General features: G+C 71.5%; 44 protein-coding genes and 1 tRNA gene (1 of these 45 only partly in view). 21 read left to right on the forward strand and 24 right to left on the reverse strand.

Annotation, left to right across the window (positions count from 1 at the left end; all coding sequences use genetic code 11):
* A protein-coding gene (locus IO33_RS0127525; protein ID WP_031169738.1) for an outer membrane protein assembly factor BamB family protein crosses the window boundary here: on the forward strand, nucleotides 1-1,244 show its 3' portion. It extends 520 nt beyond the left edge of the window; 1,244 of the gene's 1,764 nt are visible here — the last part of the coding sequence; its start codon lies off the left edge, out of view; the stop codon is at nucleotides 1,242-1,244.
* A 230-nt stretch (nucleotides 1,245-1,474) separates the two neighbouring features.
* Complete coding sequence (locus tag IO33_RS0127530) at nucleotides 1,475-2,158, forward strand: helix-turn-helix transcriptional regulator (RefSeq protein ID WP_031169740.1); 684 nt, start codon at nucleotides 1,475-1,477, stop codon at nucleotides 2,156-2,158.
* A 72-nt stretch (nucleotides 2,159-2,230) separates the two neighbouring features.
* Here IO33_RS0127530 and IO33_RS0127535 read toward each other — a convergent pair whose 3' ends face one another.
* The gene (locus IO33_RS0127535) at nucleotides 2,231-2,581 is read right to left on the reverse strand and encodes a hypothetical protein (protein ID WP_031169743.1); all 351 of its coding nucleotides are present in this window, start codon (nucleotides 2,579-2,581) and stop codon (nucleotides 2,231-2,233) included.
* A gap of 21 nt (nucleotides 2,582-2,602) precedes the next feature.
* Nucleotides 2,603-4,294, reverse strand: a complete 1,692-nt coding sequence (locus IO33_RS0127540) for a sodium:solute symporter family protein (protein ID WP_031169746.1) — start codon at nucleotides 4,292-4,294, stop codon at nucleotides 2,603-2,605.
* Nucleotides 4,295-4,474: 180 nt separating this feature from the next.
* On the opposite strand from IO33_RS0127540, the gene galT reads away from it, so the two are divergent.
* The 4 genes from galT (at nucleotide 4,475) to IO33_RS0127560 (ending at nucleotide 8,220) form a co-directional block, all read left to right on the forward strand.
* On the forward strand, nucleotides 4,475-5,536 hold the full coding sequence (gene galT / locus IO33_RS0127545) for a galactose-1-phosphate uridylyltransferase (protein ID WP_031169748.1): 1,062 nt from the start codon (nucleotides 4,475-4,477) through the stop codon (nucleotides 5,534-5,536).
* The gene (gene galE / locus IO33_RS0127550) at nucleotides 5,533-6,504 is read left to right on the forward strand and encodes a UDP-glucose 4-epimerase GalE (protein ID WP_031169750.1); all 972 of its coding nucleotides are present in this window, start codon (nucleotides 5,533-5,535) and stop codon (nucleotides 6,502-6,504) included. The genes galT and galE overlap by 4 nt, the downstream gene beginning before the upstream one ends.
* Complete coding sequence (gene galK, locus IO33_RS0127555) at nucleotides 6,504-7,658, forward strand: galactokinase (protein ID WP_031169752.1); 1,155 nt, start codon at nucleotides 6,504-6,506, stop codon at nucleotides 7,656-7,658. The genes galE and galK overlap by 1 nt, the downstream gene beginning before the upstream one ends.
* 70 nt (nucleotides 7,659-7,728) lie before the next feature.
* Nucleotides 7,729-8,220, forward strand: a complete 492-nt coding sequence (locus tag IO33_RS0127560) for a hypothetical protein (protein ID WP_051926989.1) — start codon at nucleotides 7,729-7,731, stop codon at nucleotides 8,218-8,220.
* 6 nt (nucleotides 8,221-8,226) lie between these two features.
* On the opposite strand, the gene IO33_RS0127565 is transcribed toward IO33_RS0127560, so the two are convergent.
* On the reverse strand, nucleotides 8,227-8,679 hold the full coding sequence (locus IO33_RS0127565) for a GNAT family N-acetyltransferase (RefSeq protein WP_031169757.1): 453 nt from the start codon (nucleotides 8,677-8,679) through the stop codon (nucleotides 8,227-8,229).
* A 298-nt stretch (nucleotides 8,680-8,977) separates the two neighbouring features.
* Here IO33_RS0127565 and IO33_RS0127570 point away from each other — a divergent pair, with 298 nt between their 5' ends.
* Nucleotides 8,978-9,745, forward strand: a complete 768-nt coding sequence (locus IO33_RS0127570; protein WP_031169759.1) for a LuxR C-terminal-related transcriptional regulator — start codon at nucleotides 8,978-8,980, stop codon at nucleotides 9,743-9,745.
* Here IO33_RS0127570 and tamR read toward each other — a convergent pair.
* Nucleotides 9,704-10,201 (reverse strand): MarR family transcriptional regulator TamR, encoded by a 498-nt coding sequence (tamR, locus tag IO33_RS0127575; protein ID WP_031169761.1) that lies wholly within the window; start codon nucleotides 10,199-10,201, stop codon nucleotides 9,704-9,706. The genes IO33_RS0127570 and tamR overlap by 42 nt on opposite strands.
* 89 nt (nucleotides 10,202-10,290) lie before the next feature.
* Between tamR and IO33_RS0127580 the strand changes: the two genes are divergently transcribed.
* Nucleotides 10,291-11,103 carry a trans-aconitate 2-methyltransferase gene (locus IO33_RS0127580; RefSeq protein WP_031169763.1) on the forward strand — a complete coding sequence of 271 codons (813 nt, stop codon included), beginning with the start codon at nucleotides 10,291-10,293 and terminating at the stop codon, nucleotides 11,101-11,103.
* A gap of 2 nt (nucleotides 11,104-11,105) precedes the next feature.
* Nucleotides 11,106-11,465, forward strand: coding sequence for a VOC family protein (locus IO33_RS0127585; protein WP_031169765.1), 360 nt, complete (start codon nucleotides 11,106-11,108; stop codon nucleotides 11,463-11,465).
* On the opposite strand, the gene IO33_RS0127590 is transcribed toward IO33_RS0127585, so the two are convergent.
* Genes IO33_RS0127590 through IO33_RS0127600 form a run of 3 tightly spaced genes read right to left on the reverse strand, consistent with a single transcriptional unit; the run spans nucleotide 11,414 to nucleotide 13,616 of the window.
* Nucleotides 11,414-11,905, reverse strand: a complete 492-nt coding sequence (locus IO33_RS0127590; protein ID WP_157857913.1) for a hypothetical protein — start codon at nucleotides 11,903-11,905, stop codon at nucleotides 11,414-11,416. The genes IO33_RS0127585 and IO33_RS0127590 overlap by 52 nt on opposite strands.
* Nucleotides 11,906-11,934: 29 nt before the next feature.
* The gene (locus IO33_RS0127595) at nucleotides 11,935-12,612 is read right to left on the reverse strand and encodes a TetR/AcrR family transcriptional regulator (RefSeq protein ID WP_031169769.1); all 678 of its coding nucleotides are present in this window, start codon (nucleotides 12,610-12,612) and stop codon (nucleotides 11,935-11,937) included.
* On the reverse strand, nucleotides 12,609-13,616 hold the full coding sequence (locus IO33_RS0127600; RefSeq protein ID WP_031169771.1) for an acyl-CoA desaturase: 1,008 nt from the start codon (nucleotides 13,614-13,616) through the stop codon (nucleotides 12,609-12,611). The genes IO33_RS0127595 and IO33_RS0127600 overlap by 4 nt, the downstream gene beginning before the upstream one ends.
* Nucleotides 13,617-13,915: 299 nt before the next feature.
* Between IO33_RS0127600 and ppc the strand changes: the two genes are divergently transcribed.
* The gene (gene ppc / locus IO33_RS0127605; RefSeq protein ID WP_031169772.1) at nucleotides 13,916-16,648 is read left to right on the forward strand and encodes a phosphoenolpyruvate carboxylase; all 2,733 of its coding nucleotides are present in this window, start codon (nucleotides 13,916-13,918) and stop codon (nucleotides 16,646-16,648) included.
* A 67-nt stretch (nucleotides 16,649-16,715) separates the two neighbouring features.
* Here the strand turns inward: ppc and IO33_RS0127610 are convergent, their stop codons facing one another.
* From IO33_RS0127610 to IO33_RS0127645, 8 genes are all read right to left on the reverse strand, one after another.
* The gene (locus IO33_RS0127610) at nucleotides 16,716-17,414 is read right to left on the reverse strand and encodes a hypothetical protein (RefSeq protein ID WP_031169774.1); all 699 of its coding nucleotides are present in this window, start codon (nucleotides 17,412-17,414) and stop codon (nucleotides 16,716-16,718) included.
* Between the two features lie 135 nt (nucleotides 17,415-17,549).
* Nucleotides 17,550-18,053, reverse strand: coding sequence for a hypothetical protein (locus tag IO33_RS0127615; RefSeq protein ID WP_031169776.1), 504 nt, complete (start codon nucleotides 18,051-18,053; stop codon nucleotides 17,550-17,552).
* 42 nt (nucleotides 18,054-18,095) lie between these two features.
* Nucleotides 18,096-18,701 carry an aminoacyl-tRNA hydrolase gene (gene pth, locus IO33_RS0127620; RefSeq protein WP_031169778.1) on the reverse strand — a complete coding sequence of 202 codons (606 nt, stop codon included), beginning with the start codon at nucleotides 18,699-18,701 and terminating at the stop codon, nucleotides 18,096-18,098.
* A gap of 75 nt (nucleotides 18,702-18,776) precedes the next feature.
* Entirely contained in the window at nucleotides 18,777-19,370 is a 594-nt protein-coding gene (locus IO33_RS0127625; RefSeq protein WP_031169780.1) for a 50S ribosomal protein L25/general stress protein Ctc, read from the reverse strand.
* Between the two features lie 199 nt (nucleotides 19,371-19,569).
* Nucleotides 19,570-20,550 carry a ribose-phosphate diphosphokinase gene (locus IO33_RS0127630; protein WP_031169782.1) on the reverse strand — a complete coding sequence of 327 codons (981 nt, stop codon included), beginning with the start codon at nucleotides 20,548-20,550 and terminating at the stop codon, nucleotides 19,570-19,572.
* A 153-nt stretch (nucleotides 20,551-20,703) separates the two neighbouring features.
* Complete coding sequence (glmU, locus tag IO33_RS0127635; RefSeq protein WP_031169784.1) at nucleotides 20,704-22,152, reverse strand: bifunctional UDP-N-acetylglucosamine diphosphorylase/glucosamine-1-phosphate N-acetyltransferase GlmU; 1,449 nt, start codon at nucleotides 22,150-22,152, stop codon at nucleotides 20,704-20,706.
* Nucleotides 22,153-22,286: 134 nt separating this feature from the next.
* Nucleotides 22,287-22,357 (reverse strand) — tRNA-Gln (locus tag IO33_RS0127640).
* A gap of 11 nt (nucleotides 22,358-22,368) precedes the next feature.
* The gene (locus IO33_RS0127645) at nucleotides 22,369-23,112 is read right to left on the reverse strand and encodes a helix-turn-helix domain-containing protein (RefSeq protein ID WP_425347979.1); all 744 of its coding nucleotides are present in this window, start codon (nucleotides 23,110-23,112) and stop codon (nucleotides 22,369-22,371) included.
* 160 nt (nucleotides 23,113-23,272) lie between these two features.
* Between IO33_RS0127645 and IO33_RS0127650 the strand changes: the two genes are divergently transcribed.
* Nucleotides 23,273-24,574, forward strand: coding sequence for a sensor histidine kinase (locus IO33_RS0127650; protein WP_031169788.1), 1,302 nt, complete (start codon nucleotides 23,273-23,275; stop codon nucleotides 24,572-24,574).
* A gap of 17 nt (nucleotides 24,575-24,591) precedes the next feature.
* Here IO33_RS0127650 and IO33_RS0127655 read toward each other — a convergent pair whose 3' ends face one another.
* On the reverse strand, nucleotides 24,592-25,128 hold the full coding sequence (locus IO33_RS0127655; protein WP_031169790.1) for an SUKH-3 domain-containing protein: 537 nt from the start codon (nucleotides 25,126-25,128) through the stop codon (nucleotides 24,592-24,594).
* A 67-nt stretch (nucleotides 25,129-25,195) separates the two neighbouring features.
* A complete protein-coding gene (locus tag IO33_RS0127660; protein WP_031169793.1) occupies nucleotides 25,196-25,711 on the reverse strand; it encodes a YwqJ-related putative deaminase in 516 nt (171 codons plus the stop codon).
* Nucleotides 25,712-25,974: 263 nt separating this feature from the next.
* Between IO33_RS0127660 and IO33_RS0127665 the strand changes: the two genes are divergently transcribed.
* From IO33_RS0127665 to IO33_RS0127690, 3 genes are all read left to right on the forward strand, one after another.
* Nucleotides 25,975-27,015: an SMI1/KNR4 family protein gene (locus IO33_RS0127665; protein WP_031169795.1), complete on the forward strand. Its 1,041-nt coding sequence runs from the start codon at nucleotides 25,975-25,977 to the stop codon at nucleotides 27,013-27,015.
* Between the two features lie 10 nt (nucleotides 27,016-27,025).
* The gene (locus IO33_RS47800) at nucleotides 27,026-30,094 is read left to right on the forward strand and encodes an SUKH-4 family immunity protein (protein WP_078963919.1); all 3,069 of its coding nucleotides are present in this window, start codon (nucleotides 27,026-27,028) and stop codon (nucleotides 30,092-30,094) included.
* Between the two features lie 257 nt (nucleotides 30,095-30,351).
* Nucleotides 30,352-31,239: a DivIVA domain-containing protein gene (locus IO33_RS0127690; protein ID WP_031169803.1), complete on the forward strand. Its 888-nt coding sequence runs from the start codon at nucleotides 30,352-30,354 to the stop codon at nucleotides 31,237-31,239.
* Between the two features lie 31 nt (nucleotides 31,240-31,270).
* On the opposite strand, the gene IO33_RS0127695 is transcribed toward IO33_RS0127690, so the two are convergent.
* The 3 genes from IO33_RS0127695 to IO33_RS0127705 form a co-directional block, all read right to left on the reverse strand.
* The gene (locus IO33_RS0127695; RefSeq protein WP_051926990.1) at nucleotides 31,271-32,917 is read right to left on the reverse strand and encodes a sodium/solute symporter; all 1,647 of its coding nucleotides are present in this window, start codon (nucleotides 32,915-32,917) and stop codon (nucleotides 31,271-31,273) included.
* Nucleotides 32,914-33,528, reverse strand: a complete 615-nt coding sequence (locus IO33_RS0127700) for a DUF485 domain-containing protein (protein WP_031169808.1) — start codon at nucleotides 33,526-33,528, stop codon at nucleotides 32,914-32,916. Before IO33_RS0127700 ends, IO33_RS0127695 begins: the two co-directional genes overlap by 4 nt.
* Before the next feature lie 382 nt (nucleotides 33,529-33,910).
* Nucleotides 33,911-35,416, reverse strand: a complete 1,506-nt coding sequence (locus tag IO33_RS0127705) for an MFS transporter (RefSeq protein WP_031169811.1) — start codon at nucleotides 35,414-35,416, stop codon at nucleotides 33,911-33,913.
* Nucleotides 35,417-35,880: 464 nt separating this feature from the next.
* On the opposite strand from IO33_RS0127705, the gene IO33_RS0127710 reads away from it, so the two are divergent.
* From IO33_RS0127710 to IO33_RS0127725, 4 genes are all read left to right on the forward strand, one after another.
* On the forward strand, nucleotides 35,881-36,669 hold the full coding sequence (locus IO33_RS0127710; protein WP_031169813.1) for an ABC transporter ATP-binding protein: 789 nt from the start codon (nucleotides 35,881-35,883) through the stop codon (nucleotides 36,667-36,669).
* Nucleotides 36,666-39,248 carry an ABC transporter permease gene (locus tag IO33_RS0127715; protein ID WP_031169815.1) on the forward strand — a complete coding sequence of 861 codons (2,583 nt, stop codon included), beginning with the start codon at nucleotides 36,666-36,668 and terminating at the stop codon, nucleotides 39,246-39,248. The genes IO33_RS0127710 and IO33_RS0127715 overlap by 4 nt, the downstream gene beginning before the upstream one ends.
* A 294-nt stretch (nucleotides 39,249-39,542) precedes the next feature.
* Nucleotides 39,543-43,073: a transcription-repair coupling factor gene (gene mfd / locus IO33_RS0127720; RefSeq protein ID WP_031169817.1), complete on the forward strand. Its 3,531-nt coding sequence runs from the start codon at nucleotides 39,543-39,545 to the stop codon at nucleotides 43,071-43,073.
* 28 nt (nucleotides 43,074-43,101) lie between these two features.
* Nucleotides 43,102-43,461 carry a MerR family transcriptional regulator gene (locus IO33_RS0127725; protein WP_031169820.1) on the forward strand — a complete coding sequence of 120 codons (360 nt, stop codon included), beginning with the start codon at nucleotides 43,102-43,104 and terminating at the stop codon, nucleotides 43,459-43,461.
* A gap of 10 nt (nucleotides 43,462-43,471) precedes the next feature.
* On the opposite strand, the gene IO33_RS0127730 is transcribed toward IO33_RS0127725, so the two are convergent.
* Nucleotides 43,472-44,233 carry an SDR family NAD(P)-dependent oxidoreductase gene (locus IO33_RS0127730; protein WP_031169823.1) on the reverse strand — a complete coding sequence of 254 codons (762 nt, stop codon included), beginning with the start codon at nucleotides 44,231-44,233 and terminating at the stop codon, nucleotides 43,472-43,474.
* Nucleotides 44,234-44,506: 273 nt separating this feature from the next.
* On the opposite strand from IO33_RS0127730, the gene IO33_RS0127735 reads away from it, so the two are divergent.
* The gene (locus IO33_RS0127735) at nucleotides 44,507-45,226 is read left to right on the forward strand and encodes an HNH endonuclease family protein (RefSeq protein WP_031169825.1); all 720 of its coding nucleotides are present in this window, start codon (nucleotides 44,507-44,509) and stop codon (nucleotides 45,224-45,226) included.
* 98 nt (nucleotides 45,227-45,324) lie between these two features.
* Nucleotides 45,325-46,068, forward strand: coding sequence for an N-acetyltransferase (locus IO33_RS0127740; protein ID WP_031169827.1), 744 nt, complete (start codon nucleotides 45,325-45,327; stop codon nucleotides 46,066-46,068).
* A gap of 19 nt (nucleotides 46,069-46,087) precedes the next feature.
* On the opposite strand, the gene IO33_RS0127745 is transcribed toward IO33_RS0127740, so the two are convergent.
* From IO33_RS0127745 to IO33_RS0127755, 3 genes are all read right to left on the reverse strand, one after another.
* Nucleotides 46,088-47,212, reverse strand: a complete 1,125-nt coding sequence (locus IO33_RS0127745) for a hypothetical protein (protein WP_051926991.1) — start codon at nucleotides 47,210-47,212, stop codon at nucleotides 46,088-46,090.
* A gap of 143 nt (nucleotides 47,213-47,355) precedes the next feature.
* Entirely contained in the window at nucleotides 47,356-48,060 is a 705-nt protein-coding gene (locus IO33_RS0127750; RefSeq protein ID WP_031169829.1) for a hypothetical protein, read from the reverse strand.
* 124 nt (nucleotides 48,061-48,184) lie between these two features.
* A complete protein-coding gene (locus IO33_RS0127755) occupies nucleotides 48,185-48,886 on the reverse strand; it encodes an Rv1352/Rv1906c domain-containing protein (RefSeq protein WP_031169830.1) in 702 nt (233 codons plus the stop codon).
* A 190-nt stretch (nucleotides 48,887-49,076) separates the two neighbouring features.
* Here IO33_RS0127755 and IO33_RS52735 point away from each other — a divergent pair.
* Nucleotides 49,077-49,882 (forward strand): helix-turn-helix transcriptional regulator (locus IO33_RS52735; RefSeq protein WP_031169832.1); only part of this gene is annotated, 806 nt, incomplete at its 3' end.

The raw sequence follows: 49,882 nt of genomic DNA on the forward strand, positions 1-49,882 counted from the left end.
GCAAGGAGAAGGTGCCGGCCGACCCCGCGGGCAAGGTCCTCTTCGAGGTGCCCATGCCCCACGCGAACGACCTGATCAGCACGATCGGTTCGTGGCTGACCGACAAGGTGTACGCCAAGAGCGGCGTCAACGAGATCGTCGGCTACGACCCGGCCAAGGGCACCAAGCTGTGGACGATCGAGCTGCCCGGCCCGCTCTGCGCGGCGAGCAAGCACGTCACCGACGACGACAAGACCGCGATCACCTACCAGCCGAGGCCGGACACGAAGACGTCCATCGGCGGGTGCACCCAGATCGCCGCGATCGACCTCGACGCGGGGACGAAACTGTGGACGAAGACGGTCAAGTCCGGTGACTACCCGATCGACTACGAGAACGTGACGGTCGCTCAGCGCACCGTCGCGCTGGGCGACTCCGAAGGCGGCGCCGCCTTCGACCTCGACTCCGGCAAGCCGCTGTGGCTGCCGAAGCCGGGCGACGACTGCTATGACGCGGGGTACGGCGGTGGCGCCAAGCTGGTGGCGGTGCGCTCCTGCGGAGACATCGACAACGAGCGGGTGTCCATCCAGACCATCGACCCGAAGACCGGGAAGGTGCTCTCCGAGTACAAGATGGATCCGGGCATCCAGGACGCCTCCGTCGTCTCCACCGAGCCGCTGGTGGTGGCCGCCGAGGTGGGCGAGGAAAGCGACGCCCTGGACTACTTCTCCATCGACAACAAGACCGGCAAGCTGCTCGCCCACATCTCCGCGCCGGACAACACCTACGGCGGCAAGTGCGACGGCAGCACCCGTATCGAGGACTGCCGCCAGATCGTCGTCGGCAACGGCAAGCTGTATCTGCCGACCGCGGAGCACGACGGCACCGGCGAGTTCAGCAGGACCAACGAGATCGTCTCGTTCGACCTGCACACCGGCAAGCCGACCGGCCAGCGCGTCGAGGCCGGGGACGGCTACACGCTCTCGCCGCTGCGCATGGACGGGAGCAACCTGATCGCCTACAACGAACCGCCGTACGACAAGGGTGGCCAGGTCCTCAGCATCGACGGCGGGACCTTCAAGTCGACCAAGCTGCTGGAGAACCCCTCCACGCGGAGCGTGCACGACGTGGAGATCGACATGCTGCCGGACTTCGCGGAGCTCCTCTTCGCCGACGGCCGCCTGTACATGTCGGAGGTCCACGCCCGCAAGGCGTCCTCGTCGTACGGCAAGGACCTGGCGGTGGCGTTCGGCACGGGCGGCTGACGGCCTCGCCGACCTCATGACGAGTCTCGCCCGAATGGGTGACTTACCAAGAAGTGCCCCGGATTTCATCGATCCGGGGCACTTCTCATCAAGAGGGGCAGCGCGACGTCGAACAAGCGTGTAGCTTCCGGGGGCATATGGAGGGCGGAGGTGCCGGGGGGCCCTCTGTCCTTGCGGACCGGTGGGCGTCCATAGTGGGGCATCCATGGGGGGGACTGGGGGGTTGCTCTATGGGAGTGCGGCTCATGGTCGTGGACGACCATCGCCTGCTCGCGGAAGCGCTGGCGTCGGCGCTCAAGCTGCGTGGGCACCGGGTGCTCGCCGCGGCGGCACCGGCCGCGGGCGCGGCGGACCTGGTGATCGCGCGGGCGCCGGAGGTGTGCCTGCTGGGTACGGCGGCGCCGGCCGAGCCGGGTGTGTTCGACCCGGTGGTGAAGATCAAGCGGGAGCGGCCGCAGGTGGCGGTGCTGGTGCTCGGCCCGGTGCCGTCGCCGCGCGGGATCGCGGCGGCCTTCGCGTCCGGGGCGTCCGGGTACGTGCGGCACGACGAGCGGATCGAGGGTGTCGAGCGGGCGATCATGAAGGCGCGCTCGGGGGAGGCGGCGGTGGCTCCGCAGCTGCTGCAGGGGGCGTTCGGGGAACTGCTCAATCCCGCCGCGCAGCCCGACGACGAGGCCCAGCGGCTGCTGTCGGTGCTGACGCCGCGGGAGGTGGAGGTGCTGGTGCGGGTGGCCGACGGGGAGGACACGCGGCTGATCGCCGCCGGGATGGGGATCGCGCCGAGTACGGCGCGGACGCATGTGCAGCGGGTGCTGATGAAGCTGGGGGTGGGGTCGCGGCTGGAGGCGGCGGCACTGGCCGCGCGGACAGGCCTGCTGGACCGGGCGGGCCCGCTGAACCCCGGCCCGGACTAGCCCACCCGTCCGGTGGGCCCGCGGTCGGGGACGGCCCGCAGTTCCACGGCGGAACCGCCCCCTGACCGGCGTTCACTCCCCCGGCGAACCCTCCGGAGGAAGCTGCCGAGGCGCCGCAGGCCGAAGCTTCAGCCAGGCCAGGAAGAAGATGCCCAGCAGGAGCATGCCGATCCCGGTCCACAGGTTGATGTTGACGCCCTGGGCCTTGTCGATGGCGGACCGGGAGTCGGTGATCCCGGTGATCGTGACGATGACGCCGTACACGACGAACAGGCCGCCGATGATGCGGCGCAGGTCGAAGATGCGGGTCGCGGTCGCGGACTTGCCCTCCAGCTCGGTGACCTCCCGCTGGACGTCCTCCTCGCTGTAGTGGAAGGGCTCGTGGCCCTTGTGCTCGCGGTCGGGGTGCGCGTTGTCGCTCATGGTTTCCTCGATCCTCCCGCGTCAGAACGAGAACGGGACGTAGCAGGCGGCGGCCAGCACGACCGCGCCCCAGCCCAGCAGGGCCGGCCTGCGGTACCAGGCGTCGTCGCCGGCGGCGGGCGGTTCGGACATGCCGGGGGAGCGGGTGCCGTAGACCAGCCCCTGCAGTTCCTGGGCCGGCTTCGGCTGGGTGAACAGGGACACGGCGATCATCACGACCGCGCCGGCGACGAAGCCCGCGATCGCGGAGACGAAGTTGGCGCCCTGGTCGGAGGGCAGGGAGATGATGCCCTTCTTGTAGAACACGAAGTAGTTGATCATCGCCGCGGTCGTACCGGCGAGCAGGCCCCAGAAGCCGGACTTGGCGGAGGCGCGCTTCCAGAACATGCCGACGATGAAGACGACGAACATCGGCACGTTGAAGAAGGAGAACAGCGTCTGCAGATAGCTCATGATGTTCGAGAACGAGGACGCCAGGAACGCCGTGCCGATCGAGGCGAACACGCCGATCACGGTGATCAGGCGGCCGAAGCGCACGTAGTACGCGTCCTCGCGGCCCCGCACCACGTACTTCGCCCAGATGTCGTTGGTGAACACCGTGTTGAAGGACGACACGTTGGCCGCCATGCCCGCCATGAAGGCCGCCAGCAGACCGGTGACGGCGATGCCGAGCACACCGTTGGGCAGCAGCTCCTGCATCAGGTACGGGATGGCGTCGTTGTACTGGTAGCCGGAGGCCGGGGTGCCGAACTTCGGGACGATCGCGGCGGCGACCAGGCCAGGGATCATCACCAGGAAGACGATGAAGATCTTGGGGTAGGCGGCGATCAGCGGGGTCCGCTGCCCCGCGGAGAGGTTCTTGGCGGACAGGGCGCGCTGCACCTCGGCGAAGTTGGTGGTCCAGTAGCCGAAGGAGAGCACGAAGCCGAGGCCGAGGACGATGGTCAGCCAGTTGGCGCCGAGCGGGTTGGCATGACCGATGCCGGTGCCGCCCCAGGCCGTGGTGAAGTCGGCGCCGTGCGTTGCGGTGAGCTTGTGGGTGAGTCCGTTCCAGCCGCCGACCTTCTTCAGGCCGAGGATGGTGATCGGGATGAGGGCGGCCAGGATCACGAAGAACTGCAGTACCTCGTTGTAGATCGCCGAGGACAGACCGCCCAGGGTGATGTACGCCAGCACGAACGCGCCGGCCACCACGATCGCGACCCACTGCGGCCAGCCCAGCAGCGCCTCGACGACGATCGCGAGGGCGTAGAGGTTGACGCCCGCGATCAGGATGGCGGCGAACGCGAACAGGATCGAACTGAGCAGGTGGGCGGCCCGGTCGAAGCGCAGCAGCAGGAACTCGGGGACCGAGCGGACCTTGCTGCCGTAGTAGAACGGCATCATCACCAGGCCCAGGAAGACCATGGCGGGGATGGCGCCGATCCAGTACCAGTGCACGGTGTAGGCGCCGTACTGGGCGCTGTTCGCGGCCATGCCCAGGATCTCGGTGGCCGCCAGGTTCGCCGAGATGAAGGCGAGGCCGGTGATCCAGGCGGGCAGCGAGCGCCCGGAGAGGAAGAAGTCGAGGCTGGTCTTCACCGAGCGGCGGGCCGCGAAGCCGATGCCCAGGACGACGACGAAGTAGATCGCCAGGATCGTGTAGTCCAGCCAGTTGGTGGGGAGCCGTAGTTGCGCCGCCAGATACACGGGGCTGTCTGTGGGGGTTTGCATGAGAACTCGCTTCGTTGCGCGAACTGATCCAGAGCGGAACCTACGTCTCCGCGTTCAGATATTGAACACTTCTGTTGGTGTTCTTTGTTTGATTGTGATGAAGCCCGAGGTTGTGAGGTTGTGGTCTGTTATGTTTGATTGTGTTGAGTGATTGGGTGCGGGACGTAGAGGAGTCCGGCGTTGAAGAAGACCTCGACACGGCTGGCCGACGGTCGTGAGCTGATCTACTACGACCTGCGGGACGACGCCGTGCGCGACGCCGCCGACCGACGACCGCTGGACCGTACGGTCACGACCTCCGAGATCCGCCGTGACCTGCTGCTCGGCGACTCGGTCGCGGTCGCCTCCCACCGGCAGGGCCGCACCTACCATCCGCCGGCCGACGAGTGCCCCCTGTGCCCCACGCGGGGCGACCGGCTCAGCGAGATCCCGGACTCGTCGTACGACGTCGTCGTCTTCGAGAACCGTTTCCCCTCCCTCGCCGGCGACTCCGGCCGCTGCGAGGTCGTCTGCTTCACGTCCGACCACGACGCCTCCTTCGCGGACCTGACCGCCGAGCAGGCGCGCCTGGTGCTCGACGCGTGGACGGACCGCACGTCGGAGCTGTCGCACCTGCCCGCCGTCGAGCAGGTCTTCTGTTTCGAGAACCGCGGTGCCGAGATCGGTGTGACGCTGGGCCACCCGCACGGGCAGATCTACGCCTACCCCTTCACCACCCCGCGCACCGCGCTGATGCTCCGCTCGCTCGCCGCGCACAAAGAGGCCACCGGCGGCGAGAACCTCTTCGACGCCGTCGTGGAGCGGGAACTGACCGGGGAACGGGTCGTCCTTGAGGGTGAACACTGGGTCGCGTTCGTGCCGTACGCGGCGCACTGGCCGTACGAGGTCCACCTGTACCCGAAGCGGCGCGTCCCCGACCTGCTCGCGCTGGACGAGGCGGCACGCACAGAATTCCCCCAGGTCTATCTGGAACTCTTGAGGCGCTTCGACCGGATCTTCGGCACCGGTGAGCCTCCGACGCCGTACATCGCGGCCTGGCACCAGGCACCGTTCGGCGCGCTGGAGGAGTTCGACGGCGTGACGCGCGACGACTTCGCGCTCCACCTCGAGCTTTTCACCATCCGCCGCACTTCCGGCAAGCTGAAGTTTCTCGCGGGTTCCGAGTCCGGCATGAGCGTGTTCATCAACGATGTGCCGCCGGAGCGCGCGGCCGAGCGACTGCGAGAGGTAGCGAGTTCATGAAGTACCTGGTGACGGGTGGCGCGGGTTACGTCGGCAGTGTCGTGGCCCAGCACCTGCTGGAGGCCGGCCACGAGGTCACCGTCCTCGACAACCTCTCCACCGGCTTCCGCGAGGGCGTGCCGGCGGGCGCCGCGTTCATCGAGGGCGACATCCGCGACGCCGCCAAGTGGCTCGACCCCTCCTACGACGGAGTGCTGCACTTCGCCGCGTTCTCGCAGGTCGGCGAGTCGGTGGTGAAGCCGGAGAAGTACTGGGACAACAACGTCGCCGGCTCCATGGCGCTGCTCGGCGCGATGCGCGACACGGGCGTGCGCACGCTCGTCTTCTCCTCCACGGCGGCGACCTACGGCGAGCCGGAGCAGGTCCCGATCGAGGAGAGCGCGCCGACCCGGCCGACCAACCCCTACGGCGCCTCCAAGCTGGCCGTCGACCACATGATCACCAGCGAGGCGAACGCCCACGGCCTGGCGGCCGTGTCCCTGCGCTACTTCAACGTGGCCGGCGCCTACGGCGCCCAGGGGGAGCGCCACGACCCCGAGTCCCACCTCATCCCGCTGGTCCTCCAGGTCGCCCAGGGCCGCCGCGACGCGATCTCCGTCTACGGCGACGACTACCCCACCCCGGACGGCACCTGCGTGCGCGACTACATCCACGTCGCGGACCTCGCCGAGGCCCACCTGCTGGCCCTCGCGGCCGCCCGCCCCGGCGAGCACCTGATCTGCAACCTCGGCAACGGCAACGGCTTCTCCGTCCGCGAGGTCATCGAGACCGCCCGCGAGGTCACCGGCCACCCGATCCCCGAGGTGATCGCCCCGCGCCGGGGCGGCGACCCCGCGGTGCTGGTCGCCTCGGCGGACACCGCCCGCGAGAAACTGGGCTGGAACCCCTCCCGCGCGTCTCTCGCGGGCATCGTCGCGGACGCGTGGGAGTTCGCACAGGGCATCGAGCAGTCTGCAAGGGAGCACTAGTGGGGGCACAGCAGGTCGCGGAGCGCTTCACCGAGCTGTACGGCGCGGAGCCGGAGGGGGTGTGGGCGGCCCCGGGCCGGGTCAACCTGATCGGCGAGCACACCGACTACAACGACGGCTTCGTGATGCCGTTCGCGCTGCCGCACCAGGCGATCGCGGCGGTCTCCCGCCGCACCGACGGGATCCTGCGCCTGCACTCGTCGGACATCGAGGGCGGCGTGGTGGGACTGCCGCCGGACGCCCTGGAGCCCGGCCGCGACACGGACTGGACGGCGTACCCGGCGGGCGTGGTCTGGGCGCTGCGCGAGGCGGGCCACGCCGTGACCGGCGCGGACGTCCACCTGTCCTCGACGGTCCCGACGGGCGCGGGCCTGTCGTCGTCGGCGGCCCTGGAGGTGGTCATCGCGCTCGCGCTCGACGACCTGTACGGACTGGGCCTGCCCGGCTGGAAGCTCGCCCGGCTGTGCCAGCGCGCCGAGAACGTCTACGTCGGCGCGCCGACCGGCATCATGGACCAGACGGCGTCGGCCTGCTGCGAGCAGGGGCACGCGCTGTTCCTGGACACCCGTGACCTGTCCCAGCAGCAGATCCCCTTCGACCTCGCGGCCGAGGGCCTGCGCCTGCTCGTCGTGGACACCCGGGTCAAGCACGCCCACAGCGGCGGCGAGTACGGCAAGCGCCGCGCGGGCTGCGAGAAGGGCGCCGCCCTGCTCGGCGTCGACGCGCTGCGGGACATCCCGTACGCAGGCCTGGACGCGGCGCTGGCCCGGCTCGGCGACGAGGAGGAGGTACGCCGCCTGGTCCGGCACGTCGTGACGGAGGACGAGCGGGTCGAGCGGACGGTGGCCCTCCTGCGCGCCGGCGACACCCGCTCCATCGGCCCCGTCCTGACCGAGGGCCACGCCTCGCTGCGCGACGACTTCCGCGTCTCCTGCCCCGAACTGGACCTGGTGGTGGACACGGCCCTGTCCGCCGGCGCGCTCGGCGCCCGGATGACGGGGGGCGGCTTCGGCGGCTCGGCGATCGTCCTGGCGGAGGCCGCGGACGTCGACACCCTCACCAAGGCGGTCGAGGAGGCCTTCGCGGCGGCGGGCCGCACGGCCCCGCGTGTCTTCGAGGCGGTGCCGTCGGCGGGGGCGCGGCGGTTGGTCTGATCGTGCGCTACCGTCATCAGCCCCGCACGCGGGTGGGGGGGCTGACGCTCTTTCACGGGAGGCGCGGCGGATGCAGGCCGACGAGATACGGTCCCGCTTCGACGGCCGGGGTCAGGTCGAACTCCGGCTCGGCACGGGGCGCAGGGCACTGGCCGAGCGGATCGCGCACGCGCTCGGGTACCGGCTGGTCCTGGCCGAGCAGCTGCGCGGCCCGAGCGCTGTGCTGCTCGGCTACCGCGGCCCCGTCACCGTGCGGCTGCTCTTCCGGCGCGACGACGACCCGCGGGCCCGCCGCCGGGCGGAGCGGACCATCGAGCGGCTGCGGGCGGGTGGCCCGGTGCTGGCGGACGACGAGCCGCCGCCGCCCCCGCCGCCACCTCCCGCTCCGGCGCCGCCCCTGACGCCCCGGCCGCCGCAGCCCCGCCCGCTGCGCTCGCTGGAACCCCAGCCCCCGCCACCGGTGGGCGCGCCCCGGCCGCGGATCCCGCCCCGGCCGTCCTGTCCGCCCCCGCCCCCGCCTCCGCCTCCGCAGGGCCCCTCCCGTGCTCGAAGCCCGCGCTGACCCCCGTCAGACCAGCCGCTTCGTCAGCGTGTACTCCGTGATCCCCGGCGGATAGTCGGGGATCACGCCCACCACCTCGTAGCCCTGCTTCCGGTAGAACGCGGGGGCCTGGAAGTCCCAGGTCTCCAGGCGGGAGGCCGTGCAGCCGCGGCCGGCGGCGATGCGCTCGGCCTCGGCGAGCAGACGTGAGCCCAGTCCGGTGCCGCGGTGCACGGCGTCGACCCACAGGTAGGTGATGTGCAGCCAGGTCGCCCAGGTGTGGCCGACCAGGCCGCCGGCCAGCTCGCCCGAGGAGTCCAGCGCCCAGACGTGGAGGGGGACGTCGCGTTCGCCGGGGGTGCCGCGCAGGGCCGCCAGTACGGGGGACGCCGCCGTGTTGGTGTCCCGCAGCCGCGAGCGGAGCAGATCACGTCGGACTTTGTCGACTTCCGCCTCAATACGAAACATGCGGCACACCATAAACGCGCCAGACGGCCAGTTCTGTAAATCCCCTTCCGCAGCGTGCTCCCATCCGTACTCTGAGGAACAGCACCGGTGGGGGCCGGTGCCGATCAGGGGGCGAGACAGGCGGGTACGGCACCCGCGGTGGGGGTAGCAGTTTCCGCGACGGCGGCGGCCGTGCGGCGCGCGTCCTTCCCGTGGGGTGTCGTACCCGCGCGGTCGTCGTTCTCCCTTGCGGACCGGCTGCTGGCGGCCGGGCCCTTTTCCGGACCTTGGTTGTCCCCTGCTCCGCGCGGAGCCTGGGGAAGGGGGTTACGTGGTTCGTATCCGAGTCCTGGTCGTCGACGACCACCGCATCTTCGCCGAGTCGCTCGCCGCCGCCCTGGCCGCCGAGCCCGACGTCGACGTCTTCGCCGCCGGCAGCGGCCCCGCCGCGCTGCGCTGCCTGGAGCGGGCGGCCGGTGAGGGCCGCCGCTACGACGTCCTCCTCGTCGACGCCGACCTGGGCGGCAACGTCCCCGGCACCCGGCCCGCCGTGCCCGTGCAGGAGGGCGACGAGGAGGGGCTGGTCGACGGGATCTCGCTGGTCGCGGGCGTGCGCACCGCCCAGCCCGCGGTGCGGATCGTCGTGCTCGCCGAGAAGGACGATCCCCGGCGGGCGGCGCTCGCGCTGCAGGCCGGCGCCTCGGGCTGGGTCGCCAAGGACTGCTCGCTGTCCCGGCTGCTGACGGTGATCCGGGGCGTGCTGCGCGACGAGACCCATCTGCCGCCCGCCCTGCTCACGGGCGTACTGCGGGAACTGACCGCGGCCCGCCGGCACCGCAGCGAGAGCGAGCGGCTGGTGGAGTCGCTCACCCCGCGCGAGCGGGAGGTGCTGCGCTGCATGGTCGCGGGGCTGGGCAGGAAGGCCGTCGCCGAGCGGCTGTTCCTCTCCCCGCACACCGTGCGCACCCATATGCAGAACGTCCTCGGCAAACTCGGCGTCCACTCCACGCTGGCCGCCGTGGCACTCGCCCGCCGTGCCGGCGTCGGCCCGGCCGACCTAGCCGGGGATGTTGTCGAACGGGGCGGTCAGCTGGCGTAGCAGACCGGCCAGCTCCGCGCGCTGGGCGCGGGACAGCTCGCCGAGGATCGCCCGCTCCTGCTCCAGCAGGCCCGCGAGCGCCTGGTCCGCGCGGTCCCGGCCGGTGTCGGTCAGCCGCACCAGCACACCGCGCCGGTCGCTCGGGTCGGGCAGCCGCTCCACCAGGCCCTTCTTGGCCAGCCGGTCGATGCGGTTGGTCATCGTGCCCGAGGTGACGAGGGTCTGGGTCAGCAGCTGGCCGGGGGAGAGCTGGTACGGCGTGCCCGCGCGCCGGAGCGCGGTCAGCACATCGAACTCCCAGGGCTCCAGCTGGTGTTCGGCGAAGGCGAGCCTGCGCGCACGGTCCAGATGCCGGGCGAGCCGGCTCACCCGGCTGAGCACTTCCAGCGGCTCCACGTCGAGGTCCGGACGTTCCCGGCGCCACGCTGCGACCAGCCGATCGACCTCGTCCTCCATGGAGATCAGTGTAGTGGTTGTGTCGACATGAAGTCTCTTGAGATCGAGTCTCTTGACATCAAGATATAGTGCCGGGGAGAGTGACGGGTATGACGACTCCTTTCTGGGACCCCGGCCAGTACCTGCGGCACGCCGGTCACCGGGCCCGCCCCTTCACCGACCTCCTCGCCCGCGTCCCCGACCTGCCCGCACCGGCGCCCCGCATCGCCGACCTCGGCTGCGGCCCCGGCAACGTCACCGTCCTGCTCACCCAGCGCTGGCCCACCGCCCACGTCACCGGCTACGACAACTCGCCCGAGATGCTCGACGCGGCCCACACCGGCCACGAGGGACCGACGCCCGGCGGGGGCCACCTGGACTTCGCTCGCGCCGACGCCCGTACCTGGACGCCCGAGGAGCCCTGCGACCTGATCGTCTCCAACGCGACCCTCCAGTGGGTGCCGGGCCACGCCGAGCGCTTCGGCGACTGGATCACCGGCCTGCGCCCCGGCGGCGCCCTCGCCTTCCAGGTCCCCGACAACGTCGACGCGCCGCTGCACGCCCTGATGCGCGAACTCGCCGGCACCCCCCGCTGGAAGGGCCGCCTCGCCGGCGTCCTGCGCCGCACCGACTCCGTGCACACCCCCGGCGCCTATCTGGACCGCCTCGCCCGCCTCGGCTGCGCCGCCGACGTGTGGCAGACGACGTACTTCCACGTCCTCACCGGCGAGGACCCGGTCCTGGACTGGGTGAAGGGCACCGGACTGCGGCCCGCCCTGACCGCGCTCGCCGACGACCCCGAGGCCAGGGACGCGTTCCTCGGCGAGTACCGGGACCTGCTGCGGCAGGCCTACCCGAGCGCCCCGTACGGCACCGTCCTGCCCTTCCGCCGGCTGTTCGCCGTCGCCGTGAAGGAGGCCTGACGATGCTCCTCGCGGTCGATCACGTGCAGCTGGCCGCCCCGCCCGGATCGGAGGACGAGCTGCGCGCGTACTACGCCGGCGTCCTCGGGATGACGGAGATCCCCAAGCCGCCGGCGCTCGCGGCGCGCGGCGGCTGCTGGTTCCAGGCCGGGACGGTGCGGCTCCACCTGGGCGTCGAGGACGCCTTCCGTCCCGCGAAGAAGGCCCACCCGGGGCTGCGGGTCACCCGGATCGAGGCGTACGCGGCCCGGCTGAGCGCGAAGGGCGCCCCGGTGACCTGGGACGACAACCTCCCCGGCCACCTGCGCTTCTACTCCGAGGACCCGGTCGGCAACCGCCTGGAGTTCCTCCAGCCCCGGTAGCTGATCAGCGTCCACCGGGCGAACGTCACCGCGATCACGAGGGGGAGCAGCGGCGAGAGCGCGCGGCCCGCCTTGTTCCAGCCGCCCTGGTCCACCGGGACCCAGGTCCCCCAGGGCTCCTGGGCCACCCGCACCGGCATGGACACCGGATAGGAGGTGAAGCCGGTCGCCGTGATCCGGTGCGTCCTGCCGCCGGAGGCCGCCGGCCCCGTGCAGTCCCAGTCGCTGCCGGTGGAGCCGCCGCGCGACGTGGTGGACGGCCCGGTCGTCCAGCAGTGCGTCGGCCGCAGGGCCAGCGGATGCCCCATCAGCCCCAGGTGCCCCATCGCCGAGTCGGCCAGGTAGCCGGTGAGAGCGAACAGGCCCGCGGCGACGACACCGCACACGGCCGTCCCCCACGCCTGCTGCCGTCTCGTACGGACCCTGCGCTGCCAAGCCACCGCGTGATCGTACGCCGCGGCCCAGGCGCCTATGACTTGCGGTGCCCTATCAGCCGCGGCTTCTGCTCCAGCCCGTCCAGACCGTGCCACGCGAGGTTCACCAGATGCGCCGCGACCTCCGCCTTCTTCGGGCGGCGCACGTCCAGCCACCACTGACCCGTCAGGGCCACCATGCCGACCAGCGCCTGCGCGTACAGCGGCGCCAGCTTCGGATCGAAGCCCCGGGACTTGAACTCACGGCCCAGGATGTCCTCCACCTGGGTGGCGATGTCGGAGATCAGCGAGGCGAAGGAGCCCGTGGACTGCGGGATGGGGGAGTCGCGGACCAGGATGCGGAAGCCGTCCGTGTACTCCTCGATGTAGTCGAGCAGCGCAAACGCCGCCTGCTCGCACAGCTCCCGGGGATGGCCGGCCGTCAGCGAGCCGGTCACCATGTCCAGCAGCCGCCGCATCTCGCGGTCGACCACCACCGCGTACAGGCCCTCCTTGCCGCCGAAGTGCTCGTACACCACCGGTTTGGACACGCCGGCCTTGGCCGCGATCTCCTCCACCGAGGTGCCCTCGAAACCCTTCGTGGCGAAGAGGGTGCGACCGATCTCCAGCAGCTGCTGGCGGCGCTCGGCACCGGTCATACGGGTCCGCCGGGTCCGCCGCGGTTTGTCGTTGCTGGAGGTGCTGCTGGAGTCGGTCGCCACGGCGTCAATCATGCCGCCTTCGCGGTCTCCTTCCGGCGCCGGGAGCCGTCCTGGCCGGAGTTCCGGCGCGAATCGATACGTGAGCGTGACGGCCAGCGCACGTCGTACGCCCAGCCGAGCAGTTCGAACCAGCGGATGATCCGGGCCGAGGAGTCGATCTGGCCGCGCATCACCCCGTGCCGCGCCGAGGTCGGGTCGGCGTGGTGCAGGTTGTGCCAGGACTCACCGCAGGACAGCACCGCCAGCCACCACACGTTGCCCGAACGGTCCCGCGACTTGAACGGCCGCTTGCCCACCGCGTGGCAGATCGAGTTGATCGACCACGTCACATGGTGCAGCAGCGCCACCCGGACGAGTGACCCCCAGAAGAACGCGGTGAACGCGCCCCACCAGGACATCGTCACCAGTCCGCCGACCAGCGGCGGCGCCAGCAGGGACACGAGCGTCCACAGGACGAACTGGCGGGAGATCGCCCGCAGCGCCGGGTCCTTGATCAGATCCGGCGCGTACTTGTCCTGCGGCGTCTGCTCCTCGTCGAACATCCAGCCGATGTGCGCCCACCACAGGCCCTTCATCAGCGCCGGAAGCGTCTCCCCGAACCGCCACGGGGAGTGCGGGTCACCCTCCGCGTCGGAGAACTTGTGGTGCTTGCGGTGATCGGCCACCCAGCGCACCAGCGGGCCCTCGACCGCCAGCGAGCCCATGATCGCGAGCGCGATCCGCAGCGGCCGCTTCGCCTTGAACGAACCATGGGTGAAGTACCGGTGGAAACCGATCGTGATGCCATGGCAGCCCAGGTAGTAGAAGAACACCAGCAGGCCCAGATCGAGCCAGCTCACCCCCCAGCCCCAGGCCAGCGGCACAGCCGCCACGAGCGCCAGGAACGGCACGGTGATGAACAAAAGCAGCGTGATCTGCTCGATCGAACGCTTCTGCTCGCCACCCAGCGTGGCGGAGGGAGTGAGAGTGTCGTTGGCCTTACGGGCTTCTTCGATCACATCGGAACTTGAGGTCATGCGCGTCCCCTGTGGGGTCGAGTGTCGAGGCAGATGCCGGGCCGGGACCGGACGGGAGTGGACGGCACGTCCCTACGGTTCCGTAACCTACGGCTTCGTAAGTATGGCAGCGTGTCATGCGGCGGCAAGAGCCCCACGGCCAGCGCGTCCACATGGACACCTATCCTTGGACTCGGTCGGACAGCGCGGTCCGCTGAAGTTTCCTTCCCGGACACTCCGGCCCGTATGCGGCGCTCGCCGCCTGGTAGCCGGCCGGGTTCCCTCCCAGACGAGCTTCAACACTGCAAGGAGCCGCACCTGTGAGCAGTGCCGACGACCAGACCACCACGACCAGCAGCGAGCTGCGCGCCGACATCCGCCGGCTGGGTGATCTCCTGGGCGAGACACTCGTCCGGCAGGAGGGCCCCGAGCTCCTCGACCTGGTCGAGAAGGTCCGCCGCCTCACCCGCGAGGACGGCGAGGCCGCCGCCGAGCTGCTGCGCGGCACCGAACTGGAGACGGCGGCCAAGCTGGTGCGCGCCTTCTCCACGTACTTCCACCTCGCCAACGTCACCGAACAGGTGCACCGAGGCCGTGAACTGCGCACCCGGCGCGCCGCCGAGGGCGGCCTGCTGGCCCGCACCGCCGACCGGCTCAAGGACGCCGACCCCGAGCACCTCAGGCAGACCGTCCAGAACCTCAACGTCCGCCCGGTGTTCACGGCACACCCCACCGAGGCCGCGCGCCGCTCGGTCCTCAACAAGCTCCGGCGCATCGCCGCGCTCCTGGAGACCCCCGTCCAGGGCTCCGACCGGCGCCGCCTCGACGTCCGCCTGGCCGAGAACATCGACCTGGTGTGGCAGACCGACGAACTGCGCGTCGTCCGCCCCGAGCCCGCCGACGAGGCCCGCAACGCCATCTACTACCTCGACGAGCTGCACGCGGGCGCCGTCGGCGACGTCCTTGAGGACCTGACGGCGGAGCTGGAGCGGGTGGGCGTACGGCTGCCCGACGACACGCGGCCGCTGACGTTCGGCACCTGGATCGGCGGCGACCGCGACGGCAACCCCAACGTCACCCCCCAGGTCACCTGGGACGTCCTCATCCTCCAGCACGAACACGGCATCAACGACGCCCTGGAGATGATCGACGAGCTGCGCGGACTGCTCTCCAACTCCATCCGCTACACCGGCGCCACCGAAGAGCTCCTGGAGTCGCTGCGCGCGGACCTGGAACTGCTCCCCGAGATCAGCCCCCGCTACAAGCGCCTCAACGCCGAGGAGCCCTACCGGCTCAAGGCCACCTGCATCCGGCAGAAGCTGGAGAACACCAAGCAGCGCCTGGCCAAGGGCACCGCGCACGAAGAAGGCCGCGACTACCTCGGCACCAGCGAGCTGCTGAACGACCTGCGGATCATCCAGGCCTCGCTGCGCGAACACCGCGGCGGCCTGCTCGCCGACGGCCGCCTGGCCCGCACCATCCGCACCCTCGCCGCCTTCGGCCTCCAGCTCGCCACGATGGACGTCCGCGAACACGCCGACGCCCACCACCACGCCCTCGGTCAGCTCTTCGACCGCCTCGGCGAGGAGTCCTGGCGCTACGCCGACATGCCCCGCGAGTACCGCGCCAAGCTCCTCGCGAAGGAACTGCGCTCCCGAAGGCCGCTCGCCCCCAGCCCGGCGCCCGTCGACGCGGCCGGCGCCAAGACCCTCGGCGTCTTCCAGACCGTCAAGAAGGCCCTCGAGGTCTTCGGCCCCGAGGTCGTCGAGTCCTACATCATCTCCATGTGCCAGGGCGCCGACGACGTCTTCGCCGCCGCCGTCCTCGCCCGCGAGGCCGGCCTCGTCGACCTGCACGCCGGCTGGGCGAAGATCGGCATCGTCCCCCTCCTGGAGACCACCGACGAGCTGAAGGCCGCCGACACCATCCTGGAGGACATGCTCTCCGACCCGTCCTACCGGCGCCTGGTCGCGCTGCGCGGCGACGTCCAGGAGGTCATGCTCGGCTACTCCGACTCCTCCAAGTTCGGCGGCATCACCACCAGCCAGTGGGAGATCCACCGCGCCCAGCGCCGCCTGCGCGACGTCGCCCACCGCTACGGCGTCCGCCTGCGCCTCTTCCACGGCCGCGGCGGCACCGTCGGCCGCGGCGGCGGCCCCTCCCACGACGCCATCCTCGCCCAGCCCTGGGGCACCCTGGAGGGCGAGATCAAGGTCACCGAGCAGGGCGAGGTCATCTCCGACAAGTACCTCATCCCCTCCCTCGCCCGGGAGAACCTGGAACTGACCGTCGCGGCCACCCTGCAGGCCTCCGCCCTGCACACCGCCCCCCGTCAGTCCGACGAGGCCCTGGCCCGCTGGGACGCCGCCATGGACGTCGTCTCCGACGCCGCCCACGCCGCCTACCGCCGCCTGGTCGAGGACCCCGACCTGCCGACGTACTTCCTCGCCTCCACGCCCGTCGACCAGCTCGCCGAGCTGCACCTGGGCTCGCGGCCCTCCCGCCGCCCCGGCTCGGGCGTCTCGCTCGACGGTCTGCGCGCCATCCCGTGGGTGTTCGGCTGGACCCAGTCCCGGCAGATCGTGCCCGGCTGGTTCGGCGTCGGCTCCGGCCTCAAGGCGCTGCGGGAGACCGGTCTGGACACCGTGCTCGGCGAGATGCACGAACAGTGGCACTTCTTCCGCAACTTCATCTCCAACGTCGAGATGACCCTCGCGAAGACCGACCTGCGCATCGCCCAGCTCTACGTCGACACCCTCGTCCCCGACGAGCTCAGGCACGTCTTCGACACCATCAGGGCCGAACACGAGCTGACCGTCCGCGAGGTCCTGCGGATCACCGGCGAGCAGGAACTGCTGGACGCCCAGCCCGACCTGAAGCAGACCTTCGCCATCCGCGACGCCTACCTGGACCCCATCTCCTACCTCCAGGTCACCCTGCTCAAGCGCCAGCGTGACGCGGCAGCCGCGGGCACCGACCCCGACCCGCTGCTCTCCCGCGCCCTGCTCCTCACCGTCAACGGCGTGGCAGCCGGCCTGCGCAACACCGGCTGACCCGCTGACACACGGGTGCCCCCGAGGTCGTACGACCTCGGGGGCACCCGTGTGTACGGGGGGAGGCTCAGCCCCGCCGGGCCGTCCGGCGACGGGCCACCAGACAGCCGCCCACGGCGACCAGCGCCGCGGCGGCGGCCGACAGCAGACCCACCGGAGCGCCGTTGCCGGTCTCGGCGAGGCCACCGCCGGCCGACGGCGAGGAGGACGCAGCCGCGGCGGAGGGTGATCCGGACACGGACACACTCGGGGCCGCACCGGACGACGACGAAGCAGACGAAGCCGGCGACGCCGAAGAAGACGACGACGCCGGGGAAGACGACGACGGCGACGCCGAGCCGGCCGGCTTGCCGCCGCCCGCCCCGGAGCCCTTGCAGTCCGTCCAGAACACCTTGTGCTTGGCCGCGCCCTTCTCGCCCGCGAAGTTCCAGAACAGCTTGTAGTGCCCGTCGGGCAGCGAGAGGTCGTCCGTACGGCCGTGACCGTCCGAGTCCAGGGTGATCGCGCCGGACCGCACGGTCCCGCCCTTCGTCGGCGCCCACGCCTCGATGTGCCAGGCGACCCGCTGCCCGCCGTCGAAGCCGAAGGCGTCCAGGTAGAACGTGCACACGTGCGGTTCGTTGCGGCGCGCTTCCTCGCCGGTCCGGGCATCGTGGATCTTGACCGTGCCGTTGTCGCCGGGAGCGGTCGCGTGGGCGGCGGGGGCGCACAACAGCGCCGCCGAGACACCGGCGGTCAGCGCGCCGGCGCGGAAGAGGGTACGCATGGGCTGTCCATCTTCGAGTGGTGAACGGGGAAGATGTGGAGGGGGCGGTTCAGCTTCCGGTCCCGCCAGGCAGCCGGTCAATCACGAACAGGCAACACACAAGCCCCCCACAGACGTGAAGAACGCCCCGACCCCTCACAGGGTCACGAACGTCGCCGTCAGCAGCACGGCCCCCGCCCCCGCCAGCACCCACGCCGCCCGCGTCAGCCGCATCCCGCCCGCCACCACCACCGACGCCAGCAGCAGCGCCCCGCCGAACGGCACCCAGGCATACAGGATCCCCGCCGGACCCGAGCGCACCGCATCCGACGTACCCGGCCTCAGCACGACGTCGTACGTCCGCCCCGCGCGCACCGCCACCGACTTCCCGAGCTCCACACGCGCGCGTGCCCGCGCCCCCGCCGACGTCGGCGTGAACGGCCCCGTACAGACATCCCCCGCACACCGCGCCACCCGCACCGTGCCCGCCTCATGCCCCTTGGCCAGCATCACGTGCTGCGCGGTCCCCCAGGAACCCCACACCCCGGCGAACAGGATCAGCGCGGCGACCGCGCCCATCGCCGCGACCCGCCCGAACCGCAGAGCGGTCACGGAGGTCCGACGAGCAGAGGTGGCTGTGGCAGGCATGGCCGGGATCATTGGCCATACCGCTACGACCGGTCAACTCCGCAGCCGGACCGGCTACTGGTTGTACGCCGACTGAGCGCGCTCCAGACCCTCGGTGACCAGACACTCCACCGCATCCGCCGCACGGTCCACGAAGTAGTCCAGCTCCTTGCGCTCCGCCGACGAGAAGTCCTTCAGCACGAAGTCCGCCACCTGCATACGACCCGGAGGCCGGCCGATCCCGAACCGCACCCGGTGGTAGTCCGGCCCCATCGCCTTCGTCATCGACTTCAGACCGTTGTGCCCGTTGTCACCGCCGCCCAGCTTCAGCCGCAGCACCCCGTGGTCGATGTCCAGCTCGTCGTGCACGGCCACGATGTTCGCCACCGGCACCTTGTAGAAGTCCTTCAGCGCGTTCACCGGACCGCCGGACAGATTCATGTACGACATCGGCTTCGCCAGGATCACCCGCCGGTTCGCCGGCCCCGCCGGACCGATCCGCCCCTCCACCACCTGCGCCTGCGCCTTGCCCGCACGCTTGAACTTCCCCCCGATCCGCGCCGCGATCAGGTCCACCACCATGAACCCGACGTTGTGCCGGTTCATCGCGTACTCCGGCCCGGGATTCCCGAGCCCGACGATCAGCCAGGGATCAGTACTGGCGGGGGTGGTCACGTCCATCTCTCCTTGATACGCGCCAGCCGCTGCTCCCGGCGAGGGAAGCAGCGGCTGAACAGTTGACGACGACGGCGAGGATCAGGCCTCGGCCGCCTCCTCGCCCTCGGCGGCCTCGCCCTCGGTCTCCTCGGCCTGCGCGGCCAGGACCTGCAGGACGACCGCGTCCTCCTCGACGGCCAGCGTGGTGCCGTTCGGCAGCGCGATGTCCTTCGCGAGGATGGAGGCACCGGCCGCCAGACCCTCGACGGAGACCGTGACGGCCTCGGGGATGTGCGTGGCCTCGGCCTCGACCGGCAGCGCGTTCAGGACGTGCTCCAGCAGGTTGCCACCCGGGGCCAGCTCGCCCTCGGTGTGGACCGGGATCTCGACCGTGACCTTCTCGCCGCGCTTGACCAGCTGCAGGTCGACGTGCTCCAGGAAGCCCTTCAGCGGGTCGCGCTGCACGGCCTTCGGAATCGCCAGCTCGTTGGTCTTGCCGTCGATGTCCAGGGAGATCAGGACGTTCGGCGTACGCAGCGCCAGCAGCAGGTCGTGACCCGGGAAGGTCAGGTGCAGCGGGTCGGAGCCGTGGCCGTAGAGAACACCCGGAACCTTGTTGTCACGGCGGATGCGACGGGCGGCACCCTTGCCGAACTCGGTACGGGTCTCGGCGGTGAGCTTCACCTCGGACATATCGATCACTCCTCGTAGGAACTCGAACGGACGGGGTCACCCGGCCACGAACGGCCTGCTACGAAGAGCGCGTCGATAACGGACCGCCGTACGCACGCGTACGGCCTCCCTCGCCGAGCAACTGGAGCAGTCTACTCGGAGGGGGAGGCCGTACTCAAAAGGATCTTCCGTCACCGCGCGGAGCGCGGCTGCAGAAACCTCACTGCTCGTCGAAGAGGCTGGTCACAGACCCGTCCTCGAACACCTCACGCACCGCACTCGCGATCGTCGGAGCAATCGACAACACCGTGATCTTGTCCAGATCCCGGCCCAGCTCCGCCGGCGTCGGCAACGTGTTCGTGAACACGAACTCACTCACCCGCGAGTTCTTCAGCCGGTCCGCGGCCGGACCCGACAGCACACCGTGCGTCGCCGTCACGATGACGTCCTCCGCACCATGCGCGAACAGCGCGTCGGCAGCCGCACAGATCGTGCCACCCGTGTCGATCATGTCGTCGACCAGCACACACACGCGACCCTTGACCTCACCCACGACCTCGTGGACCGTCACCTGGTTCGCCACGTCCTTGTCACGCCGCTTGTGCACGATCGCCAGCGGCGCACCGAGCCGGTCACACCACCGGTCCGCCACCCGCACCCGACCCGCGTCCGGCGACACGACCGTCAGCTTGTTCCGGTCCACCTTCTCGCCCACGTAGTCCGCGAGCAGCGGAAGCGCGAACAGATGATCCACCGGACCGTCGAAGAAGCCCTGGATCTGGTCCGTGTGCAGATCCACGGTCAGGAGCCGGTCCGCACCCGCCGTCTTCATCAGGTCGGCGATCAGACGCGCCGAAATCGGTTCACGACCCCGGTGCTTCTTGTCCTGCCGCGCGTAACCGTAGAACGGCACGATCACCGTGATGGAGCGGGCCGACGCACGCTTCAGCGCGTCGATCATGATCAACTGCTCCATGATCCACTGGTTGATCGGAGCCGTGTGGCTCTGGATCACGAAGCAGTCCGCACCACGCGCCGACTCCTGGTAACGGACGTAGATCTCACCGTTCGCGAAGTCGAAGGCCTTCGTCGGGACGACCCCGACACCCAGCTGCTGGGCGACCTCCTCGGCAAGCTCGGGGTGGGCGCGGCCGGAGAAGAACATCAACTTCTTCTCGCCGGTCGTCTTGATCCCGGTCACAGCACTGTCTCCTCAGAGGTTGTCTCAGCCAGCCGGCTGCTCAGCGACCTCTCGGCTGGGCGTGAGAGGCCGAATCAGCTGGTAAGGGTGCGGGTGCACGCGTGCGGATGTGCACTTATCACGGTACGCCGACTTCGACGCACCCGTTTCCCGTCACTCCTCGCCCTCACCCGCCCGGGACGCCGCCTCGGCAGCCTTCGCCGCCGCACTCCCCGGACGCTTCCGCGCCACCCAACCCTCGATATTCCGCTGCTGACCACGGGCCACGGCCAGCGAACCGGGCGGCACATCCTTCGTGATCACAGACCCGGCGGCGGTGTACGCACCGTCCCCGACCGTGACAGGCGCCACAAACATGTTGTCCGAACCCGTCCGGCAATGCGACCCCACCGTCGTGTGGTGCTTCTCCTGACCGTCGTAGTTCACGAACACACTCGCCGCCCCGATGTTCGTGTACTCACCGATCGTCGCGTCACCGACGTACGACAGATGAGGCACCTTCGTACCCTCACCGATCTTGGCGTTCTTCGTCTCGACGTACGTCCCGATCTTGCCCTTCGCACCCAGACGCGTACCGGGCCGCAGATACGCGAACGGCCCCACACTCGCCCCCGCACCCACCACGGCACCCTCGGACACCGTGTTGTCCACCCGCGCCCCCGCACCGACCCGCGTGTCCCCCAGCCGGCTGTTCGGCCCCACCTCGGCACCCTCACCGAGATGCGTCGACCCGGTCAGCAACGTGTTCGGATGCACCACCGCGTCCCGCTCGAACGTCACCGTCACGTCCACCCACGTCGACGCCGGATCGACCACGGTCACCCCGGCCAGCATCGCCGCCGTCAGCAACCGGTCGTTCAGGATGCGACGGGCCTCCGCCAGCTGCACCCGGTTGTTGATCCCCGCGATCTCCCGGTGATCGGCGGCCAGACAGGCACCCACCCGGTGACCGGCCTCGCGGAGGATGCCCAGGACATCGGTCAGGTACTCCTCGCCCTGACTGTTGTCCGTACGGACCTTCTTCAACGCGTCCGCCAGCAACTGCCCGTCGAACGCGAACACCCCGCTGTTGATCTCCCGGATCGACCGCTGCGCGTCCGTCGCGTCCTTGTGCTCCACGATCGCCGTCACGGCGCCCGTCGCCTCGTCCCGCACGATCCGGCCGTACCCCGTGGCATCCGGCACCTCGGCCGTCAGCACGGTCACGGCGTTGCCGTCACCGGCGTGCGTCCCCGCCAGCTGCTTCAGCGTCTCGGCGGTCAGCAGCGGCGTGTCCCCGCACACGACCACCACGGTCCCGTCCACGGCCCCGCCCAGCTCCTCCAGGCCCATGCGCACGGCATGCCCGGTCCCGTTCTGCTCGGCCTGCACGGCCGTCCTGGTGGCCGGGTCGATCGCGGTCAGATGCGCGGCGACCTGCTCCCGGGCGTGACCCACGACGACGACCAGGCTGTGCGGGTCCAACTCGCGGGCGGCGGCCAGCACATGGCCCACGAGGGAACGGCCGCAGATCTCGTGCAGGACCTTCGGTGTGGCCGACTTCATACGGGTGCCCTCACCCGCTGCGAGAACGACGACGGCTGCCGGGCGGATGGCGCTCACGGGGTTGCCCTTCGGCTGTGGGTGATGGGGATGACAGCCGCAGGATACCGGGGCGTTCCTTGGGGGATATGAGAGCGGGCCCTGACGGTGGTGACACCGGTCAGGGCCCGAACCTGGGATGTGGGTGTTGTGGGCTCCCGGAGAAGGATTCGAACCCTCATTCAACGGACCAAAACCGTTTGTCCTGCCTTTAGACGATCCGGGATGATTGGCGCGCTATGTCCGAATTCGCTGATCGGCTTCGCGTGCGGCCTCTACTATGCCGCACCAAGAGCCTTCGATGCGACGGTACAAGTCCGCCCCTTTCAGGACTTTGATCACGAGACAGCCTCGGTAGTCCTCGCCGGTGTTCTTGCGGACGGTCTTCGGGTTGTGCTTCTTGATGGTGGTCTTGTTGAAGGAGGCCGGAGTGGCGCCGACGAAGTCTGCCCAGTAGCGCTCGGCCGCTCCGACGTCGGCCGTCTCGTGGATCATCACCGTGAACCGCAGGCGACCGCGCTCCACCCCCAGGAGGTCCAGCCAGGCCAGGAACACCTCGATCATGCCGGGGTCGCTGTTCACGAAGGCGACGTTTTCCCGGCGGTCGTACGGCTTGTCCTTGCCTCCCTCGGCCCAGTACAGGCCGACGCCCACCAGGAACAGCTCACGGGCCGTCAGGGCGCCGATCGCCCGCTTCGCCTCGTCTTTTGTGCGCCGTCGTTCCTCGTCGCGCAGGCGCGACCTCTCCTCCCACCCTTTGCGGGCGATCGCTGCCGCCTGTTCGGCGCTGCGCTTGCGCTCAGGTCTGGGCAGATCGCGTACCCACAGCGACACCGAACTCCGGGAGCAGCCCAGTTCCGCCTCGATCTGGTCGTAGGTCCAGCCCTGGAGGCGTAGCTCACGGGCCTTCGCTCGGAGGTCGTCCTTCGCGTTCGGGCGCTCGAAGTCGGTGTAGCGGCCGGGTGCGTGTGTCATACGCATACCGTCCGGGCGGAATGGCTCGTTCCGAGGTCGAACGAGAAGGGTTCACCAGTTCGAGTGATATCGGTGGATTTCGAGGTCGTTCGGTTACGGAGTGTGGTGTGTGGAGGTAGGCGAAAGTCCCCGGAAAAGGCGCACCGGTCGCCCGTAGGCTGGACGTATGACCATGACGGGGGAAGAGCACGCCAAGGGCCTGACCGGCCCGTGGTGGTGGGCCAGGTGGCGCAGTGCGGCGCTTGACGGGAGTCTCGCGCTGGTGTCGGCCGTGGAGTGCGGCGCGGAGGGGATTCCGTTCGCCCGGGACGCGGGGATCCCGGTGGTGGTGGGGATCGTTTTCGGGGTGATCTCCGGTTCGGTGCTGCTCGTGCGGCGGAAGTGGCCGATCGCCGTGGTGCTCGTGGCCATCGCGATCACGCCCGCGCAGATGGGGTTCCTGCTGGGTGTCGTCGGCCTGTACACGCTGGCCTCGTGTGAGCTGCCGCGCCGGATCATCGGTGCGCTGGCGGGGATGTCGCTGGTGGGGACGGCGGTGGTGACGTTCGTGCGGGTGCGGCAGGACATGGCGCGGGGTGACCTGACGCTGGGTGACTGGTTCGTGCCGTTCGCGGCGGTGACGACGGCGTTGGGGCTGACGGCTCCGCCGGTGTTGCTGGGGTTGTACGTGGGGGCTCGGCGGCGGTTGATGGAGAGCTTGCGGGAGCGGGCGGACAGTCTGGAGCGGGAGCTTCAGTTGCTCGCCGAGCGGGCGGAGGAGCGGGCCGAGTGGGCTCGGAACGAGGAGCGGACGCGGATCGCCCGTGAGATGCATGACGTGGTGGCGCACCGGGTGAGTTTGATGGTGGTGCATGCGGCGGCGTTGCAGGCGGTTGCGCGCAAGGATCCCGAGAAGGCCGTGAAGAACGCGTCGCTGGTGGGGGACATGGGGCGGCAGGCGTTGACGGAGTTGCGGGAGATGCTCGGGGTGTTGCGGGCCGGGGAGGACGTGGGCCGGCGGGCGCAGGGGGTGCCGTTGGCCGCGGTGCGGGAGGCGGCTGCGGCCGCGGCTTCTCGTGCGGTGGTGGAGGACGGGCCGTGTCTGTCGGAGCTGGAGGAGCTGGTCGGGCAGTCGGCGGCGGCGGGGATGGTCGTGGATCTGTCGGTGGAGGGGGAGGTGCGGTCGTATGCGGCGGAGATCGAGCAGACGGCGTTCCGGGTGGTGCAGGAGGCGTTGACGAACGTCCACAAGCATGCGGCGGGTGCGAAGACGCGTGTGCGGCTCGCGCATCGGGTGTCGGAGATCGCGATGCAGGTGGAGAACGGGCCGCCGCCGGAGCCGGGGTCGGCGTCGGCGGCGGGGTTGCCGTCGGGTGGGAACGGCCTCGTGGGGATGCGGGAGCGGGTGGTGGCGCTGGGTGGGGTGTTTGTGTCGGGGCCGACGGATGCCGGGGGTTTCCGGGTGTCGGCGGTGATTCCGGCGGTGTAGGCGCTTGGGGGTGGGGGTCAGCCGGCGGTGAGGCGTACGGGTTCGATGCCGGTGATGAGGGTGGTGAGGGCGTGGTCGATGTCGGGGCCGACGTACCAGTCGCCGGTGTGGTCGAGGGTGTAGACGCGGCCCTCGGTGTCGATGGCGAGGGTGGCGGTGGTGTCGGTCTCTTCGCCGAGGGGGCAGAGCTCGGTGCCGAGGGCGCGGCCGAGGTCGCCGAGGGTGCGGGCGTGGTGGAGGCCGTGGAGGGGGTCGAGGTGGAGGGTGGCGGGGGCGATCTGGCGGCCGGGGCCGCCCGGGGTGATGGTGAGGCCGCCGAATTCGGCCCAGGCTTCGACGGCTGCGGGGAAGACGGTGTGCCGGTGTCCGGCGGGTGAGGTGTGCTCGCGGAGGGCGTCGGCCCAGATCTCGGCCTGTTTTATGTCCCAGCGTCCGGGTTGCCAGCCGGCGGCGCGCAGGGCGGTGTCGACGAGTACGGGGAAGCGGGGTGGGGTGTTCCCGGGCTCGTGGCGGGTGGCGGCGGGCCTGGGGGTGGTGGCGTGTTCGGGGTGCATCTGCCCTTCGTTCGTCGTGCGTCGTGCCGGCGGTGTGGTGCGGTGGTACCTGGGTTGACGGTGATGGTCAGCCGTCGGTTGCCGTGGGGTCGACGATGCGGACGCCGAAGTGGGCGGTGAGGGCGGTGCAGGCACGGCAGGGGGTGGCGAAGCTGCCGTGGAGGGGGTCGCCGTCCTCGCGTATGCGGCGGGCGGTGAGTTTGGCGTGTTTGAGCGCTTTGCGTGCTTCGCCGTTGCTCATGGGTTTGCGGGCGGCGCGTTTGCTGCGGGTGGCGTCGGCGGCGGTGAGGTGCCGGGAGATGAGGATGGTCTCGGCGCAGCGGCCGGTGAAGCGGTCGCGTTCGCCGCTGGTGAGGGTGTCGAGGAAGTCCTGGACGAGGGGGTGCAGGGCGGGGGGCTGGTCGCCGCGGGCGGCGGTGCCGGTGAGGGTGGTGCCGCGGACGGAGAGGGCGGCGGCGACGGTGGGCAGGATGCCGTCGCGGCGGTGGCGGAGGGTGGGAGCGGGGGGTGCGTCGGTGCCGCTCCAGCCGATGCGTGGGTCGCCGGCCCGCACGTCGGTTCCTCCGGTTCGCAAGCTGTTCATGATCGTTTTCCCTCCCCGGGCGTCCCCCGAAGGACACAGGGTGCCAAATGCCGTGGCCTGTGCGGAAGCTGGGGCGGTGCGACACGCCCGTGCCGGGGGTGGGTGATCACGGTGGGGTGACGGCCGGTCACGGAGGCGGACGGGGTGTTTCCTCGCGGATGCGGTGGGCCGGTGACCGGGGTTCGCGTACCGCATAGGCTGTCGCCGTTCGCGATCGACACCGCCGATTGAGGCCAGAGAGAACGCCGCAGGGGGCTACCGCCATGACGACAGGTCGGCTCGGGCTGGGGGCACCGCCCAGCGGCCAGGCCGGGGGACAAGCCGTGCCGCCGAACGCGGCCTACGCCGGGCAGGTCGTGCACTTCCCGGATCCGGTCCGGGCGGCGCGTCACCCGAGAGGGGTACGGGTCGATGAGCGTGGTTACCCGGATTTCTCTCCGTACGCGCGGGTGGCGGTGGAGATCGCCGAGCCGCCGGAGGGTTTCGGTGTCGACGAGTTGCGGCTGACGGACTACGTGTCGGCGAACGCGGCGCTGGCGGTGGAGCAGCACGAGTTGTGGGACACGGTGCCGGATGTGGCGACTCCGCACGGCTGGACGTGGCATCACGTGGCCGGTACGCGGCGGCTGGAGCTGGTTCCGGTCGAGGTGAAGGCGTTGTTGCGGCACCACGGTGGGGTGGCGACGACGCCGGTGGACCACGGCAAGCGGGGGACGCGGCCGTTGCAGGAGACGCGGCCGGCGCATTTCGGGCTGCCGAAGTCGGGTGTGGCGGTGTCGGAGGCGCAGGTGCAGGGCGTCGAGGAGGATCTGGGGTACCGGCTTCCGGGCGCGTATCGCTCGTTCCTGAAGGCGGCGGGTGGTTGTGCGCCGGTGGGTACGGCGCTGGACGCCGAGTTGGGTCTGCTGCTGGACCAGCCGTTCTTCACGGTGCGGGACGAGGCGGCGGTCAACGACCTCGTGTATGTGAACAAGTGTCTGCGTGACCATCTGACGAAGGATTACCTCGGGGTCTCGTTCGTGCAGGGCGGGTTGCTCGCGGTGAAGGTGAAGGGCGAGCGGCTCGGTTCGGTGTGGTTCTGCGCGTACGACGACGTGCGTGATGCGGATCCGTCGTGGTCGCCGGCGGAGCGGGTGGAGCGTCTGCTGCTGCCCTGCGGTGAGGATTTCGACGCCTTCCTGTCGCGGTTGGCGGGGAATCCGCCGGAGTTGGAGACGGTGGCGAATCTGATGGTCGACGGCGGTTTCGCCCGGGCCGTTCCGGTGTCCGCCGGCTCGGTGTCGTCCGGTCCGGTGGAGGAGTGAGTTTCAGGCGATGGTGACCTACGCGCAGGCGCAGGAGCGCGCCGAGGAGTGGATCAACGGTGACGTGCCCGTGTACCAGCATCGTGAGGTGCGGGTGCGGGAGTTCGAGCTGGGTTTCGTGGTGTGGGGGGAGGACCGGGCGGAGGGTCCGCGTTCGGACGCGGGTGGTCAGCGCCTGGTGATCGCGCGGGACAGCGGGGAGGCGACGCTGTGGCCGGCGCTGCCGGTGGGTGAGGTGATCCGCCGGTACGAGGAGGAGTACGGCCGTGCCGACGAGCCGCGGGACGCGGCTCCGGCGGCGGCCGCGCGGGTGGACCTGAACCAGACGTCGTTCCTGTTGACTCCTCCGGAGTGGTTGCAGGAGGCGGCGGACAAGCTGGGTATCGGGGACCGGCGGGCCGAGGGTGCCGACGCCGCTTCTGGTGCGGGTGCCGGGGTTTCGAGCCCGGGTGCCGATGCCGGTGCTTCGGACGGTGCGGGTTCGCTTGCCGGTGCCGGTGCCGGTGCCGGTGCCGGTTCCGGTTCCGGGGCGGCCGGTGTCGGCGGTGGGGTCTCGTCGGGTGCGGCGGGGCCGGCCCCGGCGCAGGCCGGGCCGGGCGCGTCGGGTGTGCCCGCGGCGCCTGCTCCTCAGGGCGTGCCTGCCGCGGAGGTGCCGGTGGGGGCCACGCCCTGGGCCGGTACCGACACGAACGGGGGCTCCGGTGAGGAGGACCGTTCCGTGCCGTTGCCCGCGACGGTGTTCGCGCCGCCGCTGAGCGATGCGGGCGACGAGGCTCCGCGGCCGCGGACGAGCGTGCCGGACGCGAAGACGGCGCTCATCTCGGGGGGCAGCCAGCTGCCGCCGACGGCGATCGCTCCGGCGCTCGATCCTTCGAACACGCCGGGCGCGCCTGGTGCACCGGGGGCGCCCGGCGCTCCTGGCACGGCGGGCGTTCCGCAGGGCAGTACGCCCCCTCCGCCGTCCGGCACGCCGCCGTACGGCCATCCGCAGCCGCCGGCGGCTCCCGGCACGCCCCCGCCGGGGTTGTCCGCGTATCCGCCGCCGTCCGGCGCGCCGTTCGCGCCCCCCGCCGCTCCTGTTGCGCCGGGCGCTCCGCAGGGCGACACGCCCCCGCCGGGCGCCGCGCCGTACGGCTATCCGCAGAATCCGGGCGCCCCGCAGGGTGCTCCGGGCTACGGCTATCCGCAGGCGCCGGGTGGTCTGGCGGGTGCGCCGCAGCCTCCGGCCGATGCCGGTGCGTCCGCGCGGCCTCTCGCGCCGAACGCCGGGGACATCGCGGATGCCGCGACGAGCAAGGCCGCGCCGCCACCGAAGAAGGCACGTGGTGGAGCGGGCATGCCGCCCCCTCCGCCGGGTGTTCCCGGCGCGCCGGGCGCGCGCCCGGCGGATGCGGCGATGCCGGCCGCGGCGGGTGGTGCGTACGTGCCGACTCAGCTGGTGGCGGCGCTCGGGCCGGAGGGGCCCGAGGGGCAGGGTGGCGCGGGTGCGCCGGCCGGTCCGGGTGGCGCGCAAGGCGCGCAGGCGCCGGGCGCGCCGAATGCTCCGGGCGCCCCCAACCCGCCCGCGACGCCTTCGGGTCAGGTCCACCACGCGGCCACGATGCTGGCCGACCCCAGCCAGCTGGGCGCAGGTATGCCGCAGCCGCCGGGCGCCCCGGGCGCGCAGGGTGGTCCCGGCGCTCCGGGCCTGCCGAATCCGCCCGGTGTTCCCGCGGCTCCGGGTGCCCCTGGCATGCCGCCCGTGCCGGGCGCGCCGCAACCTCCTGGCGCCCCCGGCATGCCGCACGCCCCCGGTATGCCCCACGCGCCCGGCGCGCCGCAGCCGCCGAGCGCCCCCGTGGGTCCCGGCACGCCTGGCATGCCCGGTGCTCCGGGTGGGGGGCGCGGGGCCGTGCACCATGCGGAGACCGTGCTGGCCGCGCCGCCGGTGGCAGGTCCGGGCGTGCCCCCGCCGCCCGCTCCCGGTCCGCTCGGTGCGCCGGGCGCCGCCGGTATGCCGCCGGGCGTTCCGGGGGCGCCGCAGCCGATGCCGCCGGGCGCGATGCCGCCGCCGGGCGCGCCGGTGCCGGGGCAGCCGTCGGCGTACGGGTATCCGCAGCAGGGGCAGCCGACGGTCGGTCCCGGCTATCAGGCCGTGCTGCGCTACCGCGCGCAGGACGGTTCGGAGCAGCAGCTGATCCGGCGTTCGGCGCCGGGCACCCCGCACCCGGAGTGGCAGATCTTCCACGAGCTGCGGGCGATGAACGTCCCGTCGGACCAGGTGCTGGAGCTGCACACGGAGCTGGAGTCGTGCGAGCTGCCGGGTGCCTACTGCGCGCGGATGATCCGGGAGCAGTGGCCGCAGGCGCGGATCACGAGCATCGCGCCGTACGGCACGGACCATGCGAGCCGGCAGCAGGGGATGCAGCAGTTGCTGGCGCATCAGGGTGAGTTGCACCAGGTCGCGGACGGGCCGGCGCGGCCGGCGCCGGTGCGGGCGCCGCTGGCGCCGGTGCAGCCCGCGCCGGCGATGCCGCCGGAGGGCATCGCGCAGGAGCTGGCGGCGGCGTTCGGGCCGGCGGTCTTCCGGTTCGAACAGCAGGCGGTGTCCCGGCAGGGTGTGCCGCCGGTCGTGGCGCACACGCTGGTCGTGGCCGGTCTGCCGCTGGACATGGGCCCGTTCTTCTGGGCGCAGGCGCAGCCGGGCCGGCCGGTGCCGACGCTGGCGGAGCTGGCGGCCGAGCGCGGGGTGCAGCCGGCGGCGGACGCGGGCTCGTACCTCGTCATGGGCACCGACTTCGGCCGGGCGGTCTGTGTGCAGTATGGGACGGCGAACATCGTTGCCGTGCCCGTCGAGGCGGGGCCGGGCGGTGCTCCGGTGCCGCCGCAGTTCGTGAACACCGGGCTGCCGGAGTTCGCGCGCTGCCTGGCTCTGCTGGGCCGGATGTGGCGCCTGCGGTACGGGCTCAACCAGGAGCAGGCGGGCCGCTGGACCGTCGACTTCCAGGCGCAGCTGGCCGCCCTGGACCCGGCGGCGCTCGGTTCGCCGGAGAGCTGGTGGTCGGTGCTGCTGGAGCAGATGTGGGACGGGCTGCTGTGAGTACGCCCTCCGGGTGGGAGTGCGTGGTGCCCTTCACGCGTGCGTGAAGGGCCGGCTCCCCCTGGCGGGCTCTCCCTGCCGTCACCCTTGAGGACGAGCGGCTGCGGACGGTTCCGCACGCCACGCCGAGCCGGAAAAGCCCGATGTCGAGCGTGACACGACCGCGGAGTGTCGCGTTATGAACGCTTACGTCCGATCCATCAAGATATGCGCGAAATCATTATGTCGTGTATGTCCGGTGGAGAGGGGTTCCCAGGGTGAGCAGTGCATCGACGTCGCCGCACGGCTTTGTGACCGTCCGGGGGCGCGGCTACCGCCCCGACCAGGTCGACGCGTTCCTGGAGGCGCTGTCGTGCGACCGCGACGCCGCGTGGGAACGTGCCGCGCGGCTGACCGTCCTCGCCAAGGACATGGAGGCGGAGGCCGCGCGGATGCGGGAGGTCGTCGCCCAGCTCGCCCCGCAGACGTACGAGTCGCTCGGGGGGCGCGCACGGCGCTTGTTCCAAATGGTGCTGGAGGAGGCGGCGGACCTCCGCGAGCGCACGCGGCATGACGCGCACCGGCAGGCCGTGCAGGCCGAGGTGCGCGCCGAGAGCGCGCGGCGCCGGGCGCAGGCGGCGGCGAACGCGCTGCGCATGACGGCGGACGAGTACGCCCGTCAGCGGCTCGTCGCCGCGCGCGCCGAGGCCGACGCCATCCGTATCGGCGCGCGGCGCGCGGTGAAGGAGGAGCGCCGGGAGCGGCTCGCCGGGCTGCGCGAGGTGCGGGAGCGTGCGGCCGGCCTGGAAGCCGAGCTGTCCCGCAAGCAGGCCGAGCGGTGGGCCGAGGTCGAGCGCGAGGAGGCCGAACGGATCGCCGCCCTGGACGCCCGGTACGCCGACCGGGCGAGCCGGGCCGACGCCGCGCTGGCCGACGCCGAGCGGGCGCTGGCCGAGGCGGAGGAGTTCGCGCGCCGCAGCCAGGAGGAGGCACGCGCGCGTGCGGCGGACATCATCGTCGCCGCGCGCATGCACGAGGAGCGCCTCGCCCGCGAGACGGACCAGGTGCTGCGTGAGCACGGCGATGCCTGGGACCACGTGCAGGCGCACATGGACGAGGCCCGCAGCGACCTGATCTCCCTGACGGGGCGCGCGACGCTGGAATAGCCCTCCCGGGCCGCCGGCCCCACCGCCCCCGTCACCTTCCCTCCCGCACCGCCCCCGCCAGGATCCGTCCTTCCACCGCCTCGTAACGGCGGCGCTGTTCCTCCGCCTTGCTGCGGCCGGAGGCCACCGTGCCGAGCCAGCCGAAGAGGAAGCCGGCCGGGATGGACACGATGCCGGTGGTGGTGAAGGGGAACCAGTTGAAGTGGGCGTGCGGGAAGGCCGAGACGGGTGAGCCGGAGACCAGATTGGTGCCCGGCATGAGCAGCAGCACGGTCAGCGAGCCGCCGATCAGTGTGCTCAGCAGTCCGCTGCGGGTGTAGCGGCGCCAGAAGAGCCCGTACACCAGGGCGGGTGCGATGGCCGAGGCGCCCAGGCAGAAGGAGAGCGTCACGAGGGGCTGCAGGCTGTGGTGCTGCACCAGCGTGGCCAGCAGGATCGTCGGCAGGCCTATGGCGAGCGCGGAGACGCGGGCCAGGGCCATCTCGCGCGGGGCCGGCATCTCCTGCACACGGGCCGCGAACACGTCGTGGGCGAGGGAGTTGGCGCAGGCGAGGATCATGCCGGCGACCGAGGCCAGCAGGGTCAGGAAGATCGCGGTGGTGACCATGGTGAACAGGAAGGTCTCCCCCGTGGAGACATCGCCGCCGAAGGCCGCCCGCGAGCCCAGCAGGTAGGCGGTGTTGCCCTGCGGGTCGGCCCCCGCGATCACGGCGCGGCCGACCAGGGCCGTGGCACCGAACCCCACCACCGTGATGACCAGCACGAACAGGGCGACGATCGACACCGCCCAGGACATCGAGCGGCGTACCTGGCGGGCACTGGAAGCCGTGTACATGCGCATGGTGATGTGCGGCAGGCACGCGCCGCCGAGCACGACGGTCAGCTCCGAGGCGACCATGTCCAGGCGTGACCTGCCCGAGGTGCCGAACTGCAGCCCCGAGTGCAGGAAGGCCGGCCCGGCGCCGCTCTGCCGGGAGGCCGCGGTGAACAGGGCGCCGGGGTCCCAGTCGAAGCGGTGCAGGATCAGTACGGCGACCACGGCACCCGAACCGACCAGCATCACGATCTTCAGGATCTGGATGAGGGCGGTGCCCTTCATACCGCCGATCGCCGCGTAGGCGATCATCAGGGCGCCGAGTCCCACGACGCATCCGGTCTCCAGCGACTCGTTGGAGAAGCCCAGGATGAACGCCATCAGCTGCCCGGTTCCGGCGAGTTGGACCAGCATCAGCGGCAGCAGGGCGGCGATGGTCACCACGCAGGCCGTGATGCGCACACAGCGGCCCGGCAGCCGGCGGGCGAGCGCGTCGCCCATGGTGAACCGGCCCGCGTTGCGCAGCGGTTCGGCCAGCAGGAACATCAGCAGCATCAGCGACAGCGCCGTACTGAGCGCGAGGACGACGCCGTCGTAGCCGCACAGGGCGATCACTCCGCCCGTGCCGAGGACGGTGGCCGCGGAGATGTAGTCGCCCGCGATGGCGAGGCCGTTGCGCAGCGGGGACAGGGAGCCGTAGCCGGTGTAGAACTCGTCGAGGTCGTCCCGGTCGGGGCCGGTCATCACGCACAGCAGCAGGGTCACCGTGGCGACGGTGGAGAAGGCGACCAGGGACATGGCCTGGGACGAACCGCTGAAACCTGTGAAGCCCCCCACGGCGGGGGAGCCGGCCGCGCCGGTCATCGGGTCGCTCCTCGGCGTGCGTCCAGTTCGGCCTCCTTGCGGATGCGGTCCGCGAGCGGATCGACGTGCCGGCGGGCCGTGTGCTCGTACAGGGCGATCGCCAGCCAGGTGACCGGCAGTTGGACCAGCGCGAGCAGCAGGCCGGCGGGGATGCCGTCGGCGACCGTGCGCGTCATGACTCCGGGCGCGCACGCCGACAGGACCAGGAACAGCGTGAAGTAGCCCAGCGCGGTGAGCGTGGCGGTGCGCCGCTGCCAGCGGTAGGCGCCGCGCAGCACCCGCAGGTCGCTGTGGTGGCCCAGGAGTTCGCGCGGCGGCCGGCGGTCCGGTGCGGCCGGCTGCGGGGGAGCGGGCTGCCACGGGTAGGTGAGCGACGAGGGGGCAGAGGCGTCGTACGGCGGTGGGGCCGTGGCGTACGGCGGCCGGGGCGGGTCGTACGGCGAAGGGAACGCGTCGTGCGGCGGCCGGGGCGGGGCGTACGGCGAATGGGGTGGGTCGTACGGCGAACGCGGCTCGTCGGGCGGTGGGGAGGGTCGATTCTGCGGCGGATGCGGCGGATCGTAGGGCGGTTGGGGCGGGGCGTACGACGAGTGGGGCCGGTCGTAGGACATCCCTGGGCTCCTTGCGTGGCTCGGGTCCGTGGCGGCGGACCGCAGGGAGGGGGGTGGGGAGCCACGCACGCTACTCGCGCCCTCCCCGCCGCGCGGCGTTTTCACCAAACTGGCCAGTCGGTATGCGCTTACTACGTGAAAACACCCTCCTGGCTGGGGAATGACCCGGGTCGACCGGCCGTCGTCCGCCCGCGGTCGGACCCCCGGCACCCGGCCGGGCGCCGGCGGGGACGCCTGCCCGGTGCACCCCGGGGCGCCCCTGTGTTCACCCCCGGTGCATCCCTTGGTTCACCCCCGGGTGCCCACGGTCTACCCCTTGGTGCCCCGGCGGGTGCGCCGAGGGCGTGCGGGGCATCGCTCCGTGCCCGCCCCGCGGGGACCGTCACTCGTCGCGCACCGGGAACGTCCGGGGCGCCACCAGCAGCAGCACCACGAAGGCCAGGGCCGCCGCACCCGCCGCGCCGAGGTACACCGCGTGCACCGCGTCGGCGATCGCCCGCCGGGTCGTCTCGGGGGCCGTACCGGCGTCCAGCGCGCGCGTGACGGAGTCCAGATCGCCCGCCCCGCCCAGCCGCGCGGCCAGCACCCCGTTGGCGACGGCGCCGAACAGCGAGGCGCCCACCGTCTGTCCGGTCTGCCGGCAGAACAGCACCGACGCGGTCGTCGTGCCCCGCTCCGACCAGCCCACCGTCGACTGCACCCCGATGATCAGCGGCAGCTGGAACAGGCCGAGCGCCCCGCCCAGCGCCAGCATCAGCAGCATCGGCTGCCACCAGGACCCGGGGTACGGCAGGAACGGGAAGGCCAGCAGGATCAGGGCCCCCAGCCCGATGCCGGTCAGCGCGGTGTCCCGGAAGCCGATGCGCCGGTACACGTGCTGGCTGAGCGCCGCCGAACCCGACCAGGTCAGCGTCCACACGCACAGCACGAGACCCGCGGCCGCGGGCCCGAGTCCGAGCACCGACTGCGCGTACGTCGGCAGGAACACGCTCGGCGCCACCATCAGCAGCCCCAGCGCGCCGAGCGCCAGATTGACGGCCGCGATGGTCCGGCGCCGCCACACCCACCCGGGGATGATCGGCTGCGCCGCCCGCCGCTCCACCACGACCACCACCCCGGCCAGCGCCAGGCCCGCGCCGAACAGCGCCAGCGACGGCGCCGACAGCCACGGCCAGGCGACGCCGCCCTGCACCAGCGCCGTCAGCAGCACTCCGCCGCACGCGAACACCGCGAGCGCGCCGGCCCAGTCCACACGCGCGCGTGCCGTGCCGTCCGGCTTCTCCCGCTCCGGTTCGTGCAGATGACGGACGACCAGCCACAGCGCGGCGGCCCCGATCGGCAGGTTCACCAGGAAGATCCAGCGCCAGTCGGCGTACGCGGCGAGCACTCCGCCCAGGCCCGGCCCGGCCACCGCCGACACCGCCCACACCGTGGACAGCCTGGCCTGGATCCTCGGGCGCTCCGCCAGTGGGTACAGATCGGCGGCCAGCGTCTGCACGGTGCCCTGCAACGCCCCGCCGCCCAGTCCCTGCACGATCCGGAACGCGATCAGCGCGGCCATGTTCCAGGCCGCCGCGCACAGCGTCGAGCCCAGCAGGAACACGGCCGCCCCCGCGACCAGCACCGGTTTGCGGCCGAAGGTGTCGGACAGCTTGCCGTAGACGGGGAGCGTGACGGTCACGGCCAGCAGATAGCCCGAGAAGAGCCAGGAGAAGACGGAGAACCCGCCGAGGTCACCGACGATCTGCGGTACCGCCGTGGAGACGATGGTGGCGTCCAGCGCGGCCAGCGCCATCGCCAGCATCAGCGCGGCGACCACCGCGCCCCGCCGCCGGGTGTCCCCTCTTCGGACCGCACCGCCGCGTATCGCGGGTGTCGTACCCCCCACCGCGCACCCCTCCCCGGGACTCCCCGCCGGAACCTGCCCCTTGCATCTATCCGCGGTACGACAGCTTGCCACGCGGCGGCGGTCTTGACCCTGACGCGGCGGGAGGGTGGAGGCTTTCCGCGACGAAGGGTGGAGATGCCCCTGAGAGCCCCTCCGCCCGGAGGTGGAGCACCCCTAGGGGTATCTCCGTACTACGGCTCGGGGAGGCTTCGTCCCGGCGGAGGACGAGACGGGCCGGGCGCGCTCCTTAACCTGGCTTTACGCCGCTGGGGGGCGGCCGACCACACCGGCGGGGTGGGGTTTTCCCCCGGGAAAGAGGGGGCTCCGCACCAGAGCGCGGCGGCCCCGCCGACCGCGAGACTCGACGGCGTACCCAGAACGACACCCCGGCACACCGGGGCTTCGCCGGCGCACCGCACCGACTTGCACCGCACCGACTTGCTGACCGACATAGGAGACATACCGTGACATCGGCTGTGACCATTCCCAGGCACGGGGGCACTGGAGGGCGTACGGCCGTTGCCGCGCGGGCGCGGCAGGTCGTGAAGGCGTACGGGTCCGGCGAGACCCGTGTCGTCGCCCTCGATCACGTCGACGTGGACATCGCACGCGGCCAGTTCACCGCGATCATGGGCCCCTCGGGGTCCGGCAAGTCCACGCTGATGCACTGCCTCGCCGGGCTCGACACCGTCACCGGCGGCCAGATCTACCTGGACGAGACCGAGATCACCGGGCTGAAGGACAAGAAGCTCACCCAGCTGCGCCGGGACCGGATCGGCTTCATCTTCCAGGCGTTCAACCTGCTGCCGACGCTGAACGCGATCGAGAACATCACGCTGCCCATGGACATCGCGGGGCGCAAGCCGGACCGCGTCTGGCTGGACCGCGTGGTGGAGACCGTCGGGCTCGCCGGGCGCCTCAAGCACCGCCCGACCCAGCTCTCCGGCGGCCAGCAGCAGCGCGTCGCCGTGGCCCGCGCCCTCGCCGCCCGCCCGGAGATCATCTTCGGGGACGAGCCGACCGGCAACCTCGACTCCCGCGCGGGCGCCGAGGTGCTGGGCTTCCTGCGCCGTTCGGTGGACGAGCTCGGCCAGACCATCGTCATGGTCACCCACGACCCCGTCGCCGCCTCCTACGCCGACCGTGTGCTCTACCTCGCCGACGGCCGGATCGTCGACGAGATGTACCAGCCGACGGCCGACCAGGTCCTGGACCGCATGAAGGACTTCGACGCCCGGGGGCGTACGTCATGACCGTCCTGAAGACCTCGATGCGCAACTTCTTCGCGCACAAGGGCCGTATGGCGCTGTCGGCGGTCGCGGTCCTGCTGTCGGTGGCGTTCGTGTGCGGCACGCTGGTGTTCACCGACACGATGAACACCACCTTCGACAAACTGTTCCAGGCCACGGCCTCGGACGTGACGGTCAGCGCGAAGGGTTCCTCGGACACCGGTCAGACGACCTCCCGCACCGGCAAGCCGCCGGTCATACCGGCCTCCGTGCTCGGCGAGGTCCGCGGGGCACAGGGGGTGAAGGCGGCCGAGGGGACGGTGTTCTCCACCTCGGTGACCGTCGTCGACGCCAAGAAGGACAAGCTCTCGCCCAGCAGCGGCGCGCCCACCATCGTCGGCAGCTGGAACGGCAACGACGCCCGCACCATGAAGATCACCACCGGTACGGCGCCCAAGGGCCCGGACCAGGTCATGGTCGACGAGGACACCGCCGACAAGCACCACCTCAAGCTCGGCGACGACATCGGCATGATCTCGGTCGTGGGTACGCACCACGCGCGCGTGTCCGGCATCGCCGCCTTCAAGGTCACCAACCCCGGCGCGGCGATCTTCTACCTGGACACGAGGACCGCCCAGCGGACCCTGGTCGGACAGACCGGCGTCTACACCGACGTCAACGTCACCGCCGCCAAGGGCGTGACCGACGCCCAGCTGAAGAAGAACGTGACCGCGGCCCTCGGCCACGGCTACCAGGTGCGGACCGCCAAGGAGGTCGCCGCCGCCAACCAGAAGAGCGTCGAGGGCTTCCTGAACGTCATGAAGTACGCGCTGCTCGGCTTCGCCGGGATCGCCTTGCTCGTCGGCGTCTTCCTGATCATCAACACCTTCTCCATGCTGGTCGCCCAGCGCACCCGCGAGATCGGCCTGATGCGCGCCATCGGCTCCTCCCGCAAGCAGGTCAACCGGTCGGTGCTGATCGAGGCGCTGCTGCTCGGCGTGATCGGCTCCGTGCTCGGTGTCGGCGCGGGCATCGGCATCGCGGTCGGCCTGATGAAGCTCATGGGCACGATGGGCATGCACCTGTCCACCGACGACCTGACCGTCGCCTGGACGACCCCCGCCCTCGGCCTGCTCCTCGGCGTCGTCGTCACCGTCCTGGCCGCCTACCTGCCCGCCCGGCGCGCCGGCAAGGTCTCCCCGATGGCCGCCCTGCGCGACGCGGGAGCCCCGGCCGACGCCAAGGCCGGCGCCGTCCGCGCCGTCATCGGCCTGCTCCTGACCGCCGCCGGCGGCTGGAGCCTGTACGTCGCCGCCACCGCCGACAAGGCCAAGGCCGGCTCGGGCTGGCTGGGCCTCGGCGTGGTGGCCACCCTGATCGGCTTCATCGTCATCGGCCCGCTGCTGGCCGGCGGCCTGGTCCGGATCCTCGGCGCGGTCATCCTGCGGATCTTCGGCCCCGTGGGCCGCATGGCCGAGCGCAACGCGCTGCGCAACCCGCGCCGCACCGGCGCCACCGGTGCCGCCCTGATGATCGGCCTCGCCCTGGTGGCCTGTCTGTCGGTGGTCGGCTCCTCCATGGTCGCCTCGGCCACCGACGAGCTCGACCGGACCGTCGGCGCGGACTTCATCATCCAGAGCGACAACCAGGGCGGATTCATCGACCCGCAGGCGGCCAGGGCCGTCAAGGAGACGGCGGGCCTGAAGCGGGTCACCGAGTACAAGTGGACCGAGGCGGACTTCACCCTGCCGGACGGCACCGCCCTCAAGAAGAACACGATCATGGCCACCGACCCGACCTACGCGAGCGACGTGCGGACCAAGACGGTCGCCGGCGAGCTGAAGGACGCCTTCCGGCCCGACTCGATGTCGGTACCCGAGAAGTTCGCCGGGGAACACGGCATCCGGCTCGGTTCCAGGATCACCGTGGCGTTCGCGGAGGGCTCCACGGCCCACCTGACCGTCCGGGCGATCACCAGCAGCGACGGTCTCATCGACGCCGGCGCCAGGTACACGTCCGTCCGGACGATGGCGAAGTACCTCCCCGCTCACAGGATGCCGCTGGACGAGATGCTCTTCGCCACGGCCAAGGACGGGCAGCAGGCAGCCGCCTACAAGGCGCTGAAGTCGGCCCTGCACGACAACCCGGCCCTGACCGTGCGCGACCAGACCGACTACAAGAAGGCCCTCAAGGACCAGATCGGCCAACTGCTGAACATGATCTACGGCCTGCTCGCCCTCGCGATCATCGTCGCGGTCCTGGGTGTCGTGAACACCCTGGCCCTGTCGGTGGTCGAGCGGACCCGGGAGATCGGCCTCATGCGGGCCATCGGTCTCTCCCGCCGCCAGCTGCGCCGCATGATCCGCCTGGAGTCCGTGGTGATCGCCGTCTTCGGCGCCCTGCTCGGCCTGGGCCTCGGCATGGGCTGGGGCGCGACCGCCCAGAAGCTCCTCGCCCTGGAGGGCCTGAAGGTCCTGGACATCCCCTGGCCGACGATCAGCACCGTCTTCGTCGCCTCGGCCTTCGTGGGCCTGTTCGCCGCGCTGATCCCGGCGTTCCGGGCGGGCCGCATGAACGTCCTGAACGCGATCGCGACGGACTAGCCGCACCGGCCGGACCGACGACCACCGCACACGGGGGTTGCGGGGGAGAACCCGGTGCCGGGAAGTCCTGAGGACTTCCCGGCACCGGGTTCTGCGGCTGTCCACAGGCGGAGGTCCAGAGGGCGGCGCCCCGGGAGACCGGCCGCAGAACCAGGCACCGAGAACACGGGGTTGTCCACAGGCTCCGACGCCACCCACGGCGGAGTCGTAGGCTGGACAGCCCCGGCCGCTCACCGCACCGGGCTGCTCGCGTTGCCCACCTCTGGACCCACCCCTGGACGGAAAGCCCCCTCCATGAGCCTGCACGGTCTGCTCGACGCCGTCGTCAAGGACCCCGCCCTCGCGGAAGCGATCACCGCGGCCGCGGACGGCAACCGCATGCACGTCGACCTCGTCGGCCCCCCGGCCGCCCGCCCCTTCGCCATCGCCGCCCTCGCCCGCGAGACCGGCCGCCCGGTGCTCGCGGTCACGGCGACGGGCCGCGAGGCCGAGGACCTGGCGGCGGCGCTGCGTTCCCTCCTCCCCCCGCAGGGAGTCGTGGACTATCCCTCCTGGGAGACCCTCCCGCACGAGCGGCTCAGCCCGCGCAGCGACACCGTCGGCCGCCGCCTCGCCGTCCTGCGCCGCCTCGCCCACCCCAGCCCCGACGACCCCGAGACCGGCCCCGTCTCCGTCGTCGTCTCGCCCGTGCGCTCCGTGCTGCAGCCGCAGGTCAAGGGCCTCGGCGACCTGGAGCCGGTGTCCCTGAGGACCGGCCGCACCGCCGACCTGAACGACGTGGTGGACGCCCTGGCGGCCGCCGCCTACGCGCGCGTGGAGCTGGTCGAGAAGCGCGGCGAGTTCGCCGTGCGCGGCGGCATCCTGGACGTGTTCCCGCCCACCGAGGAACACCCCCTGCGCATCGAGTTCTGGGGCGACGACGTCGAGGAGATCCGCTACTTCAAGGTCGCCGACCAGCGCTCCCTCGAAGTCGCCGAGCACGGCCTGTGGGCACCGCCGTGCCGCGAACTGCTGCTCACCGACGACGTCCGCGCCCGCGCGCGTGCCCTCGCCGAGGAACACCCGGAGCTGGGCGAACTCCTGAACAAGATCGCCGAAGGCATCGCCGTCGAGGGCATGGAATCCCTGGCCCCCGTCCTGGTGGACGACATGGAGCTGCTCCTCGACGTCCTCCCCAAGGGCGCGATGGCCGTGGTCTGCGACCCGGAGCGGGTCCGCACGCGCGCGGCCGACCTCGTCGCGACCAGCCAGGAGTTCCTGCAGGCCTCCTGGGCGGCCACCGCCGGCGGCGGCGAGGCCCCCATCGACGTCGGCGCCGCCTCCCTGTGGTCCATCGCCGACGTCCGCGACCGCGCCCGCGAGCTGGACATGATGTGGTGGTCCGTCTCGCCCTTCGCCGCGGACGAACAACTCGACGCCGACACCCTCAAGCTCGGCATGCACGCCCCCGAGACCTACCGCGGCGACACCGCGCGGGCCCTCGCCGACACCAAGGGCTGGCTCGCCGACGGCTGGCGCGCGGTGTACGTCACCGAGGGCCACGGCCCCGCCGCCCGCACGGTGGAGGTGCTCGGCAACGAGGGCATCGCCGCCCGCATGGACGCCGACCTCGGCGAACTCAGCCCCTCCGTCGTCCACGTCTCCTGCGGCTCGATCGAGTACGGCCTGGTGGACCCGGCGCTGAAACTCGCCGTGCTCACCGAGACGGACCTGTCCGGCCAGCGCGCCACCGGCCGCGAGGGCGCCCGGATGCCGGCCCGCCGCCGCAAGACCATCGACCCGCTCACCCTGGAGCCGGGCGACTACATCGTCCACGAACAGCACGGCGTCGGCCGCTACATCGAGATGGTCCAGCGCACCGTCCAGGGCGCCACCCGCGAGTACCTGGTCGTGGAATACGCGCCCGCCAAGCGCGGCCAGCCCGGCGACCGCCTCTACATCCCGACCGACCAGCTGGAGCAGATCACCAAGTACGTCGGCGGCGAGGCCCCCACCCTGCACCGGCTCGGCGGCGCCGACTGGACGAAGACCAAGGCCCGCGCCAAGAAGGCGGTCAAGGAGATCGCCGCCGACCTGATCAAGCTCTACAGCGCGCGCATGGCCGCCCCCGGCCACACCTTCGGCCCGGACACGCCCTGGCAGCGCGAGCTGGAGGACGCGTTCCCCTACGCGGAGACCCCCGACCAGCTCACCACCATCGCCGAGGTCAAGGAGGACATGGAGAAGTCGGTCCCCATGGACCGCCTGGTCTGCGGCGACGTCGGCTACGGCAAGACCGAGATCGCGGTGCGGGCCGCCTTCAAGGCCGTACAGGACGGCAAGCAGGTCGCCGTCCTCGTCCCGACGACGCTGCTGGTGCAGCAGCACTTCGGGACGTTCTCCGAGCGGTACGCGCAGTTCCCGGTGAACGTGCGGGCGCTGTCCCGCTTCCAGACCGACACCGAGGCCAAGGCCGTCCTGGAGGGACTGAAGGACGGCGCGGTGGACGTCGTCATCGGCACCCACCGCCTGTTCTCCTCCGAGACGAAGTTCAAGGACCTCGGCCTCGTCATCGTCGACGAGGAGCAGCGCTTCGGCGTCGAGCACAAGGAGCAGCTGAAGAAGCTCCGGGCGAACGTGGACGTGCTGACCATGTCCGCGACCCCGATCCCGCGCACCCTGGAGATGGCGGTCACCGGCATCCGCGAGATGTCCACGATCACCACCCCTCCGGAGGAGCGCCACCCGGTGCTCACCTTCGTCGGGCCCTACGAGGAGAAGCAGATCGGCGCCGCCATCCGCCGTGAACTGCTGCGCGAGGGCCAGGTCTTCTACATCCACAACCGGGTCGAGTCCATCGACCGCGCGGCGGCGAGGCTGCGCGAGATCGTCCCCGAGGCGCGCATCGCCACGGCCCACGGCCAGATGTCGGAGTCCGCGCTGGAGCAGGTCGTCGTCGACTTCTGGGAGAAGAAGTTCGACGTGCTGGTGTCGACCACGATCGTCGAGTCCGGCATCGACATCTCCAACGCCAACACGCTGATCGTGGAGCGCGGCGACAACTTCGGCCTCTCCCAGCTGCACCAGCTGCGCGGCCGGGTCGGCCGAGGCCGCGAGCGCGGCTACGCCTACTTCCTCTACCCGCCGGAGAAGCCGCTGACCGAGACCGCCCACGAACGCCTGGCGACCATCGCCCAGCACACCGAGATGGGCGCCGGCATGTACGTGGCGATGAAGGACCTGGAGATCCGCGGCGCCGGAAACCTGCTCGGCGGCGAGCAGTCCGGCCACATCGCGGGCGTCGGCTTCGACCTGTACGTCCGCATGGTCGGCGAGGCCGTCGCCGACTACCGCGCCTCCCTGGAGGGCGGCGTGGAGGAGGAGCCGCCGCTGGAGGTCAAGATCGAGCTGCCCGTCGACGCGCACGTCCCGCACGACTACGCCCCCGGCGAGCGGCTGCGCCTGCAGGCCTACCGGGCCATCGCCTCCGCCAACACCGAGGAGGACGTCAAGGCCGTCCGCGAGGAACTCACCGACCGCTACGGCAAGCTGCCCGAACCGGTGGAGAACCTGCTGCTGGTGGCCGGGCTGCGGATGCTCTCGCGCGCGTGCGGCGTCGGCGAGATCGTCCTGCAGGGCACCAACATCCGCTTCGCGCCGGTGGAGTTGCGCGAGTCGCAGGAACTGCGGGTCAAGCGCCTCTACCCGGGCACGGTCATCAAGCCGGCCGTGCACCAGGTGCTGGTCCCGCGCCCCAAGACCGCGAAGGTCGGCGGCAAGCCGCTGGTCGGCCGGGAACTGCTCGGCTGGGTCGGGGAGTTCCTCACCTCGGTCCTGGGGTCGTAGACAGTCCGGTGCGAAAGAGGGGGCGCGCGTGCGGATCGGTGAACTGGCGGCGGCGACCGGGGCGACACCGCGCGCCCTGCGCCACTACGAGCAGCAGGGCCTGATCACCTCCGAACGCGCCGCCAACGGCTACCGCGAGTACGACGCCGGTACCGCCGTGCGCGTCCGCAACATCCGGCACCTGCTGGAGGCGGGCCTCGTCCTGGACGACGTACGGGTGTTCCTGCCCTGCCTGGACGGCGACATCACCGCCGGCCCCGCCTCCGCCGTGGCCCTCCGTGTCGTCCGGGGCCGGCTGGCTGTGCTGGACGCGCGGATCGCGGCCCAGACGGCGGTCCGGGACCGGCTGGCGGCGGTGCTGCGGGAGGCGGGGGACGGGGCTGCCTGAGGGCTCGGCGTCAGGCGACGACCGCCCCGCCGTCCACGGGCAGCACCACGCCCGTCACGAACGACGCCTGCGGGGAGGCCAGCTGGGTGATCGCCCAGGCGACCTCCTCGGGACGGCCGACCCGGCCGAGGGGGGTGTGGTCGAGCTGCCACCGGCGGATGGCGGCGCGCTGCTCGGCGGTGTAGCCGGAGTGGTCGGCGATCGGTGTGTCGATCGCGCCCGGGGCCACGGCGACGACCCGGATGCCGTGCGGCGCCAGTTCGACCGCCCAGCCGCGGGTCAGCACCTCCAGGGCCGCCTTGCCCGCCGCGTAGAGGGAGTTGCCCGGCCAGCCCCGCTGGCCCACCGACGTCGTCACGTTCACCACCACGCCCCGGCTCTCCTCCAGCGCCCCGAGCGCGGCCTGGGTGAGCAGGACGGGCGCGAGGAGGTTCGTGCCGAGCTGCGGCTCCACGGCCGCGCGCGTGTACGTCCGCAGGGACTGGGTGTTGACGACGGCCGCGTTGTTGACCAGGACGTCGAGGCGGCCGTACCGCTCAAGAGCGGCACGGACGACGGTCCGCGGGCCGTCCTCCGCGGTGATGTCGGCGGGCAGCGGTGTGATCCCGGGGTGGCCGTCGGCCGTCTCGGCCAGCGGCGCCGCCCGGCGGCCGACCGCGACGACCCGTGCGCCCTCGGCGGCGAACGCCCGCGCGGTGGCCCGGCCGATACCGGTACCGGCACCGGTGACGACGACGATACGGGGGCTCTGGATGAGGGTGTCTTCGCTCATGCCGGGATCCTCGGACCCTGACGCCAGTGTCAGGGTCAAGCGGGTCTGCCGGCCGCCGCCGCGGGGAAGCCGCCGCGCACGGTGTGAGCGGGCGCACGGCCGAGCTCCTCGGACTCCCCCACCGAGCCCCGCACATGCCCCAACTCCGGCCCGGATTACCCCGGATGACTCCTTTTGGTCCCCTCTGACGGAAGACAGCGGTCCGTTACCGTGGGCACAGGAACGATCCGCCCGCCCACCAGGGCGGACAAGGGTGAGCAAGGGGGACGTACCGTGACGCGTCTGAGGGGCGGGGCGGTTACCGCGGTGGTCGTCATGACGGTCGCCGTGACCGGCTGCAAGAGCGAGCAGACCAACGGGTCATCCGGCCCCGGGGGGACGCGGGGCGGGGGAGCGGTCCTCGCCGCCGTCGACTCACTGACCGTCAAGGGACGCGCCCCGAAGACCGGGTACTCCCGGGCCCGGTTCGGCACCGCCTGGGCGGACACCGACTCCAACTCCTGCGACACCCGCGACGACATACTCAAACGCGACCTGAAGGACGTGAAGCTCACCGGCGGCGCCTGCAAGGTCACCTACGGGCTGCTGGAACCCGACCCCTACTCCGGCAAGGACATCACCTACCGGCGCGGGCGCAGCCTGGTCGACATCGACCATGTCGTCGCCCTCTCCGACGCCTGGCAGAAGGGCGCCAAGTACTGGGACGCGAGCAAGCGCATAGCGCTGGCCAACGACCCGCTCAACCTCATCGCCGTCGACGCGAGCGCCAACCGCGGCAAGGGCGACGGCGACGCGGCCACCTGGCTCCCGCCCAACGCGCGGTACCGCTGCACCTATGTGGCCGCCCAGGTCGCGGTGAAGAAGAAGTACGGGCTGTGGGTCACCGCCGCCGAGAAGGCCGCCATGAAGAAGGTCCTCACCGGCTGCCCCGACCGCAAACTCCCCACGGGCGGCAACCCCACCAAGGCACCGGACCGTTTCCGGGCACGGTGAGCCGCGGCCGGCCGAGAGGTCGGCAGCCCCTGCCGCGCGCGGCGCTGACCAGCAAATCCGTTTCCGCGGAGCAGGCTCGGCCGCCTACCGTGAGCGCCATGGACGTCAAGGTGAGCAGCATCGCCGAGCAGCCCGACCGGCTGCCGGCGTTGTTCGAGATGGCCGACACATGGCCCGAGTTCGTGACCAACGACCCCGTGGGCACCGCCTACTTCCGTCGTATCGCAGGCGAACTGCCGGAGTACGCGCTGTTCGCCGAGGACGAGCACGGCGAGATCGTCGCCCATGGCTTCAGCGTGCCCTTCGCCCTCCACACCGACGGCCGGCGCACCCTGCCCGCGCGCGGCTGGGACCAGACCCTGCTCTGGGCCTTCGCCGACCTGAGCCACGGCACAAGCCCGGACACGGTGAGCGCCGTCTCCATCACGATCGCCCCGCACGCCCAGGGCCACGGGCTGTCCGCCGTCATGCTCTCGGCGATGCGCGACCGTGCCCGAGCCCGCGGCTTTTGCGAGGTCGTCGCCCCCGTCCGCCCCAGCGCCAAGCACCGCGAACCGCACACCCCGATTACCGAGTACGCCCACCGGGTCCGCCCCGACGGCCTGCCCGAGGATCCCTGGCTGCGCGTCCACGCGCGCGCCGGCGCACACATCGACTCCATCGCACCGGCCTCCATGACCGTGGGCGCCTCGCTGGAGGAGTGGCGCCGCTGGACGGGGCTGCCGTTCGACACCGCCGAGGACGTCGAGGTGCCCGGCGCGCTGGTCCCGGTCCGCTGCGAACCGGAGCGCGGGTACGCCGTCTACGTCGAGCCCAACGTGTGGATGCGGCACCCGCTGTAGCCGCCTCGGCCCCGGCGCGTCAGCGCCGGCCGGCCCGGACGCGGGGCGCGGGGGCGGGACAGCCCGCCTTCTCCCAGAAGACGAAGGTGTTGGTACGGGCGTGGACGAAGGCCTTGACCGGGTTGCCGGAGTACGTCCACGGCACGCTGCCGATGTGTCCGCCGACCGCTCGGAACTGCTCGACGGCCTCCGCGTACCGCTTGGTCAGGAACAGGGTGTCCGCCAACAGGTGCCGCACCGTCGGCAGCCGGTGGTGCCCGGCCGGCACCTGGTCCACGGCGTCCAGGGTGGCGTCCACGGCCGCCTGCACGAACGGCTGGTCGTACACCGGCTCGTGGAGCTCCCGGGTCCCGTGCTCCAGCAGCGCGTACAGACGCAGTGCGGGCAGCAGGCTGCCCCGCGGGGCCGAGGCGGCGGCCTGCTCGGCGAACGCGTACATCAGCTCGTGCGAGCCGCGCCACTTGGCGCACCAGTACTGCAGGGCGCTGACATGGGCACCGAAGTGATACGGGTCGCGCGCGGTGACCTCGGCCCACAGCGCCCGGAACGCGTCGTGCGACCAGCCGAGCCCGAGGGCGATGGTGATCTGGGCGATCCAGGGGCAGGGGTCGTCGGGCGCCATCCGCGCGGCCTCCTGGCAGGCGGGCAGCGCCTGCGCCAGCAGCCGGTGGAAGCCCTCGAACTGCTCCGCCGTGGTCTGCTTCGCCCCCTTCGCACCGCGGACCTTGCCCGCGAGCACGACGAGCGCGTCGGCGTGCACGAGCGCGGCGGACGGGTCGTCGGGGTACTCGGCTCTCCACGCCTTGAGCCAGGTGTCGTCCTCGGCGGCGGCGTTCGCGAGGATGCCGAGCCGGTACCAGCGCAGGTCCCCGTCGTGGCCCGCCCCGGCCAGGTAGGCGGCGGCCCGCCGCCAGTCACCGGCGAGCGCGGCTGCCGTGACCGCGTCGGCCTCCGGATCGGGGCCCGCGCTGCGGGTGTCGAGCTGCGCGGCGGGCACCAGCCCGTACCGGGCGGGGTCGATGTTGACCGGTGTCTTCGCCTTCGCCTCGGCCCGCAGCGTGCGCGCCTTGCGGGCGTTGCGCGGGATGGTGACGGCCGCGTAGGCGAGGGCGCCGGCACCGGCTATGTCGATCAGGACGTTCATACCGGGTCTTTCCGAGTCGGGCCGCCTGAGGAGGCGACCGAAGAGGCTGTCGGGGGCGGCGTGGGGGGTGGGCGGCCGGTGTTCAGGCCCGGCCGCCCAGTGCCCGCGACGCCGGCGCCGCCTACGACAGCGCCTCCTGCCTCCTACTTCAGCGCCGCCAGGGCCGTCGTCGTCACCTTCTTCGCGGCCGCGGCGCCGTTGTCACCGCCCGCCGTGGACAGCACGGTGACCACGGAGCCGCCCGAACGGGCCGCGATCAGCGTGGTGCCGTTCTCCCAGGCGCCGCTTGTCAGCGTCATCGTGTAGGCCTCGTCACCGAGCCCGGTCGTGGACTTGCCCGTGAGCTTCACCTTGGCGTGCGCGTCGGTGTCCGTGAACGTGGCGCACTCCCCGGCGACGGTCCGCAGCTCCTTCATCACCGTGGCCGCGGTGGTGCCCTGGAACGCGTCGATCTCCTGGGCCACCTCCTGGGTCTTGTCGTGGTTCGCGTAGTCGTTCTGCGCGAACGACACACCCCCCTTGAAGCCGCTCACCTGGATCCAGGACGTGCCCTCCAGCCTGGTGCAGTCCGGCTTCGCGGTGCTCCTGGCGGACGGCGAGAGGAACTCGCCGCCGCTGTCCGAGCTGCCGTCCGCCTCGATGGTGAGCCCGGCCGGGAAGGCCGACGCGGGCGCCAGCGCCTTCTTCAGCCGCGTACCGGTGGGCAGCCCGGCGTTCAGGTCCTTCGCCTTGGCCGGCTTGGCGTTCGCGCTCCCGCCGTCGACGGAGGAACCGGAGGAGCAGGCGGTGAGGGCCAGCGGAAGCGCCGCGACGGCGAGCAGCGTGGCGACACGGGGGGAGAAACGCATGACAGTCCTTATCGAGGGTGGGTGGAACAGGTGAGCGGTGGTGGGGGGCGGGGGAAGCTTACGGACGGCTCAGATCCGGCTGAGGTCCGGCTGAGGTTTGGCTGAGGTCCGGCAGGGGGCCGGCTCAGGCGGCCTTCTTCCAGTTGCCGCAGCCGTTTGTCTTGAAGTACGCGTCGGACGGGCTGATGGTCACGACGGCCGTGCCGGTCACGTTGTCGTTGGCGATGATCGAGTTCGTCCCCTGCTCGGCGTCCTTGGTGCGCTCCCAGTAGCAGGAGTCGTCCTTGTTGCCGGTCGACTTGTACGTGCCCGGCGCGATGTCCGTGCCGACCTTGAACATCCCGCCGTCGCCGTCCATCGAGGAGGCGGGCGTGCCCTTCGCCTTGGGGTCGACGGCCTCCCAGTCCTTGCAGCCGGTGGACTTGAAGATCTTGTCGGTCGCCTTGACGGTCACGTAGCTCGTGCCGGTGACGTTGTCGTTGGCCAACACCGAGTCCGTCTCGCCCTTGGCGTCCTTGGCGCGCTCCCAGTAGCACATGTCGTCGGTGTTGCCGGTCGTGCGGTACGTGCCCGGCTTCACGTCCGAGCCGACCTGGTAGTCGCCATCGCCGGCGAGGGCGGCCTTCTTCTTCCCGGCCGCCCCCGCGTCCCCCGGGTCTTTCTTGCCCTTGGCGCCGCCGGGCGTGTGCTCGGCGGAGGCGGAAGAGCCCTTGCCGCTGCCGCCCGAGCCGCCGTCCTTGCCGCCGCTGCCGGCGTTCGCGGACACGACACCGATGACGACGACCCCCACGACGGCGCCGAGCGCGACCTTGGCCTTCTTGCCCATGGCGAATCCCCTCCCCAAAGCGGCGGCCGCCCCCTGTGGTTGGCCGCCCGTTCGCTGGGTCAATAAGAGCAGAGGCTGTGAACCGAGTCAACACGATTCACAAGGCTGGTCGAGTACACGAGCGTGAATGCATGGATCTTGTGTGCGCCGGTATGCTCGGCGCACACACGGGACGAGGGGAGTGGGGCCGGTGCAGGACAACGCGACCGAGGTGACCGCGGCCGGTATCGCCCGGCTCGCCGGAGTGGGCCGGGCCGCCGTGAGCAACTGGCGCCGACGGCACGCCGACTTCCCCAAGCCGGTCGGCGGCACCGAGACCAGCCCGTCCTTCGCGCTCGCCGAGGTCGAGGCCTGGCTGCGCAAGCAGGGCAAACTCGCCGAGGTCCCGCTGCGCGAACGCGTCTGGCAGCAGCTCGTCGGACACCCCGAGGGGCCCCTGACCGCCCTGGTGCACGCGGGGTGCGCGCTGCTGCTGATCCACGAGCGCCCCACCGTGTGGCTCGACGCGAGCGCCGGCTCCGACGCGCGCCTGGCCGCGATGCTGCCCGGCGCGCTCGAACAGGTACTGACGCCGCGATTCGGCGGAGTGCCGGGCCGCGGGGTTCACGCGGGCCGAGGTACGGACGCGGCTCTGGTTGTGGATGCGGCCGCGGCTGCGGCTGTGAACATGTCCGGCGACGTGGAGGGGGTGAAGACCGCACCCACCACACAGGGTGTGAACACGGATCCCGGGACGCGGGGTGTGAACGCAGACTCCCCGGCGCGCGCTGCGAACGCGGCTCTTAGGTCCCCCGATGTGAACCCCGCACCGCAGCAGCAGCCTGTGAACGCCCCGTCAGCTGTTCACGCCACCTCCGCCGTTCACGGCACCCCAGGCCCCGCAGCCTCGGACACCCCGGGCGCCGCCGCCCCAGCCACTCCAGGCCCCGCCACCCTGGGCACCCCAGGCCCCGCCACCACTGCCCCCGCCACCCCAGGCGCCGACACCCCTGGCCC

The organism is Streptomyces durhamensis (genome assembly GCF_000725475.1).
Taxonomy (GTDB): domain Bacteria; phylum Actinomycetota; class Actinomycetes; order Streptomycetales; family Streptomycetaceae; genus Streptomyces; species Streptomyces filipinensis.

What these genes read in the sequence shown, in the direction of transcription:
- IO33_RS0127715 (WP_031169815.1), top strand. Translation starts at nt 36,666, where the DNA reads ATGACCGTCCTGAAGACCTCGATGCGCAACTTCTTCGCGCACAAGGGC.
- IO33_RS0127700 (WP_031169808.1), bottom strand. Translation starts at nt 33,528, where the DNA reads ATGTCCTACGACCGGCCCCACTCGTCGTACGCCCCGCCCCAACCGCCC.
- IO33_RS0127540 (WP_031169746.1), bottom strand. Translation starts at nt 4,294, where the DNA reads ATGCAAACCCCCACAGACAGCCCCGTGTATCTGGCGGCGCAACTACGG.
- IO33_RS0127580 (WP_031169763.1), top strand. Translation starts at nt 10,291, where the DNA reads ATGACGACTCCTTTCTGGGACCCCGGCCAGTACCTGCGGCACGCCGGT.
- IO33_RS0127755 (WP_031169830.1), bottom strand. Translation starts at nt 48,886, where the DNA reads ATGGGCAAGAAGGCCAAGGTCGCGCTCGGCGCCGTCGTGGGGGTCGTC.
- IO33_RS0127740 (WP_031169827.1), top strand. Translation starts at nt 45,325, where the DNA reads ATGGACGTCAAGGTGAGCAGCATCGCCGAGCAGCCCGACCGGCTGCCG.
- IO33_RS0127745 (WP_051926991.1), bottom strand. Translation starts at nt 47,212, where the DNA reads ATGAACGTCCTGATCGACATAGCCGGTGCCGGCGCCCTCGCCTACGCG.
- IO33_RS0127625 (WP_031169780.1), bottom strand. Translation starts at nt 19,370, where the DNA reads ATGTCCGAGGTGAAGCTCACCGCCGAGACCCGTACCGAGTTCGGCAAG.
- IO33_RS0127535 (WP_031169743.1), bottom strand. Translation starts at nt 2,581, where the DNA reads ATGAGCGACAACGCGCACCCCGACCGCGAGCACAAGGGCCACGAGCCC.
- IO33_RS0127655 (WP_031169790.1), bottom strand. Translation starts at nt 25,128, where the DNA reads ATGCACCCCGAACACGCCACCACCCCCAGGCCCGCCGCCACCCGCCAC.
- IO33_RS0127730 (WP_031169823.1), bottom strand. Translation starts at nt 44,233, where the DNA reads ATGAGCGAAGACACCCTCATCCAGAGCCCCCGTATCGTCGTCGTCACC.
- IO33_RS0127595 (WP_031169769.1), bottom strand. Translation starts at nt 12,612, where the DNA reads ATGATTGACGCCGTGGCGACCGACTCCAGCAGCACCTCCAGCAACGAC.
- IO33_RS0127750 (WP_031169829.1), bottom strand. Translation starts at nt 48,060, where the DNA reads ATGCGTTTCTCCCCCCGTGTCGCCACGCTGCTCGCCGTCGCGGCGCTT.
- IO33_RS0127660 (WP_031169793.1), bottom strand. Translation starts at nt 25,711, where the DNA reads ATGAACAGCTTGCGAACCGGAGGAACCGACGTGCGGGCCGGCGACCCA.
- IO33_RS0127530 (WP_031169740.1), top strand. Translation starts at nt 1,475, where the DNA reads ATGGGAGTGCGGCTCATGGTCGTGGACGACCATCGCCTGCTCGCGGAA.
- galE (WP_031169750.1), top strand. Translation starts at nt 5,533, where the DNA reads ATGAAGTACCTGGTGACGGGTGGCGCGGGTTACGTCGGCAGTGTCGTG.
- IO33_RS0127695 (WP_051926990.1), bottom strand. Translation starts at nt 32,917, where the DNA reads ATGACCGGCGCGGCCGGCTCCCCCGCCGTGGGGGGCTTCACAGGTTTC.
- pth (WP_031169778.1), bottom strand. Translation starts at nt 18,701, where the DNA reads ATGGACGTGACCACCCCCGCCAGTACTGATCCCTGGCTGATCGTCGGG.
- tamR (WP_031169761.1), bottom strand. Translation starts at nt 10,201, where the DNA reads ATGGAGGACGAGGTCGATCGGCTGGTCGCAGCGTGGCGCCGGGAACGT.
- IO33_RS0127560 (WP_051926989.1), top strand. Translation starts at nt 7,729, where the DNA reads ATGCAGGCCGACGAGATACGGTCCCGCTTCGACGGCCGGGGTCAGGTC.
- IO33_RS0127665 (WP_031169795.1), top strand. Translation starts at nt 25,975, where the DNA reads ATGACGACAGGTCGGCTCGGGCTGGGGGCACCGCCCAGCGGCCAGGCC.
- IO33_RS0127600 (WP_031169771.1), bottom strand. Translation starts at nt 13,616, where the DNA reads ATGACCTCAAGTTCCGATGTGATCGAAGAAGCCCGTAAGGCCAACGAC.
- IO33_RS0127615 (WP_031169776.1), bottom strand. Translation starts at nt 18,053, where the DNA reads ATGATCCCGGCCATGCCTGCCACAGCCACCTCTGCTCGTCGGACCTCC.
- IO33_RS47800 (WP_078963919.1), top strand. Translation starts at nt 27,026, where the DNA reads ATGGTGACCTACGCGCAGGCGCAGGAGCGCGCCGAGGAGTGGATCAAC.
- IO33_RS0127650 (WP_031169788.1), top strand. Translation starts at nt 23,273, where the DNA reads ATGACCATGACGGGGGAAGAGCACGCCAAGGGCCTGACCGGCCCGTGG.
- IO33_RS0127645 (WP_425347979.1), bottom strand. Translation starts at nt 23,112, where the DNA reads ATGCGTATGACACACGCACCCGGCCGCTACACCGACTTCGAGCGCCCG.
- IO33_RS0127610 (WP_031169774.1), bottom strand. Translation starts at nt 17,414, where the DNA reads ATGCGTACCCTCTTCCGCGCCGGCGCGCTGACCGCCGGTGTCTCGGCG.
- IO33_RS0127565 (WP_031169757.1), bottom strand. Translation starts at nt 8,679, where the DNA reads ATGGTGTGCCGCATGTTTCGTATTGAGGCGGAAGTCGACAAAGTCCGA.
- mfd (WP_031169817.1), top strand. Translation starts at nt 39,543, where the DNA reads ATGAGCCTGCACGGTCTGCTCGACGCCGTCGTCAAGGACCCCGCCCTC.
- IO33_RS0127585 (WP_031169765.1), top strand. Translation starts at nt 11,106, where the DNA reads ATGCTCCTCGCGGTCGATCACGTGCAGCTGGCCGCCCCGCCCGGATCG.